Source organism: Imhoffiella purpurea, from assembly GCF_000585215.1.
Lineage (GTDB): Bacteria > Pseudomonadota > Gammaproteobacteria > Chromatiales > Chromatiaceae > Imhoffiella > Imhoffiella purpurea.
Genome location: NZ_AONC01000028.1, coordinates 1 through 57,169 on the forward strand (window position 1 = coordinate 1; position 57,169 = coordinate 57,169).

A 57,169-nucleotide genomic window follows, 5' to 3' on the forward strand; every position below is an offset into this window, starting at 1 on the left:
CACGACGACAACGACCGCCACCCGCTCGACAACCCTATTTGACACCGCTGGCGGCATGAGTGTGGACCGGAGTTATGATCACCGCCATCAAGAAGCAACTGGATAAAGCCAAGCTACACCGCTACTACCGCATGATTGAGGAGTTTAGGACCATAGATCCTGACATGCCTGTGCAACAGATAGCCACGTTCCTCTTCGTAGCGACGCGAGAGGGATCCTCGGTCAAAGCGATCTCAGCCGGAACAGGACAGGTGTCCAGCAGCACCAGCAGAAACATAGCAGCACTGTCTAAATATCATCGCCTGAACAAGCCAGGACTTGACCTGATCGAAGCCAGGGAGGATCCCGCAGACAGGAGGTATAAGACAGTCCACCTGACGCCGAAAGGACATATGTTTGCCGAGAACCTAATCTACAAGATCGAAACCACAGAGGAAAAAGAGAAGGGTGAGTCAAAGGAGTTGTAGCGGATAAAGGAGGGGATACAGCAGGTGGTAGCGTCGCCCGGACTCGAACCGGGATGCCTTTCGGCGCAGCATTTTGAGTGCTGTGTGTCTACCAATTCCACCACGACGCCAAGAACAACAATCAGGAGGTGGCCGATGGTAGAGATATTAACGATGCTCGTCAAGCAAACTGGTTGGGGGCGTATCCTACATCTTGATCCCAGCACAACCTACACTCGCTATCGGAGCGCATGGACCGCAGTCATGGCCGTTCCCCGTCACTTCGTTGACTATCGGACCCCACGCCAAGCGCCACAGATGTGGCAATGTGGGCGCCTCAAGCCTCATACCGCCACGCGCCGAGACACCTAGGATACTGTTTTATATAATCTATTTCTCCAGACAAATCATGACATCAGACTCAAAAATCTGACGGTGGCGACATCGCGCCGGTTCGAGTCCGGCTCCCGGTACCATAATCCTCGAAAGGGGGCGAAACCACTAAGTTTCGCCCCCTTTTTTCGTTTCAGCACGGAAGGCTCGGAAGCGAACGGCGCCGTTCGGAAGCGCGCCACAGCAGGTAGACCGCAAGGGCGAAACATCCTGTCCCGACCGCCGTCAAGGTCTGCTCGATCCAGTGCATCGCCATGGTCTTGGGGACGGCCATCGCGATCGGCTGGAGCGCGAAGATCATCCCGAGGTTGACCCCGAAGAGCAGAGCGATCATCCAGCGGCGCAGGTGCAGGCTCGCCCAAATGAGCTGGGCGCTGAGGATCAGATTGCCGAGGCTCGCCAGAACCAGGAGCGGCAGGAACCAACCGCGGGGAATCTCCCACAGCCATTGCCTGAGCGCCGCGACGAGGAAGGCGACCAGGATCGATGAAACCGCGAGACGCCAGCCTCCGATCGCGACATGCCCACGCAGATTGCGCGAGCTGGCCCAGACGGAAACGGCCAAGAGCGCAAAGCCGGGCGCCATCAAGGGAAACAGGGCCGCGGCCAACCAGGCGAGATCGGTCCCGGTCGATGCCGCGATGAGCTTCCACGATGCCTTCGAAAGACCTCCGGCAAACACCAGAGCGCCACCGGTCAGCGCCATGAGACGACGCTCGGGAAGCTGCAGTCCCACGAAACGGGACAGATACCAGAGCGCCGCGCCGGTCAGAAAGACCGGCACGAAATCATAAAGCGCGAGGGCGATCGAAAACTCCAGCACCGAAGGTGGCTAGAGCTCGACCAGATCGGCGATCGACTTGTAGAAGAACTCGAGCCAGCGATCGCCGTCAGGGAAGTCCATCGACATGGGTCGCTGCCCGTCCGTATCTCGAACGCAGGTGAAGACCGGCGAGCCGTCCGGCTTGAGCGTCACCTCGAAACGCAGATAGCCTTGAGGCACGGCCAGCTTCAGTCCATAGGGCGCTTCCCGGGGGCCGAGCATGCCGACGAGCAAGACTCTCACCCGATCGTCGCGCCGATGGTAGTCGCGCGGCCAAATCTGCTTGAGGATCGAAATTCGAACGAACTCGTTCTCGACGTCCTTGAAGGCGCGAATGAGCGGCGCGGCGATCTGGGCACAGGACTCGTATTTCCTACGCGTCTTGACATCGGAATCTTGCGCCGTCAAGGCGCTCTCTTGCGCGAGCTCGCGCAGTTTCTGGAGGGTTTGATTCATATCGACTTACCAAAAACCAAACGGGTGACACCCTTGGCGACAAACACCTGAAGACCGCAGCAGACGCGAGCGCGAACGGGGCAGACTCCCTGAGACAGGCGTCCTAAATCAAGGAATGCGGCTCGTGTCCAGCTCGAACATCGGCCGACTCTCAGGACCGATATCGTGCAGGGCCGGATTCAGCAGCCGAACATCCAGCGTAGGCTTGACTTTCAAGGACAGAAGCGATGGATCGAGATATTTTTTCAGCAGACGCCGCGAGTTGCGGTTATACCGCATGCCGCGAAGCGCCTGTACCTGGCGCAAGGCATCCTGTGTCGGCGCGGTCCCGCCATGTCGGCGATAGTTCCTGATCACGGCCTCGGTGTAGTTGAGCGTCTCGAGGTAGGTGACCCGGCTGTTGGTCCGGTCCACCACACCCTCCCCGGCGTTGTAGGCCATGATCACACGACCGTAGTCGTTCTCGTATTTTCTCAATAGCCGCTTCAGGTGACGCGTTCCCGTACGCAGGTTGACCTCGGGATCGAACAGACGCTCCGGGGAGGTCACTCCATAATCGGCCGCCGTCGCCGGCATCAGCTGCATCAGCCCAATCGCGCCGGCCCCCGATACCGCATGGGCATTATAGTTGGACTCGGCCACGACCACCGCCCGGACCAGGGCCGTTTCGACCTTATAGCTAGAGGCGATTCCCGGAATCATGGCATCGACCTGAGCCCGACTCGGCCGAGCCCGATTCGGTGGCTTCGGCAGGACGGACTCGGACGAAGCTGCCGCCCCCTCGCTCCGCGAGGCGGCAGCAGGCTTGTCCGATCCAGCGGATGGAGAGGCCATCGCCTGGCCCCATCCAACCCCCGATGGAATCAGACAACAAGCGAGCGTAATAGCCAGATGCGATTTAACCATGAAGTAAACAACCCTTGTGCGCCGATCCATCTACAGCAGGTACGACCGCCAAACGATGAGTTTTGCATGTGACGACAGTCTTCACCACAATTCAAGCAAGGCGTGACGATTTGAAACGATGAGCAACAACGACCAAGCGATGAACGCCAAGACACGCCGGCTCATCTTCGAGCGCCTCCGTGCGGCCAATCCCGATCCACGCACCGAACTGGTCTATGACAGCACCTTCGAGCTGCTGATCGCCGTGATCCTCTCGGCGCAGGCGACCGACCGCAGCGTCAACCAGGCCACCGCCGGACTCTTTGCCGAGGCCGATACGCCCGAGGCCATGATCGCGCTGGGCGAAGAGGGGCTCAAGCGACACATCCGCACCATCGGCCTGTTCAACACCAAGGCCAGGAACATCCTGAAGACCTGCGAAGCCCTGCTCGCCAATCATGACGGCCAGGTCCCACGTGATCGCAAGGCACTGGAGGCACTTCCAGGCGTCGGGCGCAAAACGGCGAACGTGGTGCTGAACACGGCCTTCGGGGAGCCTACCATGGCGGTCGACACCCATATCTTCCGGGTCGCCAACCGCACTCGAATCGCCGAAGGCAAGACGCCCCTGGCCGTCGAACGGGCACTCCTGAGCAACGTGCCCGAGGAATTCCTGCAGGATGCCCACCATTGGCTCATTCTGCACGGACGCTATACCTGCCTCGCCCGCAAACCGCGCTGCGCCGCGTGTCTTATCGAGGATCTGTGCGAATACAGCGATAAGACGGCCCCCAGCCCCGACGCCAACTAGCCATCGGAACACCCTCATCATGCTTTCCGCCGACAGACAGACCCACAGACGCATCTTCATCCAGGCCTGGCGCAAGGCCAGGCAGTCCGAGCCACTGGAGCCGCTGGAACGCCAGATCGTCGAGATCCTGCAGAGGCACCCGGAATACCAGGGCTTGCTCGAGACCGAGGACGCCACCCTGGACAAGGACTTTCTCCCTCAGCAAGGCGAAACCAATCCATTTCTCCACCTGGGCCTGCACCTGGCGATCCTCGAGCAGATCAGCATCGACCAGCCCGCCGGCATCCGCCAAGGCTACCTCGACCTGGCACAGGGTCTGGGCGATGCCCATCAGGCCGAACATCGCATCATGGAATGCCTGGCCAACGCGCTATGGAGGCTCCAGCACGACCAAGGTCCCTTCGACGAGGGCGACTATCTCGCCTGCATCGCCGCGGCCAAGTCGCGCAAACACCCCTGAGATCACATTTGCGTGACGGGGCTGTTACACTCGATCCCAACGGCAAGCGTCTCGTTCGGAACGCGATCGAAGTCCATCACATGGCCGGAACCTGACGCCCCGTTATCGTCACGTCCGGCAATGCCGGGACAGGACACAACGCACGAGGAAGATGACCTATGCCGACTTGGATACTGGTTGCAGACAACAGCCGCGCCCGCATCTTCGCCGCCGAGAAGGCGGCGGGTTCCATCCAAGAAATCAGCACGCTGACCTTCCCCGAAGGCAGGCTGCACGAGGGGGATCTCATCAGCGACAAGGGAGGTCGCAGCCACAGCCCATCCGGGGCCAACGCCATCAATGCGGACGGCGCGCACAAACAGGACAACGCGGAGCGATTCGCCGGTCTGATCTGCGACGACCTCGAGGCAGCACGCAACCAAGGACGCTTCAGCAAGCTCTACATCCTCGCCTCGCCCTCATTGCTCGGACTGTTGCGCAAGCACCAATCCGCCCCTCTCAAGCAAATGATTGCCGGCGAATTCGACAAGAACCTCACCACTCAAGCACCCGAAGCCATCCGCAAGCACCTGCCGGATTTCCTCTGACAGGAAGGTTCGATCGGCGCAGGGATGCGCCCGCCATCGATCCGATCCCCTCCTCGCCTGGCAAGACTCGCGTCGCTGTCGCCCGCGGCCAGCCCGAAAAACCTATGTTAATCTAATCGTTCATTGAAAGATCCAAGGTCCGAGACGCATGGTCACGAAAGAATACGACACGATCGTCATTGGAACGGGGCCAGGCGGCGAAGGCGCGGCCATGAAGCTCGCCAAGACGGGACAGCGCGTCGCCGTGATCGAGGCCCATGATGCCGTCGGCGGCGGCTGCACCCATTGGGGCACGATCCCCAGCAAGGCGCTGCGGCACTCGATTCAGATGCTGGCGGACTATCGGCGCAACCCGCTCTTCCAGCACACCCAGCATCAGGTCGAGGTCGAATTCCCCGATCTGCTGAGGGCGGCCGACGACGTCATCAGCACCCAGGTCCGGACCCGCTTCCGGCATTACCGCCGCAACCGTGTCGACGTCATCTTCGGACGCGCCCGTTTCCTGACCCCGGAGATCATCGAGGTCAAGGCAACCGCAGGCACGTCCGAGCAGCTGCGCGGCGGCCATTTCGTCATCGCGACCGGATCGCGCCCCTATCATCCGCCCGACCTGGATTTCAGCCACCCCCGGATTCGCGACAGCGATTCGGTCCTCTCGCTCGAGCACACGCCCAAATCCGTCACCATCTATGGTGCCGGAGTGATCGGATGCGAATACGCCTCCATCCTCGGCTCGCTCGACGTCAAGGTGAATCTGGTCAACAACCGCGATCGGCTGCTGTCCTATCTGGACGACGAGATCACGGACGCCCTGAGCTACCACCTGCGCCAGCAGGGCGTCGTCATCCGCAACGACGAGACCTACGAACGGGTGGAGGCGGATGACGAGGGCGTGGTGCTCCATTGCTGCTCGGGCAAGAAATTCCGGACCGAGATCCTGCTGTGGGCCAACGGACGCACCGGGAACACCCTGGACATGGGACTCGAGGAGATCGGCCTGGTCCCGAACGGACGCGGCCAGCTGGAGGTCAACGCCAGCTATCAGACCGCCCATCCGCATATCTATGCGGTCGGCGACGTGGTCGGCGCGCCCTCGCTCGCCAGCGCCAGTTACGATCAGGGGCGCTTCGTCGGGGCGCACATCGCCGACGGAAGCTGCGACTGGTCGCTGATCGAGGAATTCCCGACAGGAATCTATACGGTCCCCGAGATCAGCTCCATCGGCCGTACCGAGCGCGAGCTGACCGCCGCCCAGATCCCCTACGAGGTGGCCCAGGCGGACTTCAAGACCATCGCCCGCGCCCAGATCACCGGACATACGGTCGGGATGCTCAAGCTGCTCTTCCATCGCGAGACGCTGGAGATCCTGGGCATCCACTGCTTCGGCGAGCAGGCCGCCGAGATCGTCCACATCGGTCAGGCGATCATGTCGCAGCCTGGGGAGTGCAACAACATCCGCTATTTCACCGAAACGACCTTCAACTACCCCACCATGGCCGAGGCCTATCGCGTCGCCGCGCTCAACGGGCTGAACCGGCTCTTCTGACCCGAGCGTCCGAGACGAGAGACCTGCGGCATCCCAATCGGTGCATCCGAGACAGGCGCATGGTGTTGCTAATTCAGAAATCTCTTATATACTGATCGCCTAATCGACTCGGCCCGAGTCGAGACCCATGCCGAAGAACCCGTTCGACCCGATCCACCGAACTCGGTGTCAGGATCGCAAAACGGGCTGGCCCTCAGGAATCATTGAAACGACAACGGATGTCGCATGGCTGGTTGCCCGCTTTTCAATCGAATTTCAATTAGCATCAAGGTGTGTCCCATGACCAAGCTTCATCTCGCCTCCGTTATCGCCCTCGCTGCCGCATCCACGACCGCGAGCGCCTGGTACGCCCTGCCGCCCTACGCCGTTGCGCCGGCCATGACCCCCGAGCAGCAGCTGGAAGTCGTCGAGCAACAGAAGGCCATGATGGAGCAGCAGGCCAAGGCGTTCGAGCAGGCCATGGAGGCCCAGCGCCAGTTCGCGGAGCAGCAGGCCGACTACTTCAAGCCGTTCGCCCAGAACCCCGAGACGCTCGGCTTCCCCGGCCATCCCTACGGAGCCGCTCCGGCCTTCCCAGAAATGCCCCCCATGCCCGAGCTGGGTCAGTACCCCGCATTCCCCGAGATGCCGGAAATGCCCGAGTTCGGCCAGTATCCTGAAATGCCCAAGGCCCCTGAATTCGGCAAGGCGCCCGAGCTGCCGGCCGCCGTTCAGAAGCGCATCGAGGAGATGGACGCCTACCGCGCCCAGGCCAAGCAGCGCATGGAAGAGAAGCGCGCCGCGTTCAAACAGATGAGCGAGCAGCGTCGCGCCATGCACCCGGCCCCTCGTTTCGATCGCGCCCCGGCCGCCGACAGCAGCAAGGGTTGATCCCGACCCCACACCCTAAAGGGTGTATGGCTTTAGAGAGGCACAGGACCCCGCTTCGGCGGGGCTCTGTGCGTTCCGGGGCGGCCAAAATGACAAGAGCGAACATCAGGGATCCGGTCGCGCCCAGGCGGGCCTGGTCTCGGCCCCCTCCTCGTCTTGCGCGAAATAGTCCCGCAGGAAGTCATCGAAGCTCCGGTCGTCGGCCGCCTCGATCTCGGCCTGACGCCGAATCGACTCCAGGGCCAGCTCCTCGAACAGGACAGATCGCGCATCGCTCGGCGGATCCGCTAGAAAATAGGCGCGATGTTCCTCGGACAGACGCCGAGAAACGGCGAAGAATCCCTCACGCCGCTCGCGCATGGTCTCGAGCAATCGGGCCGATGGTGTCAGATCCGGATGCGTCACCTTATCCATCTGCCGGCGCAGCGTCTGTGAACGGGGCCCATCCGCGCCGCCGTCGAGCAGTTCGGCGACCGCCACCATGCGATCGAGCAGCTCGCTCGCCCAGACCTTCAAGGCGACCGGCCGGCGATCCCACATCAGCGTCAGACCAGGCTCGCGACCGCGATGCGCGGTCAGCACCAGATTCTCGTCGATATGATCTCGCTCGGTCGCTGCTACATGTGGACTCTCCGAGAGCAGGCAATAGAGCATCAGGGTCTCGATGAACAGCATCTGATCCAGACCGATCCCGAGCGGCTCGAACGGATTCACGTCCAGGGAGCGCAGTTCGACATAGAGGATGCCGCGACGCTTCAGGGCCTGGGTCGGCTTCTCCATCCAGCGGGTCAGCTGCTTGGGCCTGACCGTGCTGTAGTACTCGTTCTCGATCTGCAGCACATTGGCGTTGAGCTGCTCGTAGCGATCGCCAATCTTGACCCCGATCGACTCGTACTGCGGACAGGGGGTTTGGATGGCCCAGTCGAGGCTCCGCACATAGGAATCCAGGCTGTCGTAACAGGCCTTCATCCCGGTGCCCTCCTCCTGCTTGTTCTGATAGCCGATGTCGCCCATGCGCAGCGAGGTGGCATAGGGATAGTAGAGGGTGCTGGAATCGAAGGGCTCGAGATCGGTCGACTGATCCTGAACGAAGCTGGCACACACGGCTGGCGAGGCCCCGAAGAGATAGGGAATCAGCCATCCGCGCCGCTGCAGATTGCGGATCATCCCCATCTGGGCGGCGGAGCGAAAGGTCACCGGGTCGGCGCCATCGGCCTCCTGCCGCTGATAGAGCCGCCAGAAGTCCTCGCCGAAGGAGAAGTTGAAATGCACCCCGGCGATCACCTGCATGGTCCGGCCGTAACGATTGCCGAGACCACGTCGATAGACGGTCTTCATGATGCCGGCGTTGGAGGTACCGTAGCGGGCCAGGGGAATGCTGCGCGCGCCCTCGAGCACGCACGGCATGCTGGTCGCCCACAGCAACTCCTCCCCGAGATGGAGATAGACGAAGCGGTGGATGTCCTCGAGGAAGTCGAGCGCCTCGGCGGAATCCGTCAGGGCCGGGGTGATCAGCTCGATCAGCGCCTCGGAGAAATCGGTCGTGATATAGGGATGGGTGAGGGCCGCGCCCAGCTCCCGGGGATGCGAGGTGCGGGCCAGCTTGCCCGACGCCCCTACCCGCAACCCTTCCTTTTCGAGACCGACGCGATTTTCGGCAAAGATCCCCCTGCCCCCTTCCAACCGGAGGCGTTCGATGCGCCGCTCGAGCGGCGCCTGTTCTGCGGTCAAGTTCAGTTCCTCATCACGGAGCGAATCGCATTGGAGCCTCGCCCCAGCTGGATCTCGTCTGCAAGTATGCGGGCCGCCTCGTCGACCTCGATCCGGGCGATGGCATCGCGCTGGACCTCGAGCGCGTCCTCGTCGATCTCGTCGGCGTCCTCGTCCACCGGAGTGATCCCTTGCGAACGCAGGAAGCGATCCTGATCGGCCTTGAAGCGGCGCTCGCGCGCGTCGTCCTCGGCGCGCCGGTCGCTCTCGCGCAGCGAGACCTGCTTCTGCTCGTCGACATCGCGCATCAGTTTGCTGCGCTCGGTCAGCATCTTGAAACCGAAATCACCGGCGATCCGCTCGGCCGAGCGGCGCGTCAATCGACCCACCTCGACCGCTCCCACCTTCTTGAACCTGGCCGGGTCGATGCGGGTCCAGGGCAGTGCGTTCTCGAGCGAGCGTTCGCCGTGCTTGGTCATGTAATCGGCCGTCGGAAAGCGGATATCCGGCTCCACGCCGCGCAGCTGAGTGCTTCCGCCACTGATGCGGAAGAACTCGGCCATGGTCAGGCGCAGCCGGCCAAGATCGTCATGATCGCCAGGCACGTAGCGATTGAGATCGATCAGCGTCTGGACGGTCCCCTTGCCGAAGGTCGGCTCGCCGATGATGAGGCCGCGGCCATAGTCCTGTATGGCGGCGGCGAAGATCTCGGAGGCCGAGGCGCTCTCGCGATCGACCAGCACGGCCAGGGGCCCGTCGTAGGCGACGCCCGAGTCCGTGTCCGTCTCGACCTCGACCTTGCCGAAGGCATCCTTGACCTGGACCACGGGTCCAAGATCGATGAAGAGCCCGGTGAGCGAGGTCGCCTCGGCCAGGGACCCGCCGCCATTGCCGCGCAGATCGACGACGATCCCGTCGACGCCGGCGGCGGCGAGCTTCTCGATCAGGGCGCGCACGTCGCGGGTGGTGCTGCGGAAATTGCTTCGCCCGGCGCCCTCGGCCTCGAAATCGCGATAGAAGGCCGGGATTTCGATGACCCCGATCTCGAGCCCGGGCCCATTGGCGAGCTTGTCCACGACATAGCTCTTCGCCGCCTGGTCCTCGAGTTTGATCTCGTTGCGCACCAGCGAGACCTCGCGGGTATGGGCGGTCGAACCGCTGGACTTGGGCATGATCTGGAGACGCACGACCGATCCCTTGGGACCGCGGATCTTGTCGACCACGTCCTCCAGACGCCAGCCAACCACGTCCTCCATGGGACCGTCCAGCCCCTGGGCCACGCCGACGATCTGATCCCCCGCACGCACCTGGCCGGAGTCCCGCGCCGGCCCGCCGGGCACGGTGCTCTGCACCACCGTGTACTCGTTGTCGCCCCGAAGCACGGCACCGATCCCCTCGAGCGAGAGCTTCATGCTGATGTCGAAGTTCTCGGAGGTGGCCGGCGACATATAGCTGGTGTGCGGCTCGATGGTCCCGGTATAGGAATTCATGAACGCCTGGAAGACGTCGTCGCCGTCGAACTGATGGATGCGGCGGGCGAGCCCCTGATAGCGCTTGGTCAGACGCTCGCGGATCTCGGACTCGGACTTGTCGGCCAGCTTCAGGGTCAGGAAGTCGTTCTTGACGCGCCGCCGCCAGCGGTCGTCCAGCTCGGCGGTATCCTTGGCCCAAGGGGTGTTCTCCGCATCGAACGCATAGAGTTCCGTCCGATCGAAGTCGAACTTGCGATCCAGCAGCTCGAGGGCGTAGGCGACCCGCTCGTCGACCCGCATGCGATAGACGCGGAACACGTCGAAGGCCACGTCCAGCTCGCCGCGACGCAGATTCTCGTCGAAACGACGTGCGCCATTCTCGAAGCGCTCGACGTCGTGCGCCAGGAAAAAGGCTCGGTTGGGATCCAGGTCGTCCAGATAGCGCGCGAGCACGGCCCTGGCGAAATCCCTGTCCAGCGTCACCTTGCGGTAGTGATAACGCTCCAGCACCTTGTTGATGACGATGGCCGCCTTGGTCTGACCCGGGTTCGGAAACAGCTCCGACAGCGGAACCGTATGGGGGGTCGCCAGAGACGCCGTCGCGAACAGGCAGAGGGTGATGGCCAGCGAAGTGAGAGAAAGGCGCTGTCTCATGGTCGGTACTCGTATTCGGTCTCTGGATCCAGCGGAAGGAGACGCGGTCGGCCAAGGCCGAAGGGGTCTCGAAGGGATCGGTTCGGGCCCGTGCCGGCCCGGACTGGATGGTCCGACCGCGTCACTGGGCCGCACAGCAGGAACACTAGGGGCTAACCCGCGAATGAACAAGAATTGTACACGCGATCAGGTCTTGTAGACCTTACGACGATAGAGATCCGTGCGCCGGCTCACGACCCGGTCGACGAACAGCAGACCGTCCAGATGATCGAGCTCGTGCTGCACCGCGCGCGCCTCGAAGCCCTCCATGTCGTATTGGTGCTCCTGCCCCTCGGGATCCTGGGTCTTGAGCCGGATATGGGTCGCCCGAATCACGTTGCCCGTGTAGTCGGGCACGGACAGACAGCCCTCGCGCCCCATGGCATATCCCTCCCAGTGCACGATCTCCGGATTCACCAGAATCAGATGGCCGTGATTCGGTGTCTTGGGACGACTGGAAAGATCGATGATGACGATACGCTGGAAGCGCCCGACCTGGGGCGCCGCGATCCCGACCGCGGCGGGCCCGGCCTGGCGGGTCTCCTCGAGGTCGGCGACGAAGGCGCGGAACTCGTCGTCGAAGCGCTCGACCGGCTCGGAAACCGTCTTGAGACGCGGGTCGGGTAGTTTCAGTATGTCCAGGATAGCCATCGATCAACCGATCATCACATCGACGGGAGAGACATCCACCGAGACCCCGCTCTCGCTCAAGGGCGCCAGGGCGCCTTGAACCGCCTCCAGCGTCGCGTCGCAATAGCCCTGGATGTTCATGATGTAAATGGGACGGTCCCGATCGCCCGCCACGTCGGACTCGAGCTCCAGGATATTGAAACCCTGTTCGGCCAGGGTCCGGGTCACCTCGGCGACGATCCCGGCCCGATCCGCGCCCGCGACCCGCACCTGCAGGTTCGGCAGCAGGTGCTGATGCAGCCCGCCGCGCAGCGGATCCAGATGCAGACGCAGCCCCATCTCCTCGGCGGCCGGCTTCAGCGCCTCCAGGATCTCGTCCGGGGATCGCTCGCCGCCGACCATGAGCATGATGGTGAAGTTGCCGCCGAGACGGATCATGGATGCCTCGCCCAGGTTGCAGCCGAGCTGGTAGAGCACCCGGGTGAGCTGGGCCACGATGCCGGGCCGGTCGGCTCCGACCAGGGTCAACATGTTCCAATCGGACATGGATTCGGATATCTCCATTGCTAGTGTTCTTGGGCGAGCCAGATGAGGCTCGCCATTCGACCGGTCGTACCGTCGCGGCGGTAGGAAAAGAACCGCCCCGGCTGGGAATGGGTGCAGTCGCCGCCGCCGAAGACGCGCCGCACACCGAGCCGGGCGAGACGCTGCCTGGCCAGGGTGAAGAGATCGGCGAACCAGCGCCCCTCGCGGTCGCCCGGCCGAAAGGCCCCGCCGGCCATCGGATCGATCGCGACGAAGGCATCGCGCACCTCGGCCCCGACCTCGAAGGCATCCGGGCCGATCGCCGGCCCGAGCCACACCATCAGACGGTCCGGCTCCAGACACAGGGAGGCGACCGCGGATTCGATCACCCCACCGGCCAGCCCGCGCCAGCCGGCATGTACCGCCGCCACGCGAGTCCCGCGGTCGTCGCAGATCAGCAGCGGCAGACAGTCCGCGGTCATGACCACGCACACAGGCCCCGGCCGCGTCGCCAGGGAGGCGTCGGCATCGGCCCGGCCCGCCTCGGCATCGACCACCCGACAGCCATGCATCTGAGTCAGCCAGCAGGGCTCATGCGGCAGACCGAGATGCGCGACGAGGCTGCGTCGATTGTGCGCGACGTCAGCCGGATCGTCGTCCACATGGTCGGCCAGATTGAGGCTCGCAAAGGGTCCTCGACTGACACCGCCGCCCCGGGTGGTCGAGACGGCGCGGACCCGCTCGGGCGCGGGCCAATCGGGAACGATCGGATTCATGGCGAAGGCTCCTGCCGGAACAGCGTCAGGAGCGCATCGAGATCGGTCGCCATCGGCACCTCCCACTCCATCGGCTCGCCGGTCGCCGGATGAATCAGCCCCAGGCGCAAGGCATGAAGGGCCTGACGCGGGAAAGACTGGATCGCCGCGGCGAGCTCCGGGCCGCAGCCCTTGGGTGGACGCGGTCGCGCACCATAGGTACGGTCGCCAACGAGAGGATGATGGACGTGAGTCATGTGCACGCGTATTTGATGGGTACGACCCGTCTCCAGTTCCACACCCAGCAGACTGTGCCCCGGATAACGCTCGAGCACCTGATAGTGCGTGACCGCCGGCCGGCCGCCGCTCACCACCGCCATCTTGGTCCGGTGCTGTGGATGCCGGCCGATCGGGGCCTCGATACGCCCGCCGGCCACCAGCTCGCCGAGCACCAGGGCGCGATATTCGCGGTGCACGCTGCGCTGCTGGAGCTGCTCGACCAGCGACTTGTGTGCCATCAGCGTCTTGGCCACCACCAGCAGGCCGGTCGTATCCTTGTCCAGCCGATGCACGATGCCGGCCCGGGGCACGGCGGCCAGCGCCGGCACATGATGGAGCAAGGCGTTGAGCAGGGTCCCGTCGGGATTGCCGGCCGCCGGATGGACCACCAGCCCGGCCGGCTTGTCGATGACCAGGATCTCCTCGTCCTCGTACACCAGATCCAGCGCGATGTCCTGGGCGACGAACGCCTGCTCCAGCGCGCAGACGGCCTCGATCCGGATCGACTCGCCGCCCCAGACCTTGTCGCGACAGCGTCCGGAGGCATCGTCGACCAGCACCTGGCCGGCCTCGATCCACTGCTGGAGCCGGCTGCGGGAGAATTCGGGGAGCAAGGTCGCCAGGGCCTGATCGAGCCGCCGTCCGGCGAGCGCCGGATCGACCTGGAACGAACGGCGAACGAGCCTGTCTGTCGCCTGCGTCATCTGTGGGTCACGCGGCGGATTCGAGGCCGCACACCGTCGCCCGGCCCCGCGCCGCTCATTCGTCCTTCGGGTATACTGCGAGACAATTTGAAAAGGTATTCGAACATGCCACGAACGTTAACACGACTGACCCTGCTGTTGCTCGTCGTCACGCTCGCAGGATGCGGTGTCTTCGGCAAGGAGATCGACGAAACCGAGGGCTGGAGTGCGTCCAAGCTCTATTCCGAGGCCGCCTCCGAGCTGGACTCGGGAAGCTACGAGCGCGCCATCGAGCTCTACGAGAAACTCGAGGCACGCTATCCCTTCGGCCGCTACGCCATGCAGGCGCAGCTCGACGTCGCCTATGCCCATTACCGCAACGACGATCCCGAGGACGCCATCTCCGCGGCGGACCGCTTCATCAAGCTCTACCCGCAGAACCCCTATGTCGACTACGCCTATTATCTGAAAGGCATCGTCAACTACAACCGCAGCATCGGCTTCCTCGACCGCTTCATCCCGACGGATGCCTCCCAGCGCGACCCGGGCTCGGCCATGGATGCCTTCACCGACTTCTCGGTGCTGGTGGAGCGGTTTCCCGACAGCAAATACGCCAAGGACGCGCGCCAGCGCATGGTCTATCTGCGCAACAACCTCGCCCACAACGAGGTCCACGTCGCCCGCTACTACATGAAGCGAGGGGCCTACGTGGCGGCCGCGAACCGGGCCAACTACGTCATCGAGCACTTCCAGCGCACCAGCGCGGTGGACGACGCACTGGAGGTGCTGATCGACGCCTACGATGCGCTCGACAAGAAGGACCTGGCAGAGGACGCCAAACGGGTGCTGGAACTCAATCGCCAGGCCGGACGCTTCGTCCCGGACGAGCCAGAGCCGGACAAAGCCGATCTGGCACGCAAGCTGTGGGACTATCTGAGCCTCGACGAGAACTAGCCTGGAGCCGGCCCCGTCGGCTGACGCAGCCAAGCCGCCTGAACTCCCCGCATCCAGCGATTCGGTCCGCATAGCGGACCCTAGAGTCCACGCCTCGGTAGGGCCCGCTGTGCGGACCGAACCTCCATTCAGACGGCCTATCAGGCCCGACGAATCGACCGGCGAAATCCGACGAGGATCAGATCGCCGCCTCGTCCTCTTCGCCGGTACGAATCCGCACCACGCGCTGGACGTCGGAGACGAAGATCTTGCCGTCGCCGATCTTGCCGGTGCGCGCCGCGGTGGTAATGGCGGCGATGCAGCCTTCCACCTGGTCGTCGGCGAGAATCAGCTCGATCTTCACCTTCGGCAGGAAGTCGACCACGTATTCAGCGCCGCGATAGAGCTCGGTGTGGCCCTTTTGACGGCCGAAGCCCTTGACCTCGATGGCGGTCATGCCGGTGATGCCGGCGGCGGACAACGCCTCACGCACATCGTCCAGCTTGAAGGGCTTGATGATCGCTTCGACCTTTTTCATGAATCTCTCCGTTCAGGGTCACGGCTATATTGAGTTGGAAGTATATGTTCGGGACCGACCGATGAACAGCGCCGCAAGGACACAGGCTCAGAAGCCGCTGGTGATCGGGTAGCGCCGATCGCGCCCGAACGCCCGTTTGGAGATCCGCACTCCGGGCGGCGCCTGACGGCGCTTGTACTCGTTGCGGTCCACCAGGCGGGCGACCCGACGCACGACATCGGAAGGATAGCCCCGGGCGACGATCGCTTCGACCCCTTCGTCCTCCTCGATGTAGAGGCGCAGGATGTCGTCGAGCGTCTCGTAAGGGGGAAGACTGTCCTGATCGGTCTGATCGGGTCTCAGTTCGGCCGAGGGCGCTCGGGTCAGAACGCGCTCGGGGATCACCTCACCGAGCCGGTTGCGGTATCGCGCCAGCCGGTAGACCAGCATCTTGGGCACGTCCTTGATGGGCGCGAAACCACCGGCCATATCGCCATAGAGAGTCGCGTAGCCGACCGACATCTCGCTCTTGTTGCCGGTGGTGAGCAGGATGCGACCGCTCTTGTTGCTGATGGCCATGAGGATGATGCCGCGGCAGCGTGCCTGGATGTTCTCCTCGGTGACATCCACCGGCTGACCGGCGAACGCCGGCTCGAGCATCTCGAGAAAGGTCCGAAAGGCCGGTTCGATGGCGATGGTTCGGGACGCGACACCGAGCCTTTCGGCCTCCTCCAGGGCGTCCTCGTTGCTCATGCCGGCCGTATAGCGCGAGGGCATCAGCACCACCTCGACGCGATCGGCGCCAAGGGCGTCCACGGCGATCGCCAGGGTCAGAGCCGAATCGATTCCGCCGGACAGGCCCAGCACGGCGCCCTTGAAACCGTTCTTGCGCACATAGTCGCGCACGCCGAGCACCAGCGCCTGATAGACGACCGCATCCGGATCGAGCGGGGACGGCTCCTCGTCGGGCCCGGGCAGTACCCGGACGCCGGTCTCGTCGCCCTCGATCTCGATACCGAGATCGCACTCGACGAAGGCGGGCGCGCGACGCACCACGCGACCGTCCCGATCGACCGCGAACGAGGCCCCATCGAACACCAGCTCGTCCTGACCGCCGACCAGATTGGCATAGAGGATCGGCAGGCCATGATCGCGGGCGCGCCGCCCGAGCAGCGTCTCGCGCTCCTGAGGCTTGCCGGCGTGGAATGGCGAGGCGTTGATGTTCAAGAGGACCTGCGCCCCCGCCTCGGCCGCCTGCCCGGCCGGCCCGTCCTGCCAGATATCCTCGCAGACGGTCAGACCGAAGCGCAGCCCGCGATGCTCGAAGACAGTGGCCGTCGAGCCGGGCATGAAATAGCGCTTCTCGTCGAAGACGCTGTAGTTCGGCAGATGCTGCTTGGCGTACTCGGCGACCAGCTCGCCGTCGCGCCAAACTCCGGCCACGTTGAAGAGCCCCCCGACCGCCGCGCGCGGATAGCCGAGCACCAGGGCGATCCCAAAGCTCTCGGCCGAGATGCGCTCCAGGGCCGACTCGACACGCCGCATGAATTCGGGCCTCAGCAGCAGATCCTCCGGGGGATAGCCGGTGAGGACGAGCTCGGGAAACAGCACCATATGGGCGCCCGCCTCGCGCGCCACGCCTGCGGCGGCGATCACGCGCTCCGCGTTGCCGGCCACGTCACCGACCAATGGGTTGATCTGCGCGATCTGGATACGACAGCCCACGCTCTTTGACTCCCGAAATGAAGTGAGGACATCGAGGCCACCGGAGGGCCGTTCAAGCCCTCGAGGACCGGTTCAGTTGGACAGCAGCTCGGCCATGCGCGCCCCCATCATCGCCGGAGAGCGCACCGTGGCTACCCCGGCCGACTCCAGTGCCGCGTACTTGCCGTCGGCGGTTCCGCCACCACCGGTCACGATAGCGCCGGCATGGCCCATCCGCTTGCCGGCCGGGGCCGTGACCCCGGCGATATAGGCCACCACCGGCTTGGTCATGTGCCCCTGAATGAACTCCGCCGCCGCCTCCTCGGCCGCCCCCCCGATCTCGCCGACCAGGATGACGCCCCGGGTCTGATCGTCGGCCTCGAAACGCTCGAGACAGTCGACGAAGTCCAGGCCCTGGATCGGATCGCCGCCGATGCCGATGCAGGTGCTCTGCCCCAGGCCGACGGCGGTCGTCTGGAACACGGCCTCGTAGGTCAGGGTCCCCGAGCGCGAGACGATACCGATACGGCCCGGCCGATGGATGCCTCCGGGCATGATACCGATCTTGCAGGCGCCCGGGGTGATGATGCCCGGACAATTGGGTCCGATGAGCACCGAATCGGACCCGGCCAGCGCCGCCTTGACGCGCAGCATGTCGAGGACCGGAATGCCCTCGGTGATGCAGACGATGACGCCGATGCCGGCATCGGCGGCCTCGAGGACGGCGTCCGCCGCGTAGGGCGCCGGAACGTAGATCATGGTGGCATCGGCGCCCGTCTCCGTCACCGCATCCCGAACCGTGTCGAAGACGGGCCGATCCAGATGCCGCTGACCGCCCTTTCCGGGCGTCACGCCGCCGACCAGATTGGTGCCATAGGCGATCGCCTGCTCGCTGTGAAAGGTCCCCTGCCTACCGGTGAACCCCTGGCAGATCAGACGCGTCTCATGACCGACCAGAACGCTCATGCCACACCCTCCGCCGACGCCAGCCCTCGACTCGCGGCCGCGACCGCCTTGTCGGCCGCCTCGCCCAGACTGCTCGCGGTCGCCACCGGGAGACCGCTCTCGGCCAGCATCCGCAATCCCTGCTCGGCATTGGTACCCTCGAGCCGCACCACCACGGGAACGCCGACCCGCACCTCGCGCACGGCCTGGATGATGCCCTCGGCGATCAGGTCGCAGCGCACGATGCCGCCGAAGATGTTGACCAAGACCGCCTCGACCTTGGGGTCGGAGAGGATCAGCTTGAACGCCTCGGCCACCCGCGCCGCCGTGGCCCCGCCGCCGACGTCGAGAAAGTTCGCCGGGGCTCCTCCATGCAGCTTGACCAGATCCATGGTGGCCATGGCCAGACCTGCCCCATTGACCATGCAGCCGATGTTGCCGTCGAGACTGATGTAGTTGAGATCGTGCATGCGTGCCTCGGCCTCGCGCGAATCCTCCTGCGTCGGATCGCGCAGCTCAGCCAGCCGGCGCTGACGGTAGAGGGCATTGTCGTCCAGGTTCACCTTGGCATCCAGCGCGACCAGATCGCCGGCGGCCGTCACGACCAGCGGATTGATCTCGACCAGGCTGGCGTCCGAGTCGTTGAAGAGACGGTAGAGTCCCTCCATGAGGCCCCCGAGCGCCTTGATCTGCCCCCCCTCCAGCCCCAGACCGAAACCGAGACGCCGAACCTGATAGGGCTGCAGCCCGACGGCCGGGTGCACCCGAACGAGCAGAATGCGCTCGGGCATCTCGGCGGCAACCCTCTCGATGTCCATCCCGCCGGACGCCGAGGCCATGAACAGATAGCGCTCCGATGCACGCTCCACCAGGAGGCTCAGATAGAGCTCGCGCGCGATCTCGGTCGGCTCCTCGACCAGCAGCGACTCGACCGGCAGCCCCTCCGCGCCGCTCTGATACGTGACCAGACGGCGCCCCAGCAGACGGTCCGCGGCGCCCGAAACCTCCTCGGCCCGATTGGCGACGACCACGCCGCCGGCCTTGCCGCGTCCGCCCGAATACACCTGCGCCTTGATCACCCAGCGCGAGCCGCCGAGCGCCTCGCATGCCGCAAGCGCCTCGCCCGGGGTGCGCGCCAGAATGCCGCGCGGAACAGGAATTTGATGGGCCCGAAACAGCTCTTTCGCCTGATACTCGTGTAGATTCATCCGTTTGCCTGAGGTCGCACCACTCCGCGCCACACGTGCCCTCGACCGGCACTACTTGGAAAACCGACGCGAAGCGGCCAATTAGCCTGAGTTGGCTAATTCTGGTCTAATTCGAACTCGCTTGCCAAAAGAACAATCGACGTCAGGTAACTCGGCCAGGATGAAGAGGAACGGACTCGAGGTCGACCGCGACCGGATCCCGCCCGCTGAAACGGACCCTGAGCCATCCAAGGCCGATCCGTCGCAGGGACCTGCCCGACCGGAAGGACGCTACCCGAACTGGACCGCCTTGCGCTGGCTGTTCCTGTTCCGTCTGCTGATCGTCGTCGGCCTGATCCTCAATTTCTCCCCCGCCAATCCGACCCTGTCGTCGACCAAATCGGACCCGCAGTGGGCCTGGGACATCCTTGTCGTCTACGGCCTGCTGGTCCTGCTGAGCGGCTTCGGCCTCTCGATGCACCGCCCGCGCCCGGAGAACCAGGTCCAGATCGCCATCTTCATCGACATCCTCGTCTTCACGCTGCTGATGCAGGCCGCGGGCGGAATCACCAGCGGGCTCGGCATTCTGCTCGCGGTGGCGGTGGCCGCCGGAGCGCTCATGCTGGAGGGCAAGCTGTCCCTGCTGTTCGCAGCCCTGGCCTCGATCGCCGTCATCACCCAGCAGCTCTATGCCCTGCTCGCCAGCGATCAGCAGACGATCTCATTCACCCATGCCGGGCTGCTCGGACTGCTCTTCTTCGCCGTCGCGCTGCTCTCCCACGTGCTCTATCGGCGCGTGCGCTCCGCGGAGGAACTGGCGGCCCGCCGTCAGGTCGACATCGACGACCTCTCCAAGCTCAACGATTTCATCATCCAGAGCATCAATACAGGAATCCTGGTGGCCGACGGCGATCGCCATTTGCGCCTGATGAATCAGGCGGCTCGGGAACTGCTCGGCGTGCGCCGCTTCCGCACCGGCGTCGCCCTGAGCAAGCTGTCGCCAGAGCTCTGCCACTGGCTGATGGAACGGGTCAGTTCGAACGATCCATCCGATGGATCGCTGCACATCGGCAACCGTCAGATCAACGCATCGCTCAGATTGCTGGGGGACTATCGCGCGAGCGGCGTCATCCTCTATCTGCGCGACACCCAAGAGATCGCCCGCGAGATCCAACAAGGCAAGCTGGCCTCGCTCGGCACGCTCACGGCCAGCATCGCCCACAACATCCGCAATCCATTGAGTGCCATCACCCATGCCAGTCAGCTGATCGCCGAGGATCCGAGCCTCTCCGGCGACAACCACCACCTGACCGAGATCATCCGGCGCAACGGCGCCCGCATCGAGGAAACGGTGCAGAGCATCCTGCAACTCTCGCGCCGCCAGGAGATAGAGCCCTGCCCCATCGATCTGGAGATCTGGGTGCAGCACTTCGCCGCCGAATTCCGCGAATCGCACGCACTCGACGAGGAGCGCTGCGCCATCGAACCGACGAAGGAAGCCGTCAGGGTGGAGGCGGATGCGCGTCATCTGCACCAGATTCTCGCCAACCTCGCCGAGAACAGTCTCATCCACGGGCGTCTCGACGGCCAGCCGCCCCGGATCCGCCTGCGCTTGCGGACCGATCCCCAGCAGGGCAACCCCATCCTCGAACTCCAGGACGCGGGTCCCGGCATCGACGCGACCACAGCCAAGGAGATCTTCAATCCATTCTTCACCACCAAATCTCAGGGCACCGGTCTCGGGCTCTACATCGCCCGCGAGCTGGCCGAATCCAACGGCATCCGCATCAGCCATCACCCGGTCGCGCCTCACGGAAGCTGCTTCAGACTGACCTTCCCTCCGACATGAACGGTTCCATCGACTTCCAGTCGGGCCTGCACAGGCGCTATCCTTCGACCTGCACCGGCATGCACCGAGACGCTCTCGGCGATGTCCCGCCCGCTCGTCTCTCCCCTCTCCAAGGCTGCCGCCGCTCAGCAACAAGGCATGGACACCCATGAACAAGGCTCAGGCACTCGTCGTCGACGACGAGCCCGACATCCTCGATCTGATCGAGATCACACTCGGACGCATGGACGTGCAGGTCCGCACGGCGCTCACGCTCGCCGACGCCATCCGCACGCTGCAGCAAGGCCGCTTCGACCTCTGTCTGACCGACATGAACCTGCCCGACGGATCGGGCTTCGATCTGCTGCACCACATCGCCGAGCATCGCCCGGATCTGCCGGTGGCCATGATCACCGCACACGGCAGCCTGGAATCGGCGGTCGCGGCCATGAAAGCCGGAGCCTTCGATTTCGTCCCCAAGCCGGTCGACCTCAAGCAGCTCCGCACCCTGGTCGGCTCGGCGCTCAAGCTGCGCGGTCCGCTGGCGACGAGCAACGAACGCGACCGGATGCAGGCCCGTCTGCTCGGCGACTCGGCCGCGATGGAGCAGATCCGGCGCCTGATCGCCAAGCTCGCCCGCAACCAGGCCCCGGTCTTCATCACCGGCGAGAGCGGAACCGGCAAGGAACTGGCGGCCCGGCTCATCCATTCGCAGGGACCGCGCGGAGAGGCGCCCTTCGTCGCCGTCAACTGCGGCGCCATCCCCCAGGATCTGGTCGAGAGCGAACTCTTCGGCCACAAGAAGGGCAGCTTCACCGGCGCGGTCGGCGACAAGGAGGGTCTGTTCCGGGCCGCGGAGGGCGGCACCCTCTTTCTCGACGAGATCGCCGACCTCCCGCTTCCGGCGCAGGTCAAGCTGTTGCGCGCCATCCAGGAGAAATGCGTGAGGCCCGTCGGGGCATCCCGCGAGGTACCGGTGAACGTGCGCATCATCAGCGCCAGCCATCGCGACCTCACGACCGAGGTCGACAAGGGGCGTTTTCGGCAGGATCTCTTCTATCGGATCAACGTCATCGAGCTGCGTATGCCGGCACTGCGCGAGCGACCCCAGGACATTCCTCTGCTCGCCGACCACCTGCTCAATCAGCTCGCCAGATCCCAGCCCGGGGTCGAGGTGGCCCGGATGAGGCTCGCACCAGCGGCGATCGAGGCGCTCAAGCGTCACCCCTTCCCGGGAAACGTGCGCGAGCTGGAGAACATCCTCGAGCGCGCGACGGCGCTCTGCGAATCCAGCCGGATCGAGGTCGAGGACCTCTATCTCAGCAAGACCGAGTGCCAACCGACCGTCGAGGAAGGCATGGACGAACGCCTTCCCCTGGAGGATTATCTCGGCGAGATCGAACGGCGCGCCATCCTCAACGCCCTGGAAGAAACCCATTGGAACCGCACGGCCGCGGCCAGAAAATTGGGGATGACGCTGAGGTCGCTGCGCTACCGTCTGTCCAAGCTCGGGATCGAGTGACGGCGCCCCGGCCCCTCCTCGACCGATCGAGTCGTCCAACCCGTCGCGCTCGCCCGCGACACCCCACCGAGGATCAATCAAAGTGTCAGAGATGTCCCCGGCCCCGAGCGCGGCCGGTCAGGGGCGCGATCCCTTCGTCACCTGGGTCCGCCAAGCCACCCCTTACATCCATGCCCACCGTGGCCGTACCTTCGTCATCGCCTTCGGCGGCGAGGCGGTCGCCGACGCGGCCTTTCCCGAGCTGGTTCACGATATCGCCCTGCTGCACGGGCTGGGCATCCGGCTGGTGCTCGTTCACGGCGCCAGGCCCCAGATCGAGGAGCGTCTCAAGGGGGACGGCGCCGAGCTGCGCTACGTCAACGGGCTGCGCGTCACCGACGACCGAGCGCTCGCCTGCGTCAAGGAGGCTGCCGGCTTCGTCCGGGTCGAGATCGAGGCGCTGCTCTCGCTCGGACTGGCCAACTCGCCCATGGCCGGCGTGCGCATCCCGGTCGTGTCGGGCAATTTCGTCACCGCCCGCCCGCAAGGCGTCATCGACGGGATCGACTATCGGCATACCGGCTCGGTGCGCCGCGTCGACCAGCGCACGCTCAGGGCCATTCTCGACCAGGGCAACGTCGCCCTCATGCCCCCGCTCGGCTATTCGCCCACCGGAGAGGTCTTCAACCTGAGCGCGGCCGACGTCGCCTGCAGCACGGCCGCCGCGCTCGGGGCCGACAAGCTCATCTTCCTGACCGAGCAAGGCGATAGCGAGTCGTCGCCGCAGCTGCCGCCCAATCTGCTCACCAGCGAGGTCGATCAGCTGCTCGCCAGCGAGCACGGCCTGCACGAGGAGATCGTCACTTGTCTGCGCGCCGGTGCGGACGCCTGCCGCACCGGGGTACGCCGCGTGCATCTGGTCGGGCGCCGAACCGACGGCGCCCTGCTGCGCGAACTGCTGACCCACGACGGGAGCGGAACCCTCATCTCGGCGGAGCCCTACGAGGAGCTGCGCCCGGCCCGGATCGACGACGTCACCGGCATCCTGGAACTGCTGCGCCCGCTCGAGGAGCGCGGCGTGCTGGTGCGCCGATCGCGCGAGCGACTGGAGACCGAGATCGACCGCTTCACGCTCATCGAGCGCGACGGACTCATCACCGCCTGCGCGGCGCTCTATCCCTATCCGGACGACGGGACGGCCGAACTCGCCTGCCTGGCCGTGCACCTGGACTACCGGGGCGGCCGACGCGGCGACCGGCTGCTGGAACACATGGAGACCCGGGCACGATCGAAAGGGATCGGGAATCTCTTCGTGCTCACCACCCAAACCGCGCACTGGTTCCTGGAGCGCGGCTTCCAGACGGCCGGACCGGACGCACTGCCGATGGAGAAGCAAGCACTCTACAACTTCCAGCGGAATTCCAAGGTATTCATCAAACGACTCTGAGGCGGACATCGAGACGCCACCGTCCGCCCCTATCGACGACGCCGCCCGCAAGATCCGGAAGGCCGTTCGCGCCCGTCCTTGCCCAATGAACCACGCCGACGACCAAACATGCCCGCATCCATCACCCTGAAGCGCCGGAACCCCCTCGCGCACCCGACGATCTGGTTCCTGCTCCTGGCCTGCTCGCTCCTGCCGCCCTCCCCCGGCAGCGCCCAGACGCCCCGGGGCGCGAGCCTCGACACCGCCGTATCCCCCCTGCCCTCGGCCACCCAGTTCGCCGCCAAGCTGGCCGAACTCGATGCCACGACCGGCATGGACGAAAGCCTCAAGTCCAGCCTGACCGAGAACTACCGGCGCGCCCAGTCGAACCTCGAGGATGCCGCCAATTTCGATGCCAAGGCCAGCGAATTCGCCCGATCGCTCAAGACCGCACCCAGGGAGACCGACGCCACGCTGGCCGAACTGGAACGACTCAAGACGCGCACGCGCTCACCGGCCGACGACCTGCCCAAGACACTGGACACCGAGGAGATCCAGCAACGCCAGAACAAGGTCATGGCCGACGTCGCCCTGGAGGAGGCGCGGGCCAGCGAGTTCGAGAAGATGGCCGATACCATCTCGAGTCGGCCGACCACGGCCAGGCAGCGGCTGATCGAGGTCAAGCAGACCCTCGATCAGATCGAGGACGAGCTCAAGCAGCCGCCGGTCTCCGACGAAAGCCCCGAACTCGCCCAGGCACGGCGCTGGGTCGTCGAGACCCAGCGCAAGACGCTCTGGTCGGAAGGCAAGATGCTCGAGCAGGAGCTGCTGAGCCAGCCCGTCCGCGAGGCCCTGTTCAAGGCGAAACGCGACCTGGCGAGCCAGAAGCTGGAGGATTTCAAGGCCAGGCAGCGCCAGCTGGAGGAGATGCAGAGCAAGCGCCGCCAGGCCGCCGCCGAGGCGGCACAGCAGGCCTCCGAGCAGGCACAGCGAGAAGCCGAGGACAAGCACCCGCTGGTACGCTCGCTCACCCAGCAGAACGCCGAGATCAGCGACTCGCTGTCATCCCTGACCAAGGGGCTCGACGGATTCAGCGCCAAGCTCGCCAACATCGAGGCGGAACGCAAGCGCATCGAGGAGGATTTCCGCGGCGCCAAGCAGCGGCTGGAGGCGGTGGGTCTCAGCAAGGCGCTGGGACAGGTTCTGCTCGATCGGCGCAACCAGCTGCCCGATCTGCGCCAGTATCGCGACGACATCGAATCCCGCGAGGACCAGATCGCCGATGCCACGCTGAGTCAGATCCGCTACCGCGAGGAAGAGCGTCAGCTGAGAGACCTCGATCGCTACATCCGCGAACTGACGGCGCACGAGAAATCCGCCCAGCAGCCCCTGGTGCGCAAGCAGCTGAGGGAGACCCTGACCCAGCGCAAGCGTCTGATCGGCCAGGCGCTGGATATCGAGGAGGACTACATCCGTCAGCTCGGCGAGCTCAATTACGCCGCCGAACAGGTCATCATGATCGCGACCAACTACGACGACTTCCTCGCCGAGCGGCTGCTCTGGGTCCGCAGCTCCCCTGCCGTGGGGCTGGACACGCTCATCAACCTCCCGGCGGCGATCGCCTGGCTCGTCTCCCCGGATGGCTGGACCGAGATCGCGCGGACCCTCACCGAGCGCAATCGGCATGCCTTCCTGTTCTGGCTCGGCATCGGCGGCTCGCTCCTCCTCTACTGGAGGGTCCCGAGCCTCAAACGTCGCATTCGCGGGCTCTCCGAACCCCTGCGGCGCATCCGCACCGATCGCTTCCGCTACACCCTGCAGGCCATCGGGCTCAGCCTGCTCGCCTCACTGCCGCTGCCGCTCCTGAGCTGGTCGCTGGGACAGCAACTGGTCTCCTCGGCCAGCTCCACCCCATTCGCGCGCGACTTCGGAACCGCCTTCACCGAGGTCGCCTTCGGGCTCTACTGTTTGCTCGCCTTCCGCATGCTCTGCATGAACGGCGGCGTCGCCGACCGTCACTTCCGCTGGAGCGGCGAGAACCTCCAGCGCATCCGCCGCCATTTCAACTGGTTCAGCATCTTCATCATCCCGGTCTCGCTCATCGCCGTCGCGGTCAGCAACCACAACGACCCGGCCTACAACAGCAGCCTCGCCCGGCTCGCGCTGATCGCCGACATGATCGGCTTCGCGGTCTTCTACGGCCTGCTGCTCAGCCCCGAGCGCGGCATCCTGAAATCGCTCATCGACGAGCATCCGGAGGGCTGGATCAACCGTCTGCGCCATATCTGGCGCCCGCTCATCGTCGGCTCGCCGCTGGCCCTGGCCGCCCTGGCGCTGTTCGGCTACGTCTACACCGCCGTGATCCTCTTCCAGTCGCTGGTGTACCAGACCTGGTTCGCTCTGGGCCTGATCCTGCTGCACCAGTCGATCGTGCGCTGGCTCATCCTCACCCGGCGCCGGCTCGCGCTGCAGGCCGCGCTCGAGCGCCAAGCCGCCCGTCGCGCCCAGGCCGAGACCGAGCGCCCCGAGTCCAGTCCGGCCTCCGAGGTTCAGGGCTTCGAGGAGCCCGAGCCGGACCTGGCGGCCCTGGACGAGCAGACCCGCCGGCTCATCAACGCCTCCGTCTTCATCGGCGCACTCATGGGACTCTGGCTGGCCTGGTCGGACGTGCTGCCGGCCTTCAACCTGTTCGAGCGGATCGAGCTCTGGCACTACAGCGGCGTGATCAACGGCACCGAGCGTCTGATTCCGGTGACGGCAGCCGACGTCGGACTGGTCATGGTGATCATCTTCGTGGCGACCATCGCGGCCAAAAACCTGCCGGCCCTGCTCGAGATCATGCTGCTGCAGAACTCGGCGGTTTCGGCCGGGGCCCGCTATGCGATCAAGACATTGTCGAGCTATTCCATCACCGCCATCGCCTTCCTGCTCGTCTTCAGCACCCTGGGGCTGAGCTGGTCGCAGGTCCAGTGGCTGGTGGCGGCCCTGAGCGTCGGCATCGGCTTCGGACTCCAGGAGATCGTCGCCAACTTCATCAGCGGCCTCATCATCCTCTTCGAGCGTCCGGTCCGTGTCGGCGACATCGTCACCATCGACGGCACCACGGGCGTCGTGACCAATATCCGTATCCGGGCCACGACCATCCGCAACTGGGACAAGCAGGAACTGCTGGTTCCCAACAAGGAGTTCATCACCGGCCGTCTGCTCAACTGGAGCCTGACCGACCAGCAGAACCGCATCACCATCCCGGTCGGAGTGGAATACGGCTGCGACACCAAGAAGGCCCTGGCGATCCTGACCCAGATCGCTGACGAGCACGAGCAGGTCCTCAAGGATCCTGCGCCTCTGGTCAGCTTCGAGTCATTCGGCGACAACGCGCTGACGCTCTTCATGCGCTGCTATCTGAATTCGCTGGACGGACGCATCGGGATCATCAGCGATCTCCACCAGGCGATCTACGACCGCTTCAACGCCGCCGGTATCGGGATCGCCTTCCCGCAGCGGGACGTGCATCTCTCGACGAACTCGCCGCTGGAAATCCGGCTGCAGCGCGCGAGACGCCAGGACATGAACACGACCGAACAGGCGACCACCTGAATTCAGGAGTGATCGAAGGCGCGATCAGCCGAGGGAGCGAGCCTGGAATGACCCGCGATCCGGCGGCGCCGACGGCGCCGCCGTAGAGGCATCGGGTCGATCGTCGTGCCAATCGACCGTCTTCGGATCAATGCGTCCTTAGCCCAATTCGTCGAAGTCGGGATCATCGAGCAGCTCGCGCAAGCGCTTGAGTTCTCGCATGTGCTCGATACGTCGACGCACATCCAGGCTCGCCGCCTGGCTGGGAGGCTCCTGTGTCAGCAGGGGGGGCACGCGCTCGACGATCTCATCGCCATAACTGCTTTCGGGGTCCAGCATCTCCTCTACCTCGGAATGACATGGGTGACAAGCCTATCGATAGGCGGCCGTATAACCGAAATCGGCCGGACTGGGAAGACATCATTTTCGATTCTTACGATCGAATTTCCAGAGTGTGACCCGGGACACCGAACGAAGGACAGGGGCCGCCTGGGTGGCGCGCGGTTCAGAAACGGAAGGCGATCTGAGCGGCGACCAGATTCCAGTCCTTCACCTGACCGGGCAGATAGGGATTCTCGCGCGAAGAGAGGGTGAAGGTGCCGGAATGTCTCTGATATTCGAGACGCAGCATCCAATGCCGATCCAGGTCCCAGCGCAGACCCGCGGTCCAGATCTTGGAGTAGCCCATATGCGCGGGACCCTGTCCTCCGCCGACTCGTGACATGGCCTTGCCGCTACGGTCGGCGCGATCCGCGAAGCCTTCCTCGTATCGCATCATGAGCTCGATCCCGGGGCTCACGCGATAGGCCGCCTGAAGATAGTAGCCCTCCGCGGTCAATCTGCGATCCGGGTAGAGCGCCCCGAAATCGTGCCAGTCGATGGGCTCGCGCATCAATTCGGCGGACAGGGTCCAATCCTCGGCGTCGTATTGGATCGAGGCGATCCAATAGAGGATGTCGAATGAACCCGCCCCCAGGATCGGCGGCGCCGAGGTACGGGGATCGAAGTCGACCGACAGGGAGGCACCGCTGAAACCCAGCCTGAGCCGGTCGCCCGCCGTTGCGAACCAGAGGCTCCAGATCCAGCTGTCCGAACGCGATTCGACATCCCCGGGGAAGTCCCCGTTCAGATAGGCCCATTCGACGTTCTCATCGACCACGGCCCGTCCGTGCAGAACCGAAAGCGACAGACTGCCGAGCCCTGTATAGGCATCGCCGTACAGGACCAAACCGTCCGATGACAGCAGCAGATTGCGGACCTGGTCGAAATACACGACCTGAGGCATGAAGATACCGGGACGTGTGAAGGGCACGTCACGCGTCTCGTTGTAGAGACCGAGCGGATTCTTGATCCGTCCGACACGCAGCCCGAGACGATAATCCGGGGTCGCGGCCGCGCAATAGTCGAGCAGGGCATAATCGAGCGCCGGCTCTCCATCGTACATCTCGCCGGCACGCCGGGCCAGCAACTGCGCGGAGATCAGCAGAGTGGGCGCCGGCCGCAGCGAGACGTTGAGGCCCAGTTCGGAGAAATCGAACGAGGTGTGGGGACTGTCGCCGAAGAAGCGGTTGTCGCTCGTCTTGATTCCGGCAAGGCTGGCGAAACCATGGATCTGCAGATTGTCCCAGTAACCCGTTCCGTCCCCATCCCCGGCATCCGCGCGGACCGAGAGGAAGGGCCAGTTGATCAGGACTCCGATCAACAGGGCACGGTATAACACGTCAATGCACCTCGAGCGGACGCACCCGCCCGTCGTCGGGCTCGGAATGCGCATATCCGATCCCGCCGGCGGTCGAGGCCACGCGCTCGATCATCTCCTGCTCGCTTCCGACCAGTATCGGCGCCTGCCCCGTTCCCGAATACACCTGTCTGTCCCAGACACGTCTGAGCTGATAGGGATAGAGACCCAGCACCGACTTGACGAACTCTCGATGCAACAGGTTCGAATCCGGCAGCACGAAGACCTTCACCGGCATCCCGTTGGGCCAGAGCTGCAGACGCCCGGTGAAATAGAGCAGGGCCTCGTTGCGCGTCAGGGCGACATCGGGCAGGGAGCCATTGACGATGAGTTCCTGGGCCATCAGGGGCGCAGAACACAGATAAAGCGCCAGGAACAGTGGAACCAGGCACGGACTGCAGGGCTGCAGACGACCATCCCCCAGATGCCCCGGATCGCGACCGGAATGCCATGCATCGTCCCGGTCCTGTTTCGCGACGCGCTCCACGGTCATCGACACTCTCGTTTAAGTTGCGGCCAAGGATCATGAAGTCGCGATCGAAGATCAGGGCGAGCAACCGCGGAGACTTGGGGTGAACGGCCTCCCGCCCAGCGAACACGATGACAAGGCATCCATGATCGATCGAACGATCATCAGATTCTCACTATAGCCGGAGCGAGCCAAAGGGCAATAGCCTCCGCCAAGGGCCGAGCGGCCGGATTCTGGTACCATTCGCATCCGCCTCAAGTCTCCATTGCCGGTTTCCATGTCCATGCCTGAAGAATCCATCCAGGCGGCCGAAGACAGACTGCCCGAGATCGTGGCCGCAGTCGACCTCGGCTCCAACAGCTTCCATATGATCGTCGCCCGCATCGACCGGGGACACATGCAGGTCACCGACCGCCTCAAGGAGATGGTCAGGCTCGGCGAGGGTCTGACCGAGGACAAATCGCTCTCGCCCGAGGTCGCCGAGCGGGCGCTCGCCTGCCTGGAGCGTTTCGGCCAGCGTCTGCGCGAATTCCCTCCCGGCAGCGTCCGCGCCGTGGGTACCAATACGCTGCGCCAGATCCGTCCCGAATCCGAGTTCGTCGAACGCGCCGAGGCCGCGCTCGGACATCCGATCGACGTCATCGCCGGCCGCGAGGAGGCGCGTCTCATCTATCTCGGCGTCGCCCACGGTCTGGCGGCGGGAGCCGAACGACGCCTGGTGGTCGACATCGGCGGCGGCAGCACGGAGATCATCATCGGCCTGGGCTTCTCGCCACGGCTGCGCGAAAGCCTGCACATGGGCTGCGTCAGCATGTCGCAACGCCATTTCGCCGACGGGCGCATCACCGCCAAAGCCATGCACAAGGCCGAGCTGACCGGGGCGCTCGAGGTCAGACCGGTCCGCGAGCTGTTCCGGCGCGCACGCTGGCAGAAGGCGGTCGGAAGCTCGGGCACCATCCGCACCATCGCCTCGGTGGTCAAGGGCGAGGGCTGGTGCGACGACGGCATCTCGGCCGAATCGCTGTCCCGTCTGCGCGACGCGCTCGTCGAGACGGGCAAGCTCTCGTCGCTGAGCTTCAAGGGCCTCACGGACGAGCGCAAGCCGGTCTTCGCCGGTGGGGTCGCCGTGCTGCGTTCGGTATTCGAGTCGCTGGGGATCGAGCACATGCAGGTCTCGGACTATGCACTGCGCGAGGGCGTCATCTACGAGATGATGGGGCGTCATCAGCACGAGGACGTGCGCGAGCGCACCGTCGCCACCCTCTGCCGCCAATTCCAGATCGACCAGGAGCACGGCCAGCGCGTCCAGGCGACCGCCCGGGTGCTGCTGCGCCAGCTGACCGCCCCCTGGCAGCTGTTCGAGCCCGAGCATCAGCTCATGCTCTCCTGGGCCGCCAGGCTGCACGAGATCGGGGTCATGGTCGCCCACAGCCAATACCAGAAGCACGGCGCCTATCTGCTGCGCAACGCCGACCTGCCGGGCTTCACCCGCCAGGAGCAAAGCATGCTCGCCGCACTGGTGCTGGGCCACAGACGCAAGTTCCCGGTACAGGATTTCGCCAATCTTCCCGAGGGCGACCGCGAGCCGGCCCGCCGGCTCTGCGTCATCCTGCGCCTGGCTGTCCTCATGCACCGCGGCCGCTCGGCGGACAACAAGCCCAACCCGAACCTGGTCGCGGATGGCGACGAACTGCAGCTCGGTTTCCCGGACGACTGGCTGGCCCAGCATCCGCTCACCCAGCTCGAACTCGAACAGGAGGCCGAGCGCCTGTCGGCCGCGGGGATCCGGCTGAGCTTCGTATGACGCACGCCCAAACCATATGATTTTCCACATATCCTGATAGAATCCGGGGTCTCGCGAGGATCAGCCCCGCGAAGGCAAGACGGATTCCACACGGCCGGCGCCATCCAGGCGCCGGCCTTTCGCCGAAAGATTGGAGGATCAACCCATGGCTGCACTCTTTTCCGATGCTTGGATGAAACAGCTCAAGGACGCCTGGAACGCCGAACCAGAGGTCAGGGACACGCTCGCCGAGATCGATTTCAATTCGGTGATCTACTGCGGATTCAAGGACGAGGAGAACCCGCGCGGCGTCTTCGTCGTCGAGAAGGGCGAATGCGTCCGTGCCGGCGACTGGTCCGAAAGCGACCCGCCAGCGAATTGGGACATGCGCGCCGACATGAAGGACTGGCTGAAGTGGGTCGAGAACGGCATCGGCATGACCGGCATGGGTGCCGCCTTCATGACCGGCAAGCTCAAGTTCAAGGTCGGCGACTACAAGGCCATGATCAAGGATCCGCGCATGGCCAACCCCTTCGTCAAGAGCTTCGGCCTGATGCAGCAGCTCGACACCGACGAGGTCAAGTAGAACCTCTCCGCGTTCGACGCGAGACCCGCCGCCGGCGGGTCTTTTCGTTTCAGCCGCCAGCTGGCAACCGGCACTTCAGCCCAAGGCGTATCCGGCATCCACGCCGAGCGTGGCGCCCGTCACCAGCCGCGCACCGGACGAGGCGAGGAAGAGCACCGCCGCAGCGACGTCGGCCGGCGTCACCGGCTGCCGGCCGAGGAGGTGGCGCCGCTCCACCAGGTCCCGCATCAGATCGGTCGCCCCGCCCCACATCTCCGATTCGACCACGCCGGGCGCGACCCCATTGACCCGAATCCCTCTCGGCCCCAGGGCCATGGCGAGGCGCTGCGTCAGCATGTCCAGTCCGGCCTTGCTCACCGAATAGCTGGTGGAGGTACAGGTCGCGAACGGATGCCGCGCGCAGGCCGAGGAGAGGTTGACGATCACCGGGGCCTGACTCGACTCCAGCAAGGGGGCGCATGCCTGAGCCATGGCGAATGGTGCGACCAGATTGACCTCCAGGGTCGCACGCCAATGATCGAGGCTCTCTTCCAGGGTGCCGGAGCCGAGAATGACGCCGGCATTGTTGACCAGGACATCGAGCCGTCCCCGATCGAGGGAGAGGGCATCGACCCATGCGGCACGGAAATCGGCATCGGCGATGTCGCCCCTGGAGACCACCAGCCGGCCCTCGGCCACGGCCTCGGGCCAGTTTGCAATCAGCCTGTCCACCTTGTCGGCATCCCGTCCGCAGCTGTAGACCCGATCGCCCGCCTCCAGAAAGGCCGCGACCAGCCCCTCCCCGATCCCAGAGGTGCCGCCGGTGACGCAGACGATCCGCTCGCACTCGACTCCGCTCGTCATCAGCGCTCCCGCTGTCCGAGATTGGCGTGGATGACGGCCCCGTTGAGCACGGGCGACTGGGCGGCGAAGGCGACCGTCTCGGCGATCTCCTCGGGCTCGATCAGTCGGCCGAAGGCCGACATGGATTCGATCGCGGCCAGCGTCTCCGGGCTCTCGCCAATCAATCCGCGCAGCTGCTCGGTATCGGTGAAACCGGGACAGACCATGCAGGTATGCACGCCACGACCGGCCAGATCCTGACAGGTCGCCCGCATCATGCCGACCAGGGCGTGCTTGGCGATCACATAGCTGGCGACGCCCGGCACGGCCTTCTCGGCCAGGGTCGACCCTATGTAGAGGACGCTGGATCCGGACGACATCTGCGGCAGCACTATCTGGTTCAGCGCATTGGCCGCCAGGATATTGAGTTCGAGCACCTGGCGCAGATCCGCACCCGAGAGCTCATCGATACGGTCGGAGCGCATGGCCGAGGCATTGTGGACCAGACAGAGACGTCCGGCGGCGGCGACCCGCTCCAGCAGGGACTCGCGCAGCGCCTCGGCCGCTCCAGGCTCGGAGAGATCGCAGGAGAGGCTGTCCACGCCCGGATCCGGACTCGGTCGACGCGACACATTGATCACGCCCCAGCCGTCGACCAGGAAGCGCGTGGCGATGGCGCGCCCGATCCCCGAAGTGGCGCCAGTGATGATCAGATAATTCATAGGATTGAACGGCTCGAATATGGGTCGGATGAGGGGGATCAGTCGGACTCCCAGCAGGCATAGGCCCATTGGCCCGCCCCCGAGGAGACGCCGAGCTCCATGCAGCGGATGCCCCGATCCGCGATCTCGATACGGTCCCGAAGCCGGGTCAGGAGCAATGGGGCCAGCTCCTCGATGGTGACGTTGCGCACCGGCAGCAGCAGGACATCGCGCTCCAGGAAGCCGATGCGCTCGTCGGCGAACAGGGCGATCACCTGCCCCTCCTGGTGCTCGAGACGCAGATGGGGCGAAAGCTCGGGCAGCAGGACACGCTCGTCAAGCGCATCGCAAAGCTCGCGCAGGATGCGTTTGAGGACCACATAGTCGAAGGCCATGCCGTCCGCACCCACGTGCGCGGAGACGCTGCAGCGAACCTGGAAATTGTGCCCGTGCAGATTCTCGCGTTCGCTGGCCGAAAAGATAGTGAAGTGGCCGGCGCTGAAATTGAGATAGTCCTTGCTGATCTCGATGCGGGTCAGGGTCTGGTCAGCCAATTGCGGTCTCCGGATTCTTTTTATGCAGCACCTTCTGCTCGGCTGCTGTTGCGTCCATGTCGGGAATGTGGGGCCAGGCGCCTCTATAACACCCGAGTCGGCCCGCGGCCAACGCCGGTCAGTCCGAAAAGCGGCGACGCAGCAGCGGATAGACGGCGACCGTCATTGCGATCAGGGTCAATGGAAAGGCAACGCCCAGCATGCCCATCTCGAACGTCTGCCTGAAGGGCGACTGGGTCGCCCGCAGGACCACATAGATCAGATAGCAGATGAAATATGCCAGAAAGACCGCGCCCGTCCGACGGCCGACGCGCCCGGCCACGAAGGCCGGAATGCAGGCGAGCGTGGTCAGGATCATGATCGGCAGATCCAGCTTCAGTACCGCCCGCAGCACCGGAATGCCGCTGGGCGAGGTTGCCGCGCCGATTCCCAGCACGGCGAGCAGGTTGAACAGATTGCTCCCGATCAGGTTGCCGACCGCGATGTCACGATGCCCGCGCAGACCGGCGATGACGGAGGTGACCACCTCGGGCAGTGAGGTGCCCACGGCCACCAGGGTCAGACCCACGACCAGTTCACCGACCCCCAGAACCCGGGCGATGTCGACCGCCCCCATCACCAGCAGACGCCCCCCCATCGCCAGCAGGACCAGACCGACCAGCAGTCGCGCCAGCTCGCGCAGCAGGACCATGGCCCCCGGAGGATCGAGCGCGCCGCCCGCGGACACGAGTGGCTCCAGCGCCTCGCGCCGCCCCTGACGCACCGACCAGACCAGATAGCCGAACAGCAGGAGACACAGCAACAGCCCGTCCCAGTGCCCGATCCGGCGATCCAGGGCGAGCAGCCAAACCCCGGCCGAGGCCAGGATCACCAGCGGCAGATCGATGCGCCGCACCCGCTCGTGCACCACCAGGGGAGAGACCAGGGCGGCGACCCCCAGGACCAGCAGGATGTTGGCGATGTTGCTGCCGACGACGTTGCCGACGGCCAGATCGGCGGCATCCGCCCACACCGACTGGACGGTCACCGCCAGCTCGGGCGCGCTGGTTCCGAAGGCCACCACCGTCAGACCGACCACCAGCGGACTGATCCGCATCGCCGCGGCCAGCGCCGCCGCGGCGCGCACTAGGATCTCGCCCCCGCCGACCAGACCGAGAAAGCCGATCAGGATCAGTGACGAGGAAACCAGCACATCGAGCATCGACATCCCCTATCCCCGTGGCATCGATCGCGCCACGGCGAGAGATACCGCAGGCGCTGGATCAGAAAGGTACGAAATCGACCACTGGGTGTCCCTGGGTCAGCTCCGCGCCGCCCCGGCCTTCGCCGGTGCTGTAGCGTACCAGCACTCGCTCCAGGGCCGGAAACCCCATGAAGAAGCCGAGCGCCACCGAGTCCAGGTGCTCGGGGTGCAGACACTCGAACCGATAGACGACCCGGATCTCGTCAGCGACGCCGGCACCGCCCGCCGCATCGCCCCCGAACTCGACATCGGCCTGACGGCAGTCCGCCTGAGTGTCGAAGCGCATCATGCCGGCACCGTTGCGCAGGTTATCGCGCGCCAGCCCGAGCGTGTCGCGCTCGTCCGCCGTGCGCGCGGCCCCGGGAAACCCCACCAGGGTCGCCCGCGGGGCGCGAAAACGGGCCGACACCCTCGGGCCCTCGATCTCGATCGAGAGCATGGCCATCCCCTGCGGCAGGGACTGGGCCGCGGCTGCGGCATTCGCCAAGAAGATCGGCAGCCAGGCAAGCGGACCAACCGCTCGAGAGACATCAGTCATTCCGACATCCCCCCTCCTCCGCGCAGCGGGCACAGGTCCCCAGCACCTCCACCACCCGCCGCTCGGGAACGAAACCCGTCGCGCTGGCCGCCGAGAGCAGGCTCTCGCAGATTCCCCGGTCCTCGAGCTCGGTCACCAGGCCGCAACTTCGGCAGATCAGGAACTGACCCGAGTGCGGATGATCCGGATGCCGGCAGCCGACGAAGGCGTGCAGACTCTCCAGCTTGTGTACCAGGCCCTGCTCGAGCAGGAAGTCCAGCGCCCGATAGACGGTCGGCGGCGCCAGCGACCGCGAGCCGTCGCGCATCGCCTCCAGGATCTCGTAGGCCCCCAATGGCCGCGCAGACGCGCAGAGGATCGCCAGCACGCGCCGACGCTGCGGCGTCAGGCGAACGCCGCGCCTCAAGCAAAGCGCATCGGCGCGCTCCAAGGAGCCTTTGCCCGCCTGGCAGCCCCCCTCCTTCTTCATACCGACCTCGCCCGCCGCGTCGCCATCCGCCTGCGCAGCAGACGGCTCGTCAAGGCCGAGAGCACATAGGCCCCGCCGGCGATCAGGATCATGGTCGGGCCGGCCGGCAGATCCGGGCCGTAAGACAGCGCCAGACCGAGCGAGGTGAAGACCGCGCCCAGCAGTGTCGCGACCAGCATCATGCCCCCCAAGGAATGCACGTAATGGCTGGCGATCGCGGCCGGCAGCGTCAGCAATGCGATCACCAGGATCAGACCCACCACCTGGATCAGCAGAACCACGGTGACCGCGACCAGACAGAGCAGCAGCAGATAGAAGAAGGCCACGGGCACGCCGCGCAGCCGGGCGAATTCCTCGTCGAAGGTGATGGCAAGAAACTGACGATAGAAGAGCGCCACGGTCAGCACCAGGACCAGATCCAGGCCCGCCATCAGCCAGAGCTCGCCCGCCGGCACCAGCAGGATGTTGCCGAACAGGAAGCTCATGAGATCGGCCGCATACCCGGGCGTCTTGGCGATGAAGAGGATGCCGACCGCCATGCCGATCGCCCAGAGCGCACCGATCAGGGTGTCCTCCTGGGTCTTCCAGGCGAGCCGCACCGCGCCGATCAGCAGGGCCGAGAGGATGGCCGCGATCAGGGCGCCGAGAAAGGGATCGAGACCGAAATAGAGCGCCGCCCCCATGCCGCCCAGCACCGAATGGGCGATGCCGCCGGCCATGAAGGCGATGCGCTTGATCACCACGAAGGTGCCGATCACGCCGCAGCCGACGCTCGCCAGCAGACCGGCGATCAGTGCGGTTTGGAGGAAGGCGTAATCGCCGAGAGCGGAGAGGAATGCGCCCATGGTCAGTGACTGTGGTCGATCAGGCGAACATGGTCGCCATAGAGCTGGTGGATGGCATCGCCGTCGACCGAGGTCGTGGGATGACATTTGAGGGTGCGGTTGAGACAGGCGACCCGGCTGACGTAGTCCGAGATGAAGGCGATGTCGTGCGAGACCACCAGAATGGTGAGACGCGCGTTCAATCTCGCCAGCAGGTCGAAGATGCTCGTCTCGCCGCGCTGGTCGATATTGGCGGTCGGCTCGTCCAGGATCAGGATCTCGGGATCGCCGGCCAGTGCCCGGGCCATGAGCACGCGCTGCAGCTGGCCGCCCGAGAGGGTGCCGATGGGCCGGCCGGCGAGATCGGAGGCATCCACCTCGGAGAGCGCCCGGCGCACGATCTCGCGGTCGGCCGAACGGTACCAGCCCAGGAAGGAACCGATACCGAGCCGTCCCATGGTCACCACCTGTTCGACCGAAATGGGGAAGTCCCGGGGAAAGCTCGGGAATTGCGGGACATAGCCCACCTGGCGCGACATCTGCCCCGGCGGCCGTCCCAGGACGCTGATCTCGCCGATCTGCGGATCGAGGAGCCCCAGAATCAGCCTCAGCAAGGTGCTTTTACCACCCGCGTTGGGGCCAATGAGACCGACGAACTCGCCACGCTCGATGCTCAGATCCACATGCTCCAGTACCAGGGTGTCGCCGTAGGAAAAGCTCAGGTCCCGGATCCGAATGACAGGATCCGCACCAACGACCCGCGATGACGCTCTAGCCAAGCCGGAACCCTCTCATCCGATAGACAACGACAAGGCGACCCATGGCCGCAGAATCCGAACGGCGGGCGATCGCCGTCGATGGCGCAACAGTATAACAGCAACCCGGCGTGTCTCGATCCAGCCAAGGGTCGGGAAAGGCGAAGAATCGGATGCTGCGAACAGCGCGTCCGGCGGGTTAGCATTGAGCCCTTTCGCCAAACAGCCGATTCGCTGCCCAATGACCTCTCCATACGACCTCCTCTGGTCATCCCAATTCCTCTGGGCCGTCGGCCTGGGACTCTACGTTCTGGCGGTCCTCTTCCTGACCCGCATCCCCTACGAGGCCATGGTGGCACGGGGAATGGAGCCGATCCGCGCCTGCTACTACGACCGCAAGATCGTGCACATGCTGGCCGGCGGCGTCGGCTCGCTCATGGTGCCGCTGGTCTTCACCGATCCCTGGTATCCGCTGGTCGCCGGGCTGCTGCTGACGCTCTTCACCAACCTGGCGCATGCGACCGGACTGCGGCTCTATTGGTTCCAGACCGAGGAGAACCGCAACGACGTCAAGTTCGCCCTCATGTGGGCGAGTTCGGTCTCGGCGCTCTGGTGGCTGCTCGACAACCCCTGGCTCGCCATCCTGCCCTCGCTCTACATGGCCTTCGGCGACGGCATCACCGGCGTCGTGCGCAACGCACTCATCCGCAAGCGCTCCAAGAGCCCGATCGGCAATGTCTTCATGCTGCTGCTGTGCGCCCCCATGGGCTGGTATATCGGCGGCATGGCGGATCCGGCGATCCCGCTCTGGGGGCTCATCTCGGCGGTGGTCGCGACGGTGGTCGAACGCTACGAGTTCGGTCCCATCGACGACAACATCCTCATCACGGTCGCGGCCTCCGCGGTGCTCCTGATCGGGACGGCCGCCGGACCGCTGGTCTGAATCAGGAGATCGGCGACGGCTGCCGGAGCGGGTCTTCCGACCCTCCCGTCAGAAGACCTTGAAGAGCGCACCCGCGGCGAGCAGCAGAAAGATCACGCCGCTCAGCTGATGGAGACGCTGCATCGGGACCCCACTCAGCATTCGGCATCCGATGGTGACGCCCAATGCCGAGGTCGCCGCGAGCGCCAGGGTCGAGCCGAACCAGACCGCCATGGGCTCCAGATTGCTGGCGAGCCCGGCGACGGCGATCTGGGTCTTGTCGCCCATCTCGGCGAGCAGAATCATGAGAAAGGTCGCGATCAGGATGCCGTGTCCCGGACGCTCCGGCACCTCTCCGTCGTCGCAGTCGAGGCTCGAGCGCAGGGCCAGGACACCGAAGACGGCGAAGAGGACGGCGACGATGGCGGCCAGCAGGCGTTCGGGAAGCCACTCGGCGAGACCGACACCGAAGACGACGGCGAGCGTATTGAGAACGACGAACGCCAGCACGGCGCCGACCAGGACGGGCGCCTGACGGTGACGCGCGGCGAGCGTGATGCAAACGAGCTGCGATTTGTCGCCCAGTTCGGCCAGGAAGATGAGACCGAAGCTGGTGAACGCCGGCACGAGCCAAGCGGGAATGGAAAGCGAGTCGAACAGTGGCATGATGAAATCGCAAGGGGCTGGGCTACATGACCGACGGACGAGGCGCGGCATGCCCAGCCCCAGCCGGACACCACGCCAAGCCCGAGGTCTCGTCAAGCCAGCGCCGCGCGTGCCACGGTATAGATACCGAGTCTGTTGACCCGCGCCCCTTTCGAAGGAAAGGGCGACTACTCCCCTCAAGATGGGCGAAAATTAGCGGGCGGCCCGCCGACTGTCAACCGGAAATCAGGGAACGGCCGATAGATTCGCCAAGCATCGCCCGCGGATCCTACACCAAGCCCTAAAATGTGACTCGACACACGGAAACCCGGCCGACAGGACACGAGAATTCGACCGAGCTCGAAGAACGGCCAATGCGTGCTACAGGCATTTGAATATCATGACGAATCGACGCACTCAACGCCGTCTCGGGACCAAGACCACGACCATCGGGGTCACAGTTCCCGGCCAGAGCCGCGCGATCGAGGTCGAGATCCACAACCTGTCCTGGGGTGGAGCCTTTTTCATCGCCTCCGATCCGGCGGTGTGCCAATGCGAACGCATGCGTCTGACCTTCCCCTGGCTGGAGGATCAGACCTTTTCGGCCGAGGCGGACATGATGCGCTGCGAACAGCTCGCGGACGGAAGATTCGCCGTGGCGGTTCGCTTCTACTGCATCGCGTCCAACGACCAGATGCGGCTCACCAGACTGCTCAAGCTGCTGATCTCGAAGGAGGACCGAACCGGACCGGATTCGACCATCCCGATCGCCGAGACGCTGGATCTCACCGTGACCGACGACGATGAGATGCGCGAGCGACTGCAGCAGATCGGCTCGGGGCGCCTATCGCTGACCGTATTCGGTGCCTATGCCCTCGATCAGAGCCTATCGCTCAATCTAAGCGGTAGCCAGCGCTACCCCGACCTCTATTTGCGCGCCCGCGTGACCGGACAGGAGATCATCAGCATCCCGTTCACCAACCAGCCGGAACTGGTCAAGCTGGAGCTGAGCTTCGAGCATCCGGAGGAGGATCTTCACAAGATCGCGGGACTTCTGAATCGATGAACGCAGCGCCCGAGGCAGATCCCGCCTTCAGGAGCCGAGCCTACCGCGCAGCAGATCACGACGGCTGATACCCGCCGCAGACGTCGGCCATGAATGCGCCGGTTCGGACAGAAGCCCGTCCAGCACGGCCTCCGCGGTGGCGACGGCCGTCGCCTGATCCGGAAAACCGCCCATGGGAGAGAAGATGGAGCAGGCGGCGAAGCGGCCGATCCCCGCCTCCTCGGAGGCGATGAGCTCGCAGCGCCCGCCCGGCAGATCGATCTCCAGCTTGCTCCCCTGCGGCCCAGGCCGCACCTCCGAATCCGTTCCAGGGATCAGCACCAGATTCATGCACCAGGGGGTGACGAGCACGCCGAGCCAGTCGCCGGCGTGGGCGCGCGCGCCCACGACTTGAACCGACAGGGCCGGATTGAGGATAGGCAGCCCGCGCATCCGCGTCTCATGGATCCGATGGAAGGCCACCGTCAAACGGCCCGACAGATCCTCGACCCAGACCGACATGCGGAGGCTCAGCGCACCGCCTCGAGGATCTCGGACAGTCGCCCCGAGCTGTCCTCGATGTCTTCCTGAGCGGCCAGCGCGGCAGCCGGGACGTCCACGACCTCGAGCGTGTTGAGGATCAGCTTGTCGTCCGAATTGAAATGCTGCACCCACCAGCAGTTGAGCAGCCCGGTGGCGCTGACGCGGCAGTTCCCATAGCCGCGCGAGAGGATGGTGACGGGCCCCTGACCCAGTTGGGCGTCCAGATAGGCGAGATCGGCCTCGGAATGGGGCAGCAGGGTCAGATTGACGACGTGCGGCAGATCGCCGAGACGCCAGCTCGCGGCCCGCTCGTTCAATTCGGCCAGAACCGAACGGGCGGTGAGCACCTCCTCGGGAGGTGTCGCGGGATCGAGGCTCCGTGCAGCCCCCTTGAAGGCGTCATCGCGCACCGCGGTTGGAATCTCCGCCACCTCGATCTCGTCGCGCACCACCCGCCCCTGCCCGTCGCTGGCCTGGACATGCCAGAGGCCGGCGAGACGGGTCTCCTGCACCCGCAGGGCTCCGCCGGAGAAGCGGATGCTGACCTCGCCCTCACCGAGCGCCTGAGCCACCAGGGTTCGGTCCGGCTCGGGCAGGGCCATGAGATCGACCACGCGCGAGGGCTCCAGCACGCGATAGCTCTCGAGCTGAACCAGCAGGCGTTCCAGCAGACGCACACCATCGGGACAGGACTGGGCGTCCTCGGCCTCAGGCAGCGCGGGGGGCACGTAGGTCCCCATCGTCTTGGGCAGCGAGAGATAGGCCAGCTCGGCACCATCCGGCTCCACCGGCTGCGAGCCGGGCCCCCTGGTCAGACCGGGGATCTCGAAGGATTGCATACGCGATGGCTCCTATTGGAAACGCAAGAAAAAAGGGGCCGCGACAAGGCGGTAACCCCGAAAACGGAGGTCTCAGCTCTCGGCGCCGTCACCGGCTCGATGGCGCAGATGCTCGGGCAGGGTCGGCTCGCGGTCGACGAGATCGGCGAACAGATGGTCGACCGGCTGCCCCTGCATGGCGGCCTGCATGGCAACCAGGGCATCGCGAACCCGCAGCGCATGTGTCTCGCCCATCACCTCGCGCGCGGCGCCCAGGAACACCAGCACCCAGCTCCCGGCCGGCTGCCGGCCGACCAGCTGCATGTCGACCTTGTGACGCTCGCCGCCGTCGTCGCACCAGGCCCAGAGGGGGCCGGATTCGATCACCTGCATGGGCACCCCGACGCACATCAGCCGGCACCTCTCATGGCCAGCACCCGGGGATCGCCGATGCGGCAGGCGACATCGGGTCCGGGGCGTCCGGATTCGTAGTCGGCGAGACGCAGCGACGGATGCGGCATCTCCTCGCCGAAGGCGCCGGACTCGCCATCGGAGGGCACCCACTCCACGCCGAAGCGCTCCAGATAACGCCGGGCCTCGGCGATGGCGGTCTCGATCCGGTCCCGAACCTGAGGTCTCAGGCTGCCCCCGAAATCCTCCAGCTCGACCGGCTGAACACCGATCAGCAGCAGGTGGCTCGGGTAGTCGCCCATGAGATCGGCCAGGGCCAGCACCTCCTGGAAGCCGGTCTGGTGCAGGCTCATCTTCTTGGCGCCCATAAAGCGGGGCACCGCCTCGCCCTCGACCAGTTTCATGGTGCCAGGCTCGAGCCCGTAATCGATGGCGTCGAAGACCATCAGAACCTCGGCCCAGCGGACCTGGTCGACCAGATAGATGCCCTGGGTCCCGCCATCCAGCAAGCGAACGTTGGGGGCGAAGCGATAGCGCCGTGCGATCTCCTCGACCACCCGCACCCCGAACCCCTCGTCGGCCCAGAGGATGTTGCCGATGCCGAGGATGAGGACATTGGGCGCGCTCACGGCCGGTCGTCCTTGAACATGCGCCAGCCGCTGACCATGGTGCTGATGAGGCTCTGGCGGGACATGATGTCCTCACGGATGGCGGTATAGACATGGAGCATGACGAAGATCACCAGCACCCACATGCCCCAGTGGTGCCACATGCGCACGTCCTGACTTTGCCCAACCATGGGGATGACCCAGCCGAAGAGTTCGTCCTGCCAGCTGCCCAGACCGGTCTGCTCGGAATAGAGCGCCATGCCGGTGACGATCATGACCAGACCGCCGACCGTGATGATGATCACCATAAAGAGGTGCGCCAGCGGATTGTGGCCGACGTACTTGCGCGGCTCCTTCTCCAGGAAGGCGTACCAGCGCAGCTCGTGGAGGAGTTCGCTCCAGAAGCGTCGGCGCCAGAACGGCAGGGTGAAGAGCTGATGCGAGTATGAATTGCCGACGAACGCCCAGTAGATGCGGAAGAGGAAGCCGACCATGAAGGTGTAGGCGGCGACGAAATGGAAGAAGCGGATGGTTCCCATCAGATAGTGATCGCTCGCCTCGCCCGGCAGGGACGGCAGCGGATGGGCGATCAGATAGCCGCTGATCGCCAGGACGGTGATCGAGAGTGCATTCACCCAGTGCCAGATGCGCACCGGGGTCTGATAGACATAGACCGCCGTGCGTTTGACCGTTGGAACGCCACTGTACATGGACTTAATCTCCGAGCTCATGGATCGATCCGGTCATGCCTGCCGGCATGACCCTCGCTCGCTGTCGGTTGCGCCGGCCTGGACGCGCACTCGGCACATCCGGATCGGGCGGATCCCTCGTCGGCCATCGTGGCGACCGAAACGGTCGCCACGGCGATCACGAGGACCAGTCTGCTGATCGTCATCGTCTCTACCGCACCTTCACCCGGGTCAGCTCGTCGCCGTCCGGGCTCATGACGTGGGTCGAGCAGGCCAGACAGGGGTCGAAGCTGTGCAAGGTGCGCAGGATCTCGAGCGGCTCCTCGGCCTTGGCCACCGGGGTGTTCATGAGCGCCGCCTCGAAGGCACCGATGTTGCCGGCCGGATCGCGCGGAGAACCGTTCCAGGTGGTGGGGACCACCGCCTGGTAGTTCTGGATCTTGCCGTCCTCGATCACCACCCAGTGACCGAGCGCGCCGCGCGGGGCCTCGGTGGTGCCCACGCCCTTGGCCTGCTTGGGCCAGGTCTTGGGATCCCACTTGTCGACATTGGCCGTATTGCTGTCGCCAGCCTTGAGGCTGGCCATCAGCTTGTCCTGGAAGTAGCGCATCTTGTGCGCCGCCCAGGAGCCTTCCAGACCGCGGGCGGCGGTGCGCCCCAGGGTCGAGAAGAGCGCCTCGACCGGCAGCTGCAGATCGGTCAGGACCTTCTCGACCGGCTCCTTGAATTCCGGGTTGCCCTGGGCGTAGCCGATCACCCAGCGCGCCAGGGGGCCGACCTCCATGGCATGGCCGCGCCAGCGCGGGGCCTTGATCCAGCTGTACTTGGCGTTCTCGTCGATCTCCTGGATCCGGGTCTTGGACCCCTTGGTGTTGGGACCCAGGACGAAGTTGGGGTTGGTGACGCCATCCCAGGGATGCAGCCCCCTGGACTCGTCCTCGTAGCTGAACCAGGAATGGGTGACGAATTCCTGGATCTGCTCGGGATCGCGCAGGTCGACGTCGTGGATCTCGGCGAGATTGCCGTTGATGATGGCGCCGCGCGGCAGCATCTGGTTTTCGGCCGAGCTGTCGTTGGCCCGATCCGGGATGTCGCCGTAGGAGAGCACGGACTGGCTGCTGAGTCCGCCGCCGTAGGTCCAGTCCTTGTAGAAGGAGGCGATGGCCATCAGGTCCGGGAGATAGACCTTGTCGATGAACTCGATGGTCCGGTCGATGATGGAGGAGACCAGATTCAGCCGCTCCATGTTGACCGCCCCGACCGCGCCCGCCTCATGGACGTTGATGGCGCAGGGCACGCCGCCGACCAGCCAGTTGGGGTGCGGGTTCTTGCCGCCGTAGATCGTATGGATCTTGACGATCTCCTTCTGGAAATCGAGCGCCTCCAGATAGTGTGTGACCGCCATGAGATTGGCCTCGGGCGGCAGCTTGTAGGCCGGATTGCCCCAGTAGCCGTTGGTGAAGGGCCCCAGCTGGCCGGACTCGACGAAGCGTTTGATCCGGTTCTGCACGTCGCGGAAATAGCCGGGCGAGGACAGGGGCCAGTCCGAGATCGACTGCGCCAGCGCCGAGGTCGCCTTGGGATCCGCCTTGAGCGCCGAGACCACGTCCACCCAGTCCAGCGCATGCAGATGATAGAAGTGCACCAGGTGGTCGTGCGCCTGGAGCGTCAGCTGCATGATGTTGCGGATGGAGTTGGCGTTCTCCGGGATCTGGATCCCGAGCGCATCCTCGACCGCACGCACCGAGGTGAGCGCGTGGGTGCCGGTGCAGACGCCGCAGATCCTCTCGGTGAAGGCCCAGGCGTCGCGCGGATCGCGGCCGCGCAGGATGACCTCCAGACCCCGCCACATGGTGCCTGTGGAGACCGCGTTGCGGATGACGTTGTTCTCGTCGAGGTTGACCTCGCAGCGCATGTGACCCTCGATACGGGTCACCGGATCGACGACGACGCGCTTGCCCGAGGTGTCGAGCTCGAAGCCGTTGGGTGTCTGCACGCTCATGCCTTGTCATTCTCCTCGTGATGCTCGCCCGAGCGCTGCTTGATGCGTTGGATGGCGCTCGCCGCCGCATGCGCCGTGATCGCCGCGCCGACCGTCCCGGCCGCCGCGATGCCGACCTTGTCCGCGTTGGCCTCGATGCCGAATCCGTGGGTGTTGGTGACGTGATGGTAGAAGCTGCCCTTGTCCCAGAAGCCGTCCTCGGAGCAGCCGATGCAGCCGTGACCGGACTGGATCGGGAAGGAGACCCCGTTGTTCCAGCGCACGGTCGAGCAGGCGTTGTAGGTGGTCGGGCCCTTGCAGCCCATCTTGTAGAGACAGTAGCCCTTGCGCGCCCCCTCGTCGTCCCAGTCCTCGACGAACTGGCCGGCGTCGAAGTGCGGACGGCGGTAGCATTTGTCGTGGATGCGCTGACCGTAGAACATCTTGGGCCGGCCCTGGCGATCCAGCTCGGGGATGCGGTCGAAGGTGAGCATGTAGGTGATGACGCCGGTCATGACCTCGGCGATCGGCGGACAGCCTGGCACCTTGATGATGGGCTTGTCGGTGATGACCTTGTGCACCGGCGTGGCCTGGGTCGGATTGGGGTGCGCCGCCTGCACGCAACCCCAGGAGGCGCAAGAGCCCCAGGAAATGACGGCCTTGCAGTCGGCGGCGACCTCCTTCAGCTGCTCGACGAAGGGCCGGCCGCCGATGATGCAGCTCATGCCGTCTTGGTTCAGGGGCGGATTGCCCTCGACCGCCAGGATGTAGTTGCCCTTGTACTTGGTGCGGACGTCTTCGAGGATCGCCTCGGCCTGATGACCGGCCGAAACCATGATGGTGTCGTCGTAGTCGAGCGAGATCATCGAGAGGACCACGTCCGAGACCAGGGGATGGGCGGACCGAATGAAGGACTCGGAGCAGCAGGTGCATTCCAGGCCGTGCAGCCAGAGCACCGGCGTGCGCGGCTTGGTCTCCATCGCCTGGGCGATCCTGGAGGCGAAGACCGGCTCCAGCCCCAGGGCGGTCGCCGTCAGACTACAGAATTTGAGGAAGCTGCGACGGGTGATCCCCTGTCGGCGCATCACCTCGTAGAAGGTTTCAGTCGTTGCCATGGTTGATCCCAGTTGTGAACCCCAGCGGATTGACCGGCAGGCGCACCGGCCCGATCGGCACTCGGATATCCAAATGCAATCATCGAGCCAGGCTCGGCCAGCACCGCCAAATTGACAATTCGCAACCGATTCGCGCCATTGGCTGCCGATCGGCGGACCACCATTCCGTAAAGTAAACTTACACTTTGCGCTCGCAACGCAAACCAAGTTTACAGAGACCGGCTGGAAGACGTGACGCAAGGACAGGCATTCGGCCCCATCTCCCGAGGATCCGCCGAATGCGTAATCCTACGGATAGCCCCCTATCCTCTATGCAAGGATGCTAAACGGCATTTTTGCGGCAGCATGCGCCCCAAGGGCCGAATCGAGCAGATATCAGGCGAATGAGCGGTCGAGCTGGCGAACCTGTGGAAGACCTCCACGCCGAATGCGCCGCCTTGCGGGAGAGATTGCGCGAGGCGGAATCCAGATTTTCAGGCGCGTCCAACGCCTCCCCGACATCCTCGCCTCCGCCACCCGCCTCCGCGGGCGCCGAGGCTCCATCAGACCGCAATTGCAGCGCCGCCTTCGACCAGGCGATCGGGGACGCCACGCAAGCGGCCCTGCGTCTCATGGAATCGGCGATCGCCGAGCGCATCCGCGCCGTGTCCATGGAAAAGGACCTCCAACGCGAGATCCGCCATCGGCGCTGCGCCGAAGAGGCCCTGCGCGAGGCCGAGCACCGCTGCAACCGGATCCTGGACACCATCGGCGACGTGCGCTGGATCTCGACCGAGGATTGGGAGACCATTCTGGATATCGACCCGAAAGATCGCTCACCCAGACGCCCCACCGAAATGAGCGACTGAACGCGAACGCTCAGCCTCCAGCGAGGACGCGCCGAGAAGCCGAGAGCTCAGCCCAGGATCCGCCTCGATGACCACCAGAACCCGAGCGCCCGCACGAGAGATCCTCGGCTGGGCCATGTTCGACTTCGCCAACTCCTCCTACACGCTGCTCATCATCACGGTCGTCTTCGGCGACCTCTTCACCCGGGTCATCGTCGGCGACGCGCCGGACTACCGCCTGGGCAACCTGCTCTGGAGCCTGGCGCTCGCCGTCAGCTACCTGATGGTGGTGATCGCCTCCCCGGTGGCCGGGGCCATCATGGACTATCGGGCGAGCAGAAAGCGTTTTCTCTTCGCCAGCTATGCGCTCACGGTCGTCACCACCGCCATGCTCTATTGGGCGGCGCCCGGTTATGCCTGGATCGGGATGGTCCTGCTGATCCTCTCAAACTTCGCCTTCGCCCTCGGCGAGTCCTTCATCGCCAGCTTCCTGCCCGGGCTGGGACCGCCCGAGGATCTGGGCAAGATCTCGGGATTCGGCTGGGCGCTCGGTTACATCGGGGGCATGGTCGCGGCGCTCTTCGTCCTCTTCGTGCTCGGCGAGGTCAGCGCCGAGAACTTCGCGCGCATCCGCTGGGTCGGGCCCTGGACCGCCCTCTTCTTCCTCGTCGCCGCCATCCCGACCTTTCTCTGGGTCCGCGAGCGCGGCACCCCTCGCCCACTGCCCCCAGGCGCCAGCCTCGTCGGCATCGGGGTCTCCCGGGTGCGCCAGACCCTGGCCCATCTGCGCCAGCACCGCGACCTGGCCGTGCTGCTGATCGCCGTCTTCTTCTCCATGAGCGGCATCTCCATCGTCATCACCTACGCCTTCATCTACGGGGCACAGGTGATCGGCTGGGACGCATCGGTGCGCACCCTCATGTTCGTACTGGTGCAGCTCACCGCCGCCGCGGGCGCCTTCGGATTCGGCTACATCCAGGACCGGATCGGCGCGCTGCGCACCTACATCCTGACCCTGGCGATGTGGATCCTGGCGATCCTGCTCATCTATCTGACACCATCGATCGCCGAGCTGGCGCACGACCGGCTCGGGCTCGACTGGCAGGCCCAGTACGTCTTCCTGGTGGTGGGATGCGTGGCGGGCGCAAGCCTGGGGGCCTGTCAATCGACCACGCGCACCCTGGTCGGACTCTTCTCGCCGCTGTCGCGCTCGGCCGAGATGTTCGGCTTCTGGGGGCTCTCGATGAAGCTGGCCGGGGTCTTCGGCCTATTGGCGATCGGGCTGCTGCAGGCCGTCTTCGGACTGCGTCAGGCCCTGCTCTTCTGTCTGGCGCTCTTCGCCGTGGCCATGCTCGTCGCACGCCATGTCGACGAATCGCGCGGACGCGCCGTCGCCCAGGCGCACGATGCGGGACTGAAGGAGTGGTAGGAATCGAGCAGAATTTCAACCGCAAAGGCGCAAAGGCCGCGAAGATCGATCTTTAATTCCTTTGCGTTCTTCGCGCCTTTGCGGTTCAAAATTTATCAGGGCGTGATTTCCAGCAGCACCTCGTCCGGATTCACCGCATCGCCCTTGGCGACATAGACGGCGGTGACGGTGCCGTCGATGGTAGCCTGGATCTCGGTCTCCATCTTCATGGCCTCGGTCACGATGACCGCCTGGCCGGCGGCGACGGCGTCACCCTCCTTGACCAGCACCTCGACGATGTTGCCCGGCATCGAGGTGGTGACATGACCCGGCTGGCTGGGCTTGGGCCGCTTGCCGGCGATCGCGGTCTTGACCGCGCCATCGGCGCCGCCGGTCAGCACCAGCTCGTCGAGGGTCTCGACCACCACCTCTTCCGGGATGTCGTCGATGGTGAAATAGAAGTGACGCTCGGCCTGGCCCTTGTGCCCGGCACCCGTGACCTTGATGTGATAGGTCTCGCCATGGACGTTGATCTTGAACTCGGTCGGGGCCGAGGTGGAAACATTGCTCGCCGGCGGCTCCAGCGGCTCTGGCACCAGGGTGCCCTCGGCACGATGCTCCAGGAAGGTCCGACCGATCTCGGGGAACATGGCGTAGATGAGGGTATCCTCGTCCGAGCCGGCCAGGGAGCCGATCTCCTTGGTCAGCCGCTCCAGCTCGGGCTTGAGCAGATCGGCCGGCCGGCAGTCCACCAGATCCTCCTTGCCGATCGCCTGCTGCTGCAGCACCGGGTCGACCGGGGCGGGCGCGGCGCCGTAGCGCCCCTGCAGATAGAGCTTCACCTCGTTGGTGATGGTCTGGTAGCGCTTCTCGGTCAGCACGTTGAGCACCGCCTGGGTGCCGACGATCTGCGAGGTCGGGGTGACCAGAGGCGGATAGCCCAGATCCTTGCGCACGCGCGGGATCTCCTCCAGCACGGCGTTCATGCGGTCGATGGCGTTCTGCTCCTTCAGCTGGTTGGCCAGGTTGGAGATCATGCCGCCCGGGACCTGGTTCACCTGCACCCGGGTGTCCACGCCGGTGAAGTCGCTCTCGAACTGGTGGTACTTCTTGCGTACCTGGTAGAAGTACATACCGACCTCCTGGATCGCCTCCAGATCCAGGCCGGTGTCGTACTGGGTGCCGCGCAGGGCGGCGACCATGCTCTCGGTCGGCGGATGCGAGGTGCCACCGGCCATCGAGGAGATGGCGGTATCGATGGTGTCGCAGCCATTCTCGATCGCCTTGAGGTGGCACATGTCGGCCAGACCGGCGGTGGCGTGCGAGTGCAGATGCAGCGGCAGATCGACGCTGTCCTTCAGCGCCTTGACCAGCTCGGCGGTCACGAAGGGGGTCAGCAGACCGGCCATGTCCTTGATGGCGATGGAGTCGCACCCCATGGCGGCCAGCTCCTTGCCCATGCGCACGAAGCCCTCGACCGTGTGGACCGGGCTCACCGTGTAGCAGATGGTGCCCTGGGCGTGCTTGCCGGCGGCCTTGGTCGCCTCGATCGCGGTCTTGAGGTTCCGCAGGTCGTTGAGCGCGTCGAAGATGCGGAAGACGTCCATCCCGTTCTCGGCCGAGCGCTTGACGAAGGCCCGCACCACGTCGTCCGAATAGTGGCGGTAGCCGAGCAGGTTCTGACCGCGCAGCAGCATCTGCAGCCGGGTGTTGGGCAGGGCCTCGCGCAGCTTGCGCAGACGCTCCCAGGGATCCTCCTTGAGGAAGCGCACGCAGGCGTCGAAGGTGGCGCCGCCCCAGCACTCCAGCGACCAGTAGCCGATGGCGTCGAGCTTGGGGCAGATGGGCAGCATGTCCTCGGTACGCATGCGCGTCGCGAGCAGTGACTGATGGGCGTCGCGCAGGACGACGTCGGTGATGTTGATCTTCGGCATGGTGTCGCTCTCGTCCGGGCACGGCCCGGCATCTCGAAAATGGGAACCCTGGAATCAAAGCCCGGCGTGTGCCGACATGGCCGCCGCCAAGGCCGCGGCGATGTCCTCGCGGCGACGCTTGGCCGAGTAGTGCAGCAGCTCCGGATGGGCCTCGAGGAATCCGGTATCGAAGCTTCCGGCGAGAAAATCCGGATGGCGCAGGATCTCCTGGTAGAAGGGGATGGTCGTCTTGACGCCGAACAGACCGGTATCGCGCAGGGCGCGATGCCCCCGTGCCACCACGTCCTCCCAGTTCAGCGCCCAGACGATGACCTTGGCCAGCATGGAGTCGTAGTAGGGCGGAACATGGTATCCGGTGTAGATGGCCCCGTCGGTGCGCACGCCCGGACCGCCCGGGGCGTAATAGCGCGAGATGCGCCCGAAGCTCGGCAGGAAGTTGTTCTGGGGATCCTCGGCGTTGACCCGGAACTGGATGGCATAGCCGCGCCGCTTGATCTCGTGCTGCTTGTAGCGCAGCGGCAGACCGGCGGCGACACGGATCTGCTCCTCGACCAGGTCGACGCCCGTGATGGTCTCGGTGATGGTGTGCTCGACCTGGATACGGGTGTTCATCTCCATGAAGTAGAAACGACCGTCCGCGTCCAGCAGGAACTCCACGGTCCCGGCATTGGTGTATTTGACCGCGCGCGCCGCCAGCACCGCGAGCCCGCCCACGTACTGACGCTGAGCGTCGTCGAGCTGCGGCGAGGGCGCGATCTCGATCAGCTTCTGGTTGCGGCGCTGGATGGAGCAGTCGCGCTCGTAGAGATGGACGCAGTTGCCGTGATGGTCGGCCAGCACCTGGACCTCGATGTGCTTGGGATTGACCACGCACTTCTCGAGGAAGACCTCGGCCCGGCCGAAGGCCTTGGTCGCCTCCGAGATGACACGCTCGTAATTGGAGCGCAGTTCGGCCGGGGAGTCGCAGCGGCGGATCCCGCGCCCGCCGCCGCCCGAGGTCGCCTTGAGCATGACCGGATAGCCGATCTCCTCGGCGCAGGCGAGGGCCTCGTCGAGGTTCTCCAGGTTGCCTGGGCTGCCGGGCGTCACCGGCACCCCGGCCTTCTGCATCGCCTGGCGTGCCGCGGTCTTGTCCCCCATCCGGGCGATGACCTCGGAATTGGGTCCGATGAAGGTGATGCCGCGCCGTGCGCAGGCCAGCGCCAGCTCGGGATTCTCGGACAGGAAGCCATAGCCGGGATGGACCGCGTCGCAGCCGGTCGACACCGCCAGATTGACGATATGGTGCACGTTGAGATAGCCGGCCAGGGGATCGGCGCCCAGGCTGTAGGCCTCGTCGGCCTTCTTGACGTGCAGGGAGTGACGGTCGGCCTCCGAATAGATGGCCGCCGAGCGGATGCCCATCTCGGCACAGGCGCGAATGACACGCACCGCAATCTCGCCGCGGTTGGCGATCAGGATCTTACGAAGCATCGGTTTGCCTCTGGGACGGCCGCCTCGACGGCCAGTGTGGCGGAAATCGGATGACAATCGGCTCATGCTGCTGCGCAGCAATCGCGTTGCGGAGCTCAATTGTACAAACGCAATGCATGAATTGAAAATCTGTGATCCGCCGATCGCCCCTCGGTCAAACGGGCAACACCACCTTGTCTATCCGGCGAATCAGGGCCGGTTTGCGGGAATTCTGTTCGCGGAAGCGCGACAGGCGCTCGGAATAAGGACCCGTCGTCCCGTCCATTCTGGCAAGATCGCGCAGATCGACGAGCAGACTCGCGGCCTCTTCATAGGCCGAGGCATGACGCAATGCGGCCAGGCCCTCGACCTTGGCCCAAATCTCATCCTCGCGGCCACGCAGCAAGGCCAGGTAGCGCGAGCGACGTTCAGCGGCCTCGGCCGCCTGGCGGGACTTCTCGGCGGCACGCTCGGCCGCCTCCCTCGCCACACGTTCCTCCAGCATGGCGTTAGTGCGATCGATCAGATCCGCGACCGTCCTGCGCTCGCCCGAATCGGACGGGTCCGTCACGGGATTCAGCTCCGACTCGATCCGTCGGCGCAACACGACCAGCTCCCGCGACCCATCGTCCAGCAGCAGCTTGGCGAGAAGCGCATCCTTTTCGGCACCCGAGCGTTCGGCCAGCCAGCGCCCGACCTCCGCGGATCCGAGACCGGCCAGCCTGAGCGGGGCGCTCGACTCGGCCGCGACGGCGATCAGATCTTCGGGGAGACGGAGGAAATCGGCCAATGCCTGATGCGGGGCATCCAGCCGGGCAAGCCCGGGCGGAACCGCTGGCTCGGTCGATTCCTCGTCCAGATTGCCTGCCCAGGCCTCGGCCAGCCAGCCGAGATAGAGGCTGCGGCGGTCGCCTCGCATCAGACTCGCCCGGATGCCGATCAGGGACGAAAGCCAGCTGCCTCCCTCCTCCCAGTCGGGTTCCTCCGTCTCGGAGCGGAAGGACAGGACGAGATGCTCCCGGGTCTTCCATCCCTCCATGCCATCTTCGAGCAGATACTCGGAGACGTCGCTCAGGTCCATCAGGGACCGCGGAAGGCGCAACATGAACCAATGGGTTCCCCAGTTGGCGAGATGGAGAAAGGCATCGAAATAGAGCTCCATCCAGCGATTCGGATCGCCCTTGAAATCGCCCCAGTTGTACTCGTTCCAGAAACGGGTCGAGGTGATCTCCGCGCGCGTCGAGACGCGTCGCAGCTCGGCCATCTCTTCGCGCGTCAATGGACGATCGATGGCTTGGAACTCGTAGTACTGATATTCGCTCATGCTGGTCTGACTCGGGATGGGATCTTCGAAGAAGGCGGAAAGGGCGCATCATGCCATCCCCGATCATTGGGGGACAACGCCCTCCATCGGCTCCAGGAGGGGCGAATCCTGCTGCTGCCGAAGGCCCATCGAGACGATCGGACGGTCGGACAGAGTCACTCAGGTCACTGCGGTCAGTATGCGATAGACCTCGGCCAGGGCATCCTCATCGCCCACGTTGCCCGGAAAGATCACCACCGGCAGGTCCGACAGACGCGGATGATCGGACGGACAGCGCACCACCGAACATCCGGGCTGAATCTGGCCCAGCACCCGCGCGGTCCGCAGCGCCAAGCCCTGGCTGAGTGTATCGTTCGAGGTGATCCCGCCCTTGCTGATGAGGAAGCCGGTCTCGCGCGGCAGGTTGCGGACGAGCCGCACCAGAAAGCCCGAGACCCGCTCGCCGAAGGCCAGACGCTCGGATTTGGTCTCGAAGCGGCGCTCGCCCCGGCTGGTATAGAGCACCAGGCTGCGATTCTCGTGCTGGGCCGTCTCCAGACGATCTAGGAGCGCGTCGAACAGCCCCTCCTCGTCCTGGATCAAACGCTCCAGATCGATCTCGGCCGGTACCACGTCGGTCGTTTCGATCAGCCGCTCCAGCTGACGGCTCGACTTGGCCACATGCGAGCCGACCAGCACCACGCCCGGCCGACCATTGCGCACATAGGCGGACATGCCCTCCGCCGGGATCGGCTGTGGCGGCAGTCTTGCGAGCGAGGTCAGCAGACTCGCGGCGCTGCGGAAGAGGAAGCGCTTGCCGGCAGCGGCGGCCTCGATCAGCCGAGCGGCGAAGCCGTCGAGATCGGACTGGCGCTCGGCATCGACCACGCAGCAGACATTGCCGCCCAGACCGGCGAGCCGTTCGGCCGAATCGCCGCGCACGTCCGCGAGACCGAAGCGCTCGACCTCCCCGGCCCGGATGCGCCCGGCGGTCTTCTCCTCCACATAGTCGGGCAGGAAGGCATGCTGGAAGCCGAAGACCGAGTCCCGGGCGAACTCGGTCTCGTTGACCGGCACGGGCTCGCCATCGACCATGAGGTAATGCACCCCGTCGCGGGTGATGCGTCCCCCCTCGAAGAAGGCCGGAACCAGGAAATGGGCATCGAAGGGGCCGAGCTCCTCGGCAATGACGTCGGTCTCGACCGGATAGTGACCGCGCAGGGTCGAGTCCGAGCGGCTGACCACCAGCGGCTGGATCGGCCGGCCGGCGGCGGCCAGCCGCCCCAGCGCCTCGCGCAGATTGACGCAGATCTCGCGCGTCACGCGCTCCGCATCCTCGGCCCCCATGCCGCGCGTATTGCTCAGCACGAAGAGGATCGGCGAATCGTCGCTCAGACCCTCGATCAATGTCTCCGGATCCCATCGTGTCAGCAGCAGACAGGAATGCACCGTCTGCGAGCCCGTGGGATCGTCGTCGATGGCGATGATCTTGGTGGTGGGTGTCTGGTTCATCGGCATGAAGCTCCAACGCAGGGCATGGCCTGAATCCGGGAATTGGAACCGCGAAGGCGTAAAGGACGCGAAGAAAGCCTAAAGATATGGGCCATGCGCTGATTTCATCCGCAGGATGAGCGCCATACGCCTATCACCCATTGAAATCCTTTGCGCCCTTCGCGCCTTTGCGGTTCAAAGATTCTCTGATGATCGAATGCCCTAGGCCGCGTTGCCGAGCGCGGGCCTGGCCTGCACCATCAGCGCCTTGACTCGCCGCTCCAGCCCCTCGGGCGAGATGCCGTTGAAGGCCATGATCTCGGCCGGGCTGGCGGTGGTCTCGCCGCGTTGCCAGCCGACCAGGTCGCGTGCCGCCGCACGGCTGCGCAGCATCACCGGCTCCAGGGCCACGGTGCCGCCGCCGCTCACGCCGATGAGGGCATCGCCGTGGAAGAGCGACTCGAAGGCCGCATCGTCCATGAAGTCGCCGTCCGGCTCGGCGCTGTGCGACCAGGCGACGTCGTCGGGCCGGTAGAGCCGGCGCGGGTTGGCCACGGCGACGATGCGCACCCGATACCCCTCCGACTCCAGCCGGTCCTTGGCGGCGAACACCGGCTGGAACACCATGTCGCCGGTGACGGCGAAGACGAGGGTCCCCCGCGGCCCCTGGGCCGACTCGTAGAGCCGGACGGCACCCTCGCGCATCGCCTGCTCGGACTGTTCCGGGGTAGAGTGGACCGGGAGCGCCGACTTGGAGGCGACGATGGCGATGCACTTGTTGGACTGCCCGATCGCCCAGGCATAGGCGGCCTGGATCATGTTGGCGTCCGCGGGATAGAGCAGATAGACGTTGCCGTTGCGCATCTGTCCGCCGATGTAGTTCTCGATCTCGGGGCGCTGATGGGTCCAGCCGTTGCGCCCCTGCTCCAGCGCCCCGGCGGTGAACATGGAGACCATGGCCGGCGTCTTGCGCCTCAGCTCGGCCATCGCCTGACCCACGGTCTGCACGATCGGCCAGCCGTTGATGGCGAAGCTCTCGTAGGAGAGCCACAGCGAGCGTCCGCCGAAGAGCGCCAGACCGGCGGCGAAGCCGGCGCAGGCATCCTCGTTCAGCGGCTCGTAGACCTGACCGCTCGGGGACTGGTTGTAGAGGTCGTCCTGAGTCGGATGACGGATCTTGAGCGCGTCGTTGATCGCCTTCATGGCGGATGCCTCGTTGCCGTCGGCATTGGTCACCACGAACTCGGGATCCCGCCGGCCCAGCTCGGCGACCATGGCCGCCAGGGTGCTCGCCGGAACCGCCTGATCGCCCGGCGCGAATGACTGCATAGGCAGCGCGCCGATCTTGGTCAGGGGACGTTCGCGCTCGGTCACCACCGTCTCGGCGGCCGGGCCGCCACCCGCGCGGCTCAGGTTGGTGCGCACCAGCGACCAGACCTCCGGGGCCAGCGCACCCCGCTCCAGTGCAGCGGCGATAGTGTCCTTCTCCGGGGTATCGCCGGGATAGAGGTTGTGCGACTTGGCGCCGCTGGCATGCACGCCCGCGCCCTTGAGCTGCTTGATGACAACGCAGGTCAGGGTCCCGCTCATGGCCGACTCGGCCGCCTCGCGCACCCCTTCCAGCACGGCGCGACTGAAGGCCATTCGGGCCTCGGGGCCGAAGCGGGTGCTGTCGACATAGGCGCCCTCCTGGCCCGCGTCGTCGAACTCCTTGGCGTCGATCAGGACGATCCTCTCGAAATCGTGTGCCCGCCAGTAGGCTTCCATCTGCGCGTTGTCCATGAGGGACACCATCGAATGATGCTCCTGGCTGTAGCCGTTCCAGATCAGCACCGGCAGGAAGTTGGTCACCTC

54 protein-coding genes, 1 tRNA gene and 1 riboswitch (1 of these 56 cut by a window edge) are annotated in these 57,169 nt (G+C 65.1%); of the genes, 17 read left to right on the forward strand and 38 right to left on the reverse strand.

Annotated elements, in window-relative coordinates; translation table 11 throughout:
* Positions 1-74: 74 nt before the first annotated feature.
* On the forward strand, positions 75-467 hold the full coding sequence (locus D779_RS09430; protein ID WP_052348010.1) for a MarR family winged helix-turn-helix transcriptional regulator: 393 nt from the start codon (positions 75-77) through the stop codon (positions 465-467).
* Between the two features lie 25 nt (positions 468-492).
* Here D779_RS09430 and D779_RS09435 read toward each other — a convergent pair.
* The 4 genes from D779_RS09435 to D779_RS09450 form a co-directional block, all read right to left on the reverse strand.
* Positions 493-577 (reverse strand) — tRNA-Leu (locus D779_RS09435).
* 395 nt (positions 578-972) lie between these two features.
* Positions 973-1,662 (reverse strand): hypothetical protein, encoded by a 690-nt coding sequence (locus D779_RS09440; RefSeq protein ID WP_043753085.1) that lies wholly within the window; start codon positions 1,660-1,662, stop codon positions 973-975.
* Between the two features lie 9 nt (positions 1,663-1,671).
* Entirely contained in the window at positions 1,672-2,118 is a 447-nt protein-coding gene (locus D779_RS09445; RefSeq protein ID WP_043753087.1) for a hypothetical protein, read from the reverse strand.
* 108 nt (positions 2,119-2,226) lie between these two features.
* On the reverse strand, positions 2,227-2,820 hold the full coding sequence (locus D779_RS09450) for a lytic transglycosylase domain-containing protein (RefSeq protein ID WP_332307754.1): 594 nt from the start codon (positions 2,818-2,820) through the stop codon (positions 2,227-2,229).
* Positions 2,821-3,163: 343 nt separating this feature from the next.
* On the opposite strand from D779_RS09450, the gene nth reads away from it, so the two are divergent.
* From nth to D779_RS09475, 5 genes are all read left to right on the forward strand, one after another.
* Positions 3,164-3,814, forward strand: a complete 651-nt coding sequence (nth, locus tag D779_RS09455; protein ID WP_043753261.1) for an endonuclease III — start codon at positions 3,164-3,166, stop codon at positions 3,812-3,814.
* A gap of 19 nt (positions 3,815-3,833) precedes the next feature.
* Positions 3,834-4,274: a DUF1841 family protein gene (locus D779_RS09460; protein WP_043753091.1), complete on the forward strand. Its 441-nt coding sequence runs from the start codon at positions 3,834-3,836 to the stop codon at positions 4,272-4,274.
* Between the two features lie 158 nt (positions 4,275-4,432).
* A complete protein-coding gene (locus D779_RS09465) occupies positions 4,433-4,861 on the forward strand; it encodes a host attachment protein (protein ID WP_043753094.1) in 429 nt (142 codons plus the stop codon).
* 148 nt (positions 4,862-5,009) lie between these two features.
* Positions 5,010-6,407 carry a Si-specific NAD(P)(+) transhydrogenase gene (sthA, locus tag D779_RS09470; protein WP_043753097.1) on the forward strand — a complete coding sequence of 466 codons (1,398 nt, stop codon included), beginning with the start codon at positions 5,010-5,012 and terminating at the stop codon, positions 6,405-6,407.
* A 279-nt stretch (positions 6,408-6,686) separates the two neighbouring features.
* The gene (locus D779_RS09475; RefSeq protein ID WP_043753099.1) at positions 6,687-7,277 is read left to right on the forward strand and encodes a hypothetical protein; all 591 of its coding nucleotides are present in this window, start codon (positions 6,687-6,689) and stop codon (positions 7,275-7,277) included.
* 105 nt (positions 7,278-7,382) lie between these two features.
* Here D779_RS09475 and gshA read toward each other — a convergent pair whose 3' ends face one another.
* From gshA to rluD, 6 genes are all read right to left on the reverse strand, one after another.
* A complete protein-coding gene (gene gshA / locus D779_RS09480; RefSeq protein WP_052348012.1) occupies positions 7,383-9,008 on the reverse strand; it encodes a glutamate--cysteine ligase in 1,626 nt (541 codons plus the stop codon).
* A 2-nt stretch (positions 9,009-9,010) separates the two neighbouring features.
* Positions 9,011-11,113, reverse strand: a complete 2,103-nt coding sequence (locus D779_RS09485; RefSeq protein ID WP_043753100.1) for a carboxy terminal-processing peptidase — start codon at positions 11,111-11,113, stop codon at positions 9,011-9,013.
* 186 nt (positions 11,114-11,299) lie between these two features.
* Complete coding sequence (gene def, locus D779_RS09490; protein ID WP_043753102.1) at positions 11,300-11,803, reverse strand: peptide deformylase; 504 nt, start codon at positions 11,801-11,803, stop codon at positions 11,300-11,302.
* Positions 11,804-11,806: 3 nt separating this feature from the next.
* On the reverse strand, positions 11,807-12,328 hold the full coding sequence (locus tag D779_RS09495; protein WP_043753265.1) for a glycine cleavage system protein R: 522 nt from the start codon (positions 12,326-12,328) through the stop codon (positions 11,807-11,809).
* A gap of 20 nt (positions 12,329-12,348) precedes the next feature.
* Positions 12,349-13,083 (reverse strand): peptidoglycan editing factor PgeF, encoded by a 735-nt coding sequence (gene pgeF / locus D779_RS09500; protein ID WP_043753105.1) that lies wholly within the window; start codon positions 13,081-13,083, stop codon positions 12,349-12,351.
* Complete coding sequence (gene rluD / locus D779_RS09505) at positions 13,080-14,045, reverse strand: 23S rRNA pseudouridine(1911/1915/1917) synthase RluD (protein ID WP_043753106.1); 966 nt, start codon at positions 14,043-14,045, stop codon at positions 13,080-13,082. Before rluD ends, pgeF begins: the two co-directional genes overlap by 4 nt.
* 105 nt (positions 14,046-14,150) lie before the next feature.
* Here rluD and D779_RS09510 point away from each other — a divergent pair, with 105 nt between their 5' ends.
* Positions 14,151-14,978 carry an outer membrane protein assembly factor BamD gene (locus D779_RS09510; RefSeq protein WP_043753108.1) on the forward strand — a complete coding sequence of 276 codons (828 nt, stop codon included), beginning with the start codon at positions 14,151-14,153 and terminating at the stop codon, positions 14,976-14,978.
* Between the two features lie 178 nt (positions 14,979-15,156).
* Here D779_RS09510 and D779_RS09515 read toward each other — a convergent pair whose 3' ends face one another.
* The 4 genes from D779_RS09515 to sucC form a co-directional block, all read right to left on the reverse strand.
* Positions 15,157-15,495, reverse strand: coding sequence for a P-II family nitrogen regulator (locus D779_RS09515; protein WP_043753110.1), 339 nt, complete (start codon positions 15,493-15,495; stop codon positions 15,157-15,159).
* A gap of 87 nt (positions 15,496-15,582) precedes the next feature.
* Complete coding sequence (locus D779_RS09520; protein WP_043753112.1) at positions 15,583-17,199, reverse strand: NAD+ synthase; 1,617 nt, start codon at positions 17,197-17,199, stop codon at positions 15,583-15,585.
* Positions 17,200-17,271: 72 nt separating this feature from the next.
* Complete coding sequence (gene sucD, locus D779_RS09525; protein WP_043753114.1) at positions 17,272-18,144, reverse strand: succinate--CoA ligase subunit alpha; 873 nt, start codon at positions 18,142-18,144, stop codon at positions 17,272-17,274.
* The gene (sucC, locus tag D779_RS09530; protein ID WP_269747382.1) at positions 18,141-19,364 is read right to left on the reverse strand and encodes an ADP-forming succinate--CoA ligase subunit beta; all 1,224 of its coding nucleotides are present in this window, start codon (positions 19,362-19,364) and stop codon (positions 18,141-18,143) included. The genes sucD and sucC overlap by 4 nt, the downstream gene beginning before the upstream one ends.
* A 127-nt stretch (positions 19,365-19,491) precedes the next feature.
* Between sucC and D779_RS09535 the strand changes: the two genes are divergently transcribed.
* From D779_RS09535 to D779_RS09550, 4 genes are all read left to right on the forward strand, one after another.
* Positions 19,492-21,159: a sensor histidine kinase gene (locus tag D779_RS09535; protein WP_043753117.1), complete on the forward strand. Its 1,668-nt coding sequence runs from the start codon at positions 19,492-19,494 to the stop codon at positions 21,157-21,159.
* A gap of 148 nt (positions 21,160-21,307) precedes the next feature.
* Positions 21,308-22,660, forward strand: a complete 1,353-nt coding sequence (locus D779_RS09540) for a sigma-54-dependent transcriptional regulator (protein WP_043753119.1) — start codon at positions 21,308-21,310, stop codon at positions 22,658-22,660.
* A 91-nt stretch (positions 22,661-22,751) separates the two neighbouring features.
* Positions 22,752-24,086 carry an amino-acid N-acetyltransferase gene (argA, locus tag D779_RS09545; protein WP_043753120.1) on the forward strand — a complete coding sequence of 445 codons (1,335 nt, stop codon included), beginning with the start codon at positions 22,752-22,754 and terminating at the stop codon, positions 24,084-24,086.
* Between the two features lie 108 nt (positions 24,087-24,194).
* Positions 24,195-27,662, forward strand: a complete 3,468-nt coding sequence (locus D779_RS09550) for a mechanosensitive ion channel domain-containing protein (protein WP_043753121.1) — start codon at positions 24,195-24,197, stop codon at positions 27,660-27,662.
* Between the two features lie 138 nt (positions 27,663-27,800).
* On the opposite strand, the gene D779_RS09555 is transcribed toward D779_RS09550, so the two are convergent.
* The 3 genes from D779_RS09555 to D779_RS09565 all read right to left on the reverse strand — a co-directional run bounded on the left by D779_RS09555 (position 27,801) and on the right by D779_RS09565 (position 29,872).
* Positions 27,801-27,980: a PA3496 family putative envelope integrity protein gene (locus D779_RS09555; protein WP_043753123.1), complete on the reverse strand. Its 180-nt coding sequence runs from the start codon at positions 27,978-27,980 to the stop codon at positions 27,801-27,803.
* A 166-nt stretch (positions 27,981-28,146) separates the two neighbouring features.
* Positions 28,147-29,361 (reverse strand): hypothetical protein, encoded by a 1,215-nt coding sequence (locus D779_RS09560; protein WP_232424145.1) that lies wholly within the window; start codon positions 29,359-29,361, stop codon positions 28,147-28,149.
* A 1-nt stretch (position 29,362) separates the two neighbouring features.
* On the reverse strand, positions 29,363-29,872 hold the full coding sequence (locus D779_RS09565; RefSeq protein ID WP_081763438.1) for a hypothetical protein: 510 nt from the start codon (positions 29,870-29,872) through the stop codon (positions 29,363-29,365).
* 259 nt (positions 29,873-30,131) lie between these two features.
* Here D779_RS09565 and ppx point away from each other — a divergent pair, with 259 nt between their 5' ends.
* Together ppx and D779_RS09575 are read left to right on the forward strand one after the other, a co-directional pair.
* Entirely contained in the window at positions 30,132-31,652 is a 1,521-nt protein-coding gene (gene ppx / locus D779_RS09570) for an exopolyphosphatase (protein WP_043753272.1), read from the forward strand.
* A gap of 145 nt (positions 31,653-31,797) precedes the next feature.
* Positions 31,798-32,217 carry an SCP2 sterol-binding domain-containing protein gene (locus D779_RS09575; protein ID WP_043753274.1) on the forward strand — a complete coding sequence of 140 codons (420 nt, stop codon included), beginning with the start codon at positions 31,798-31,800 and terminating at the stop codon, positions 32,215-32,217.
* Positions 32,218-32,292: 75 nt separating this feature from the next.
* Here the strand turns inward: D779_RS09575 and D779_RS09580 are convergent, their stop codons facing one another.
* The 8 genes from D779_RS09580 to D779_RS09615 all read right to left on the reverse strand — a co-directional run bounded on the left by D779_RS09580 (position 32,293) and on the right by D779_RS09615 (position 38,147).
* Complete coding sequence (locus D779_RS09580; protein WP_043753125.1) at positions 32,293-33,060, reverse strand: SDR family NAD(P)-dependent oxidoreductase; 768 nt, start codon at positions 33,058-33,060, stop codon at positions 32,293-32,295.
* Positions 33,060-33,761, reverse strand: coding sequence for an SDR family NAD(P)-dependent oxidoreductase (locus D779_RS09585; RefSeq protein WP_043753127.1), 702 nt, complete (start codon positions 33,759-33,761; stop codon positions 33,060-33,062). Before D779_RS09585 ends, D779_RS09580 begins: the two co-directional genes overlap by 1 nt.
* Positions 33,762-33,799: 38 nt before the next feature.
* Positions 33,800-34,294 (reverse strand): 6-pyruvoyl trahydropterin synthase family protein, encoded by a 495-nt coding sequence (locus tag D779_RS09590; RefSeq protein ID WP_043753129.1) that lies wholly within the window; start codon positions 34,292-34,294, stop codon positions 33,800-33,802.
* A 118-nt stretch (positions 34,295-34,412) separates the two neighbouring features.
* On the reverse strand, positions 34,413-35,501 hold the full coding sequence (locus D779_RS09595) for a calcium/sodium antiporter (protein WP_043753131.1): 1,089 nt from the start codon (positions 35,499-35,501) through the stop codon (positions 34,413-34,415).
* Positions 35,502-35,556: 55 nt separating this feature from the next.
* Positions 35,557-36,075, reverse strand: coding sequence for a ZrgA family zinc uptake protein (locus D779_RS09600; RefSeq protein ID WP_081763439.1), 519 nt, complete (start codon positions 36,073-36,075; stop codon positions 35,557-35,559).
* On the reverse strand, positions 36,068-36,544 hold the full coding sequence (locus D779_RS09605) for a Fur family transcriptional regulator (RefSeq protein WP_052348013.1): 477 nt from the start codon (positions 36,542-36,544) through the stop codon (positions 36,068-36,070). Before D779_RS09605 ends, D779_RS09600 begins: the two co-directional genes overlap by 8 nt.
* The gene (locus D779_RS09610) at positions 36,541-37,389 is read right to left on the reverse strand and encodes a metal ABC transporter permease (protein ID WP_043753135.1); all 849 of its coding nucleotides are present in this window, start codon (positions 37,387-37,389) and stop codon (positions 36,541-36,543) included. Before D779_RS09610 ends, D779_RS09605 begins: the two co-directional genes overlap by 4 nt.
* A gap of 2 nt (positions 37,390-37,391) precedes the next feature.
* Positions 37,392-38,147 carry a metal ABC transporter ATP-binding protein gene (locus D779_RS09615; protein ID WP_043753137.1) on the reverse strand — a complete coding sequence of 252 codons (756 nt, stop codon included), beginning with the start codon at positions 38,145-38,147 and terminating at the stop codon, positions 37,392-37,394.
* Positions 38,148-38,364: 217 nt separating this feature from the next.
* Here D779_RS09615 and D779_RS09620 point away from each other — a divergent pair, with 217 nt between their 5' ends.
* A complete protein-coding gene (locus tag D779_RS09620; RefSeq protein WP_043753139.1) occupies positions 38,365-39,066 on the forward strand; it encodes a hypothetical protein in 702 nt (233 codons plus the stop codon).
* A 48-nt stretch (positions 39,067-39,114) separates the two neighbouring features.
* Here D779_RS09620 and D779_RS09625 read toward each other — a convergent pair whose 3' ends face one another.
* A complete protein-coding gene (locus D779_RS09625) occupies positions 39,115-39,711 on the reverse strand; it encodes a TMEM165/GDT1 family protein (RefSeq protein ID WP_043753141.1) in 597 nt (198 codons plus the stop codon).
* 40 nt (positions 39,712-39,751) lie between these two features.
* Positions 39,752-39,896, reverse strand: a riboswitch (yybP-ykoY riboswitch).
* Positions 39,897-40,090: 194 nt separating this feature from the next.
* On the opposite strand from D779_RS09625, the gene D779_RS09630 reads away from it, so the two are divergent.
* Complete coding sequence (locus tag D779_RS09630) at positions 40,091-40,756, forward strand: PilZ domain-containing protein (RefSeq protein ID WP_157726367.1); 666 nt, start codon at positions 40,091-40,093, stop codon at positions 40,754-40,756.
* A gap of 27 nt (positions 40,757-40,783) precedes the next feature.
* Here D779_RS09630 and hybE read toward each other — a convergent pair whose 3' ends face one another.
* The 7 genes from hybE to D779_RS09665 form a co-directional block, all read right to left on the reverse strand.
* Positions 40,784-41,257 carry a [NiFe]-hydrogenase assembly chaperone HybE gene (hybE, locus tag D779_RS09635; RefSeq protein WP_043753144.1) on the reverse strand — a complete coding sequence of 158 codons (474 nt, stop codon included), beginning with the start codon at positions 41,255-41,257 and terminating at the stop codon, positions 40,784-40,786.
* An 8-nt stretch (positions 41,258-41,265) separates the two neighbouring features.
* The gene (locus D779_RS09640; protein WP_043753146.1) at positions 41,266-42,117 is read right to left on the reverse strand and encodes a hydrogenase expression/formation protein; all 852 of its coding nucleotides are present in this window, start codon (positions 42,115-42,117) and stop codon (positions 41,266-41,268) included.
* Between the two features lie 72 nt (positions 42,118-42,189).
* Positions 42,190-42,507: a HypC/HybG/HupF family hydrogenase formation chaperone gene (locus tag D779_RS09645; protein ID WP_043753148.1), complete on the reverse strand. Its 318-nt coding sequence runs from the start codon at positions 42,505-42,507 to the stop codon at positions 42,190-42,192.
* Complete coding sequence (locus D779_RS09650) at positions 42,507-43,136, reverse strand: HyaD/HybD family hydrogenase maturation endopeptidase (protein WP_043753149.1); 630 nt, start codon at positions 43,134-43,136, stop codon at positions 42,507-42,509. Before D779_RS09650 ends, D779_RS09645 begins: the two co-directional genes overlap by 1 nt.
* Positions 43,133-43,825 (reverse strand): Ni/Fe-hydrogenase, b-type cytochrome subunit, encoded by a 693-nt coding sequence (gene cybH, locus D779_RS09655; protein WP_198295700.1) that lies wholly within the window; start codon positions 43,823-43,825, stop codon positions 43,133-43,135. The genes D779_RS09650 and cybH overlap by 4 nt, the downstream gene beginning before the upstream one ends.
* Positions 43,826-44,015: 190 nt before the next feature.
* Positions 44,016-45,806: a nickel-dependent hydrogenase large subunit gene (locus tag D779_RS09660; protein WP_043753155.1), complete on the reverse strand. Its 1,791-nt coding sequence runs from the start codon at positions 45,804-45,806 to the stop codon at positions 44,016-44,018.
* A complete protein-coding gene (locus D779_RS09665) occupies positions 45,803-46,900 on the reverse strand; it encodes a hydrogenase small subunit (RefSeq protein ID WP_043753157.1) in 1,098 nt (365 codons plus the stop codon). Before D779_RS09665 ends, D779_RS09660 begins: the two co-directional genes overlap by 4 nt.
* A gap of 407 nt (positions 46,901-47,307) precedes the next feature.
* Here D779_RS09665 and D779_RS09670 point away from each other — a divergent pair, with 407 nt between their 5' ends.
* Positions 47,308-47,748, forward strand: coding sequence for a hypothetical protein (locus D779_RS09670; RefSeq protein WP_043753159.1), 441 nt, complete (start codon positions 47,308-47,310; stop codon positions 47,746-47,748).
* 67 nt (positions 47,749-47,815) lie between these two features.
* Complete coding sequence (locus D779_RS09675; protein WP_043753160.1) at positions 47,816-49,156, forward strand: MFS transporter; 1,341 nt, start codon at positions 47,816-47,818, stop codon at positions 49,154-49,156.
* A gap of 95 nt (positions 49,157-49,251) precedes the next feature.
* Here the strand turns inward: D779_RS09675 and oadA are convergent, their stop codons facing one another.
* The 5 genes from oadA to D779_RS09700 all read right to left on the reverse strand — a co-directional run.
* On the reverse strand, positions 49,252-51,069 hold the full coding sequence (gene oadA, locus D779_RS09680; RefSeq protein ID WP_043753161.1) for a sodium-extruding oxaloacetate decarboxylase subunit alpha: 1,818 nt from the start codon (positions 51,067-51,069) through the stop codon (positions 49,252-49,254).
* A 54-nt stretch (positions 51,070-51,123) separates the two neighbouring features.
* Positions 51,124-52,542, reverse strand: a complete 1,419-nt coding sequence (locus D779_RS09685; RefSeq protein ID WP_043753162.1) for an acetyl-CoA carboxylase biotin carboxylase subunit — start codon at positions 52,540-52,542, stop codon at positions 51,124-51,126.
* Positions 52,543-52,696: 154 nt separating this feature from the next.
* Positions 52,697-53,845 carry a hypothetical protein gene (locus D779_RS09690; RefSeq protein ID WP_043753163.1) on the reverse strand — a complete coding sequence of 383 codons (1,149 nt, stop codon included), beginning with the start codon at positions 53,843-53,845 and terminating at the stop codon, positions 52,697-52,699.
* Positions 53,846-54,004: 159 nt separating this feature from the next.
* A complete protein-coding gene (locus tag D779_RS09695) occupies positions 54,005-55,336 on the reverse strand; it encodes a four-carbon acid sugar kinase family protein (RefSeq protein WP_043753279.1) in 1,332 nt (443 codons plus the stop codon).
* Positions 55,337-55,537: 201 nt separating this feature from the next.
* Positions 55,538-57,169, reverse strand: partial view of a phosphoketolase family protein gene (locus D779_RS09700; protein WP_052348014.1) — the 3' portion only. 618 nt of this gene lie beyond the right edge of the window; the window shows 1,632 of its 2,250 coding nt (coding positions 619-2,250); its start codon lies off the right edge, out of view — the gene reads right to left on this strand; it ends in the stop codon at positions 55,538-55,540.

Coding starts and splice junctions, on each gene's coding strand:
- D779_RS09555 (WP_043753123.1), bottom strand. CDS start 27,980: ATGCTGGACCCCGAAAGCAGTTATGGCGATGAGATCGTCGAGCGCGTG.
- D779_RS09515 (WP_043753110.1), bottom strand. CDS start 15,495: ATGAAAAAGGTCGAAGCGATCATCAAGCCCTTCAAGCTGGACGATGTG.
- D779_RS09510 (WP_043753108.1), top strand. CDS start 14,151: ATGCCACGAACGTTAACACGACTGACCCTGCTGTTGCTCGTCGTCACG.
- D779_RS09685 (WP_043753162.1), bottom strand. CDS start 52,542: ATGCTTCGTAAGATCCTGATCGCCAACCGCGGCGAGATTGCGGTGCGT.
- D779_RS09695 (WP_043753279.1), bottom strand. CDS start 55,336: ATGAACCAGACACCCACCACCAAGATCATCGCCATCGACGACGATCCC.
- D779_RS09605 (WP_052348013.1), bottom strand. CDS start 36,544: ATGAAGAAGGAGGGGGGCTGCCAGGCGGGCAAAGGCTCCTTGGAGCGC.
- D779_RS09460 (WP_043753091.1), top strand. CDS start 3,834: ATGCTTTCCGCCGACAGACAGACCCACAGACGCATCTTCATCCAGGCC.
- hybE (WP_043753144.1), bottom strand. CDS start 41,257: ATGTCGGTCTGGGTCGAGGATCTGTCGGGCCGTTTGACGGTGGCCTTC.
- D779_RS09610 (WP_043753135.1), bottom strand. CDS start 37,389: ATGGGCGCATTCCTCTCCGCTCTCGGCGATTACGCCTTCCTCCAAACC.
- D779_RS09660 (WP_043753155.1), bottom strand. CDS start 45,806: ATGAGCGTGCAGACACCCAACGGCTTCGAGCTCGACACCTCGGGCAAG.
- rluD (WP_043753106.1), bottom strand. CDS start 14,045: ATGACGCAGGCGACAGACAGGCTCGTTCGCCGTTCGTTCCAGGTCGAT.
- D779_RS09645 (WP_043753148.1), bottom strand. CDS start 42,507: ATGTGCGTCGGGGTGCCCATGCAGGTGATCGAATCCGGCCCCCTCTGG.
- D779_RS09675 (WP_043753160.1), top strand. CDS start 47,816: ATGACCACCAGAACCCGAGCGCCCGCACGAGAGATCCTCGGCTGGGCC.
- D779_RS09595 (WP_043753131.1), bottom strand. CDS start 35,501: ATGTCGATGCTCGATGTGCTGGTTTCCTCGTCACTGATCCTGATCGGC.
- D779_RS09550 (WP_043753121.1), top strand. CDS start 24,195: ATGCCCGCATCCATCACCCTGAAGCGCCGGAACCCCCTCGCGCACCCG.
- cybH (WP_198295700.1), bottom strand. CDS start 43,825: ATGTACAGTGGCGTTCCAACGGTCAAACGCACGGCGGTCTATGTCTAT.
- oadA (WP_043753161.1), bottom strand. CDS start 51,069: ATGCCGAAGATCAACATCACCGACGTCGTCCTGCGCGACGCCCATCAG.
- D779_RS09495 (WP_043753265.1), bottom strand. CDS start 12,328: ATGTCCGATTGGAACATGTTGACCCTGGTCGGAGCCGACCGGCCCGGC.
- D779_RS09665 (WP_043753157.1), bottom strand. CDS start 46,900: ATGGCAACGACTGAAACCTTCTACGAGGTGATGCGCCGACAGGGGATC.
- D779_RS09565 (WP_081763438.1), bottom strand. CDS start 29,872: ATGACCGTGGAGCGCGTCGCGAAACAGGACCGGGACGATGCATGGCAT.
- nth (WP_043753261.1), top strand. CDS start 3,164: ATGAACGCCAAGACACGCCGGCTCATCTTCGAGCGCCTCCGTGCGGCC.
- pgeF (WP_043753105.1), bottom strand. CDS start 13,083: ATGAATCCGATCGTTCCCGATTGGCCCGCGCCCGAGCGGGTCCGCGCC.
- sucD (WP_043753114.1), bottom strand. CDS start 18,144: ATGAGCGTTCTGGTCGGTCATGAGACGCGTCTGATCTGCCAGGGGTTC.
- def (WP_043753102.1), bottom strand. CDS start 11,803: ATGGCTATCCTGGACATACTGAAACTACCCGACCCGCGTCTCAAGACG.
- D779_RS09585 (WP_043753127.1), bottom strand. CDS start 33,761: ATGAATTATCTGATCATCACTGGCGCCACTTCGGGGATCGGGCGCGCC.
- D779_RS09580 (WP_043753125.1), bottom strand. CDS start 33,060: ATGACGAGCGGAGTCGAGTGCGAGCGGATCGTCTGCGTCACCGGCGGC.
- sthA (WP_043753097.1), top strand. CDS start 5,010: ATGGTCACGAAAGAATACGACACGATCGTCATTGGAACGGGGCCAGGC.
- D779_RS09625 (WP_043753141.1), bottom strand. CDS start 39,711: ATGCCACTGTTCGACTCGCTTTCCATTCCCGCTTGGCTCGTGCCGGCG.
- D779_RS09535 (WP_043753117.1), top strand. CDS start 19,492: ATGAAGAGGAACGGACTCGAGGTCGACCGCGACCGGATCCCGCCCGCT.
- D779_RS09475 (WP_043753099.1), top strand. CDS start 6,687: ATGACCAAGCTTCATCTCGCCTCCGTTATCGCCCTCGCTGCCGCATCC.
- D779_RS09445 (WP_043753087.1), bottom strand. CDS start 2,118: ATGAATCAAACCCTCCAGAAACTGCGCGAGCTCGCGCAAGAGAGCGCC.
- D779_RS09690 (WP_043753163.1), bottom strand. CDS start 53,845: ATGAGCGAATATCAGTACTACGAGTTCCAAGCCATCGATCGTCCATTG.
- D779_RS09485 (WP_043753100.1), bottom strand. CDS start 11,113: ATGAGACAGCGCCTTTCTCTCACTTCGCTGGCCATCACCCTCTGCCTG.
- D779_RS09640 (WP_043753146.1), bottom strand. CDS start 42,117: ATGCAATCCTTCGAGATCCCCGGTCTGACCAGGGGGCCCGGCTCGCAG.
- D779_RS09630 (WP_157726367.1), top strand. CDS start 40,091: ATGACGAATCGACGCACTCAACGCCGTCTCGGGACCAAGACCACGACC.
- ppx (WP_043753272.1), top strand. CDS start 30,132: ATGCCTGAAGAATCCATCCAGGCGGCCGAAGACAGACTGCCCGAGATC.
- D779_RS09540 (WP_043753119.1), top strand. CDS start 21,308: ATGAACAAGGCTCAGGCACTCGTCGTCGACGACGAGCCCGACATCCTC.
- argA (WP_043753120.1), top strand. CDS start 22,752: ATGTCCCCGGCCCCGAGCGCGGCCGGTCAGGGGCGCGATCCCTTCGTC.
- D779_RS09575 (WP_043753274.1), top strand. CDS start 31,798: ATGGCTGCACTCTTTTCCGATGCTTGGATGAAACAGCTCAAGGACGCC.
- D779_RS09450 (WP_332307754.1), bottom strand. CDS start 2,820: ATGATTCCGGGAATCGCCTCTAGCTATAAGGTCGAAACGGCCCTGGTC.
- D779_RS09430 (WP_052348010.1), top strand. CDS start 75: ATGATCACCGCCATCAAGAAGCAACTGGATAAAGCCAAGCTACACCGC.
- D779_RS09620 (WP_043753139.1), top strand. CDS start 38,365: ATGACCTCTCCATACGACCTCCTCTGGTCATCCCAATTCCTCTGGGCC.
- D779_RS09600 (WP_081763439.1), bottom strand. CDS start 36,075: ATGACTGATGTCTCTCGAGCGGTTGGTCCGCTTGCCTGGCTGCCGATC.
- D779_RS09465 (WP_043753094.1), top strand. CDS start 4,433: ATGCCGACTTGGATACTGGTTGCAGACAACAGCCGCGCCCGCATCTTC.